Below are 41,546 nucleotides of genomic sequence, written 5' to 3' on the forward strand. Positions count from 1 at the left end.
AACATCGGTGGGATTGATTTGGATTATCCTTCTGTCCCAAGCTCTTTTTTATTTCGTTTCGCGGTGAATCGTCACACGCTTTAAACGCTTTGAATATTTTTTTAGCTCTAAACGCTCTGGATGATTGCGTTTATTTTTCGTTGTGATGTAATTTTTATCGCCCGTTTCTGTGCAAGCTAATGTAATGTGTACGCGCATTGTAGCACTCCTTTATAATTCGTAATGATTACACTTTAAATGATAGAAGAAGATTTCGCGGTCGTCAATACGTTTTTGAAAATAAATCGTAATAATTACGTTTTGTGTTGACAAGTGGTTTTTAGAAGTCTATACTCATAAATCGTAACCATTACTTTTTAAAAGGAGATACATACGATGAAAAAACGATTATGGCTAGGTGGTTTAACACTAGCACTTTTATTAGCAGGCTGTGGAGAGGACACACAAACAAACGACAATGAGCAACAAGAAGCGGTCGCAACAGAAGAAGTAGTACGTGAAGAAACAACAGAGGAACATGCCCATACACATGACAAAGATGATGTGTATAAAGGCTATTTTGATGATGCGCAAGTTGCCGACCGTCCATTAAGTGACTGGGCTGGTGATTGGCAATCTGTATATCCATTTTTACAAGACGGGACATTAGATGAAGTATTTGAACATAAAGCAGAACATGATGCGTCACAAACAGCTGACGACATTAAAGCCTACTACACAATCGGCTACGAAACAGACGTTTCTCGCATTGTCATTGATGGTCATATGATTACGTTTTATCAAAACGGACAAGCACATACTGGCGAGTTCGTCTATGACGGCTACGAAATTTTAACATATGAAAAAGGCAATCGCGGTGTGCGCTTTATTTTCAAACATATTGGGGATGACGCAGTTGTCCCAACATATATTCAATTTAGCGACCATATTATTGCACCACAAACATCCGACCATTACCATATTTATATGGGCAATGACCGCGCACAATTACTCGAAGAAATGGACAATTGGCCGACATACTATCCAGCGAATTTAACAGGGCATGATATTGCACATGAAATGATTGCGCATTAATTAAATAGAAAAAAAGCGTGGCTCATAAAGAGCGACGCTTTTTTATTTGTATGTACGGTTTGGTATTTACATGGGGTGTAGCTTAATGGTAAAGCGATCGGCTCATAACGTGTTAATCCCCTCAGTCAGGGTTTGGTATTTAAATGCTCCATTTTTCAGCCCTACAGCCTCAACGGTTTCAAGCACCGATTTACATGACACGTGTTGTTTAGTTGAATGGAAAATACTAGAATTATTACACAAAAGCATTTCCACCACCTTATTTGCTTACTTTAAAGCATTTACAGCCTATTTTTATTCTTCTAACATAGGTATGGTACACGCGATTTTTCGCCAAAAACTTTACCATGTTAAAGCGTTTAAAATGGACCACTGATTGCTCCTTTTATCATAGCAACTAAATTGACATTTGTACATATTTTCATAAGTTTCTTCATGGTAAAATTCAACTCGTTTTGGTTACATAAAAAAATAAACTTGTCTAAGCATATGTAGCTTACACAAGTTTATTTAATAGGCTGAATTTCCTTTTAAAAACGCCTTATCTTCATACATTTTCGTATCAGCTTCATGTAATACTTGCTCAAATGTCAGCCCTAACGTCTTTTGTGCATAACCAATACTCGGCTTAATTTGTAGGCGATTGCCTTCATAAATAACAGCTTGTGACTCTAAACGCTCTCGTACTTTATATAAAAACTTCGGTACATCCTCTATATCGTCAATTTTTAAATAAAGAACAAATTCATCGCCGCCTAATCGGGCAGCCATATGAGGTGCTTGCACAGCATTGTTTAATAACTGTCCTGTGACACGTAGTACTTCATCCCCGGCCGCATGCCCAAATTGGTCGTTAATTTGCTTAAAGTAATTTAAATCTAGAACGACTAAACCACTTTGTGCGTGTTGTTCAAATAGCTGTTTTGCTTCTTTCATAAAAGCAGCACGGTTCGGTAAATGGGTCAAACTATCATAAAAGGCTAGCTCGTGAATTTTCGCTGCCTGCAATACTTCATGCGTTTGATCACGAAACATCACATAGTAAAACACATCGCCATACGACTCAATTTTAATTGCATGTATGGCTAAATGGAGCTGCTTGCCATGACGCGCATGGCGGAATATCGCTACTTCATGATTTAACTCGCCCTGCTTATCAAGACGCGCCTTTAAATCATACACTTGCTGTAAATTGCCCGTTTGTTCTAAATACTGTTTAAAGTCCTCATCTATCATGTTTTTCCCTAAATAACGAGAGGCCTCTTCATTTGCTTCTTGAATTTGCAGATGCTCATCTATCATAAACTTGCCGATGGAGCTGCGCTGAAACATCGTAATATAACGTTTTTCATATTGCGGAAACAAATCAAAATAACGCATCCCCACCATAATAAATAACGCTAAAAAAATAATCATATACACGCTCGAAATCGACGGAATATAAATGGGGGCAATTGTCGATGAAATCATAAAGTAAAACACATAATTTAACAAGGTCATCGTACATAAAAAGATAAATAAATGCTGTGACTTCTTTTTATGACGCGTTTTGATGATGCCGTAAATAAACATACAAACATTGATAGCCATTGCGCCTAATACAAATGTAATAATCCACGCATTATAAATCGGGGCATCTCGAATAATCCATATGCCACTACGCGAAAAATGCTCCGTTGTCGGCGCAATTGGCGATAACGCCACTAATGACTGGATTGGCACACAAATATAAAGCCAGCCTTTCCAAAACGGCCATTTTGTCTTCGTATGATTTTCGATAATTTCAACACATACATGCACAATCATACTTAACGCACTGACTGTCAGCATACCGATGACCCATACTGTAATAAATGGGGAATACGCTAAATCTGATAAATGCCGAAACCACTCTGCCATAAATAATAGGCTATACAATGTAAAACTGCCTGCTAGTAATTGATGCTCACGCGCATGACGATTGTTTTTAAACGCGATTGTTGCCATCACTAGTAACAAAACAATCGGAATCCCAAAGTACAGAATGTAGGCATCCGTCGTTAAATTCATGTTTCCCACCTCATTATGTTATACCCTTTGCTTTATCATAACACACTACTTTCGTCTACTAAATACCCGTATTCACTAGAAGCACTGTAAACTTTAGACATAATAAATGCTAGTAAGAAACCGTGAAGTTCTTACTAGCAAGTATGGTCGAAATTAAATAACTTGGACTTTATGCAAGTTCGCAAAAATACCGTTTTGTGTGACAAGCTCATCGTACGTGCCTTGCTCGGCAATACCGTCTTTTGTTACCACATACACACGGTCCGTATTACGTACAGTCGCTAAACGGTGCGCAATAATAATCGTTGTGCGGTTTTGTGCTAATTCCTCTAAAGCCGCTTGAATAATACGTTCATTTTCCGTATCAAGTGCAGATGTGGCTTCATCTAAAATTAAAATCGGTGGGTTCTTTAAAAACATGCGCGCAATCGATAGACGCTGCTTTTGCCCGCCCGATAGCTTTAAGCCACGCTCACCAATTTGCGTGTTATAGCCTTCTGGTAAGGATGTAATGAACTCATGTAAGTTGGCGCGACGAGCAGCTTGTTCAATTTCTGCATCACTTGCGCCTAATTTACCGTACTCAATATTTTCACGTACCGTACCGGCAAATAAAAAGACATCTTGCTGGACAACACCAATTTGCTGGCGTAGTGATTGCTGCGTCATGTCTTTAATATTAATACCATCAATCGTAATTGACCCTTCATCTACATCATAAAAGCGTGGAATAAGCGATGTAATCGTCGTTTTCCCTGCACCTGAAGGACCGACGAGTGCAACACTTTCACCTGCTTTAATAGTCATTGAAATATGCTGTAACGTCGGCTGCTCATCATACGCAAATGATACATTATTGAGCGCAATATTACCTTGTAGCGAAGCGACCTCAATCGCATCTTCAGCATCTTCAATCGACGGTTTCGTATTTAATAGCTCTTGGAAGTTACGGAAACCGGTCATACCTTTTGGATACATTTCAAGTAAAGCCGTAATTTTATCAATCGGTTTGACTAACACATTCATATATAAGACGAAACTTACGAGCTCTCCATACGTCATTTTGCCTGATACGCTTAACCACGCACCACCCACTAATACGATAAGTGTTAATAAACGCGTTAAAATATAAACGCTTGATAAAGTCACACCCATCACTTTATACGCATGGAATTTCACTTGTTGGAATAAACCATTTTGTACCTTAAATTGCGCTAGCTCATGCGCTTCATTTGTAAATGATTTCACAACGCGAATGCCTGCCATGCTATCTTCCACACGACTATTAATATCGGCAAGCTTGCTGTACGTATCTTTCCAAGCCCCCTTCATTTTGCGGTTGCTGTAAATCATCACTGCCGCAAGAAGCGGTAAAATCACTAACACGACTAACGCAAGCTCGGCATTAATATTGAACATAATGACAAACGCACCGAGGAACGTCATAATGGCAATAAAGAAATCCTCTGGTCCGTGATGCGCGAACTCGCCAATATCCATTAAGTCATTCGTAATACGGCTCATTAAATGCCCCGTTTTCGTATTATCAAAAAACTGTACCGGTTGCTTTTGAATATGCGCAAATAATTCTTGGCGCATATCTGCCTCAATTTTCACCCCGAGCTTATGCCCTAAGTAGTTGACAACAAAATGCAGCAGGGAGCTAATGATATAAATGAGTAATAACGCAAAGCCTACTTGTACAATTGTGCCCCATTGTCCTGTCGGTAGGAGCGAGTCAATAAACCACTGCACCGCCATCGGAAATGCAAGCTCTAATAGCGCGACAAAAATCGCACTTAAAAAATCCACCCAAAACAAACGCTTATGCGGTTTGTAATAGGACATAAATTGACGAATCATTCGTTTCTCCTTCTTGTTCATATTATAGCTGTTAAAAGCGATATGCCTATCATATCAAAATAATGCACACCTCGAAAGATTTTTGAGAAACATTCTCACAGCACACACAAAAAGCGCGTTGCCTCAACATCAGGCAACGCGCTTTTCTATCCCTTCAAGCAGGGTACATTGTATAAAAATCCATCCGAGGATGTTTGTTTAGACGCGGTGTGTTAATCCCCTCTGGCAGGGTTAGCTATTTACACAGCTCCGTTTTTCAGCCTTACAGCCGCAAGCGTTTCAAGCGTCGATTTACATGACACGTGTTGCTTAGTTGTTTGGAAAATACTAGCATTATAATACAAAAGCATTTCCATTACCTCAACTACTGATTTTAAAGCATTTTCATCGTCATTTTCCGTTTGTAACATAGGTATGGTAGACGCTGTTTTTCGCGAAAAACTTTACCATGTTAAAGTGTTCAAAATGGACCATGCTGTTCTTCTTTTATCATAACAAACTGCCCTTATTCTATAAAAAAAGACCATCTACTTTTACGTAAGTAGATGGCGCGCTACGAGTGAATGCACAAAACGTGACCATACAGCCTGCCTATATGTAATCACTGTTTTCAGTTGAGTGGTTGTTGCGTCAATGCGCTTTACCATTGCCCATTTAGGCATTGTACGTTTTGTTCGTTTCTTGTCACCGCAATTGAACGAATGCACTTTTTTCTACTGCTACAACTTGCGTAAACGCTTGGCTCGACGGTGCTTTCGCGTCCAATGTCACCAATGTTGTGCTGTAGGCATCAAATAACATGACACCGTATAGTAAAAATAATAAAAGTTTCCTTCAATAATCCAATGAGCTATCCCCTTTAATGTTTGCTATGTCATGTATACGCATAAATACACCAAAAGGTTTCAACCTATCTTTATTTTTTTTCATATTTTTTTCGTATATGTACAATTCGGGTAATGACGACACCCTAAAAATGCCCCGTACGCACCGCTTCGTTCAACAAGCTTGCCACCGCACTGTGGGCAACATGCTGTTTGCTGCGCTCTTTCTGGACGCGTGTTTAATTGTTCTCGGTGCGCGCGTGCTTGCTTCCACATTGTCCACATATTTTTTTGAAGCGGCTGTAATTGCAAGCGAATCGCCGCCATTTGCGACTCGTCCAATTGCACCGGTGCTTGCGCGATTCGTGCGCGTAATTGCTTCATCGACACAACTTCCTCTGCATTTATAAGCTGTAAACGCGCTTTATCATGAAACACGACAAGCGAAAAAATCGGGATATCACGCTCTACATACTGTTGCAACGCACGAACATGACCGGCATTTTGCCAGCATGGATTATAAAAAGCGTACTCATGTTGCCCAATTTGCTGCGTCCACTCACTTTGTGTGCCATCTCCAACAATGACCCCTGTATAATTTTTCGTTTCAATTACAAAAATGCCACCTGCTGTCATAACAATGTGGTCAAGCTGTGTGTACATGCCTGATGCATGCTGGACATATATATTTTGTAGCTGAAACATGGGCTGCTGCATCGTTTGTAACGTACGTTTTACGTGCCACTCCCCGATATACCCTTTTATGCTAGCTTGTTGTGTATGCCATAGCCAAAAAGCGCCGCCCATCATAAGCAAGAAGAGGACAGGTAGTTGTAGCGCTAGTGTCACGACAAGCGCCGCGAAAATCCCGAGCCCTATAAAATCTTTCACAAAACATTCCTCATTTCATTCTTCTGCTATTGTAGTTGAAAACGATGGCGCAAACAAATGATTCACCATAAAAAAAGACGATTTGGGAAATGTTTTCCCAAATCGTCTCTATGTGTTATTAACGATATACTTTTACAGTCACCGTACGACGACCCCAGTTTAACGCTTTTTTCGTTGTTGGTAAAAATACGTCGATTTTATTCCCTTTAATCGCACCGCCTGTATCACCAGCGATTGCTTCTCCGTAACCTTCAACCCATACTTTTGAACCTAATGGAATAACGCGTGGGTCTACCGCAATTACTTTTTTGTTTGGATTTTTCTTTAAGTTAATACCCGTCGCTGTAATACCAGAACATCCGCTGCAGTACGCTGTGTAGGCTGTTGCTGATACTTTAATTGTTTTGTAACTTTTTGTCGCAGCGGCTTTATTAGATGGAGTAGATGTTGCTGCTTTTTTCGTTGTTACAACTTTTGCTGTCGGTACTGTTAATTTTTGTCCAACTTGAATTGTATTTGATTTTAAGTTATTTGTCGTTTTTAATTTTGCTACTGTCATTCCGTGCTTCTGTGCGATTTTAAATAATGAATCACCTTTTGCAACTGTATATGTAGCGGCTTCTGTTGGACCTGCAAAAATAGCAAATGCTAAAAATGTTGCGCCAAGAAAAGCGATAATTTTTTTGATTGGCATGAATACCCTCCGTATTGTTTTCTTCAGTTTTTCATCCATGGACCTATCATACCGTTTCTATATTGCAACTTTGTAACAAACAGAACATATAAACATTACGTTTCAATGACTAAAAAACAGCACACATACAATTTTGTAATATTGCCGTAACATAGCCACCTCTTTTTATCATTAAATACCGTTATTTAACATATAATTAAGCATTCAATCACCTAATAATTCGATACCTTCCCAACTTTTAGATAATTCAAGTAATAAAGCAATCTTTTCACCTACATTTTGATAGATGTCCTGCGCGTTTTCATCCATTCATGTTAGCATTTACAAAAAATCGGGAATAGAACGAAGAGCATGTACATATAGATAAAGGGGGCTTTTCAACATGAAGCATACACGATTGCTCACGACAGCCGTAGCCGTACTTTTGTTAACGGGCTGTAACAGTAGCGAAGAAACACAAACTGACGAACAGCCAGAAGAAGTAGAAGTAGCACCGGTAGAGCCAGAAGTAGAAATGCCGGAGCAAGAAAATCCAGACGTGACAGACACTAATGAAGAAGGCGATGCATCTACAGAAGAAGAGGATGAACTACAGCAAGCCGTACCACCAATTGCACAACAGCCGGATGAAGAAGAAGATGTTACACAAACAGAGCCGCCTCATACAGCAGGTGAAGAGAGCGATACCGAAGAAGCACAGCCTGCCCCATCTGTTACAAAAGAAGAAGGTCAATTACTGCTATACCAAGGCAATGCCAATGCAGATGGCTTAATTGCCTCACAAGCAGTGGATTATTCGTATAAAGAAAACGGCTCGATTACTAAGTATATTATCGACCAGCTTGGCTACACAACGTATTATGCAAGTCACAATGTATCGGCTGATGAAACAACGATTACGATTAATTTTAACGACTCTATTTTATCATCACCAGTGATTCAAGGTTCTGCTGGTGGACTCATGTTCCAAGATTCACTGCTTGCGTCACTGTTCCAAAATATTCCGACGCTACAAAACGTTAACTTACGTGTGAACGGCGAAAAAATGGAGTTAGACCATGTGAACTTTTCAGGTACACATACGCGTGAAGCATTTAATATGAATTATGCAGGATTATAACGCCAAAAAGAAATATCCTTCAGCAACGACAACTGCTGAAGGATATTTTTGTGCGTTTCGTGCTACGCCACATAGTAGACGTATTTGGCAGACATAAAGCTCTTTTATTTTGCTCTATATAATAGAAGAAACTGCATTAATACACTTCAATTTGCCCCATCATGCCGACATCTTCATGCTCTAAAATATGACAGTGGAACATATAAATCCCCTTTTCTGGGAAGCGTACTGCAATGCGTACTTTTTGATTTGGCTGCACCGTAATCGTATCTTTATAGCCTTGCCAAGCAGCATCCGGCTCTTCACCATCCACTGATACAACTAAAAACTGTGTACCATGAATATGGAATGGATGTGCCATTGCGCCTTCTTCATTAATTATATTTTCAATTTCCCAAATTTCAGTGTCGCCTTGCTTTTGGCGAAAATCAATGCGCTCATGATCAAACGTTTTGCCATTTAATAAAAAGTTCTCGGTCATACCTTCCATCGTTACTGTTTTCGTAACTTCCATAGTGCGTAATGTATCATCTAGCACAATTTCATTAAACGTTGTATCATAATCCATCGCTTGCCTTGTTGCTGTGACATCAATCGGTAGTAGTGGCGTATCTCCGTTTAATAACTCGACACGTTGTCCTACAAAATCATGTAAATCCACAACAATTTCTGCACGTTCTCCTGCACCTAATGTCAGTGTTGTCATCGTTGCCGCTTCATTGACAAAACCACCATCTGTTGCAATGAGTGAAAATGGCAAGTCATCAGTAAACCGTAAATAATACGTCATCGCATTCGAGCCATTTAATATGCGCAAGCGTACCTTTTCATTTGCAGCGGTCATCGCTGGATTGACAACACCGTTAATCATGATGGTATCCCCTAATGTACTCATTGTATTCGCAACCGCTTCATAATCAATTTGTCCGTCAACAAATGTACGATCTTGCAAAACAAGCGGGAAATCATTGATCCCGTAGTCATGTGGTAATTGAAGTGCCTCACTTTTCGCATCGTCAATATACAATAACCCTGCTAGCCCTTTATATACTTGTGCTGCCGTTTTCCCCATTGGATGTGGATGATACCATAATGTAGCCGCTTGTTGGTCCACTGTAAATGTAATCGTTTGCGTTTCCCCTGGTTCAATCACAGCATGTGGTCCGCCATCTGTTGCATCACCTGCGACTTCTAGTCCGTGCCAATGAAACGTTGTCGCCTCATCTAACTCATTTGTTAAATGAATCGTGACCTGTTGTCCGTCCTTTAAGCGCAGCACCGGCCCCAAAAACTCACCATTATAGCCATATGTTGCTGTTTCGACACCATCGACAAACGTCATTTTTCCTTGTTGCGCTGTCAATGCATATTCCACCTCATTGCCCTGCTCAGAAACGGGCGCTAATAGTGGGGGAAATGTTAATGGCTGTGTCCCTTCATTCGGTAATAAAGCGAGCTGCTCATTATGATAATAGGTGCCATGCTGTGCATGTCCTCCGTGTGCTGTTGATGTTTCTTGTTCTTCGTCTACGTTACAAGCCGCTAATAATAATGACATTGCAGCGACAGTCCATACTTTCTTCATATGCTAACACCCTTTTCTATATATGTTCGCTGTCATTATACTAAATGGATATGAACGCTATATAACATCCTCTCTACAATTCCATACTAATCTTGACAATTTTTAAAAGACTACCGAGTAACACCCTTCACATAAAAATAACACCAGCGAAAAATCCCTCCATTTTTCGTTGGTGTCTCTTTAGATGTCATATTATGAAGTTGTCGGCGAGAAAAAGGTATCCAATGCTAAATATTGTAATACATCTTTTTCAGCAAATTGGTAGCTCTCGGCTAATTTCGATAAATGCATAAATAATTGACTATAGTTATCAGCGGTATGCCAACGTAATTGCACTTCTCTTAATAAACGTGTTTGTGCATGAATCAGCTCTTTTGGATACGTATCTCCAGTTAAAAACGGCTTCGAAAATAAAATTGCCGTATCAACGCGGTCATATTCCAAAATAAGTTGTTGGTCTTGTACGCTAATTGTTTGTAACGCTTCATCATATATATCAATACAAGCATTACAATAATATGCGCTTATCCAAAATGCCTTATGCATTTCGTTCATTGTAAAGTTTTTTAATTTCTCCAGTCGTCTTTCCTTTATGCATTCCTCTAAAAAAAATGCCGGTACGATATTCATCATCATACGTTCATGATTGAAAATCGGCGTTTCCGCTTCGACAAAATAAAGGGCAACTTCCTTTACTAAACGCTGTGCCCACTGTGACTGGTGATAATCTAAACGCAACATCGCTTCATGTAGGCGTATCATTACTTGTTGCCGTTCATGCTCGGTTAATATGTCCCCTACAATATGAAATATCGTCAATGTATAATTCCTTAATTGTTGCTGCTCAATTTGTTCCTCGCACCGCTGTCGTAATTCATCAAATGCTACCATATGCGGCATATAATTTGTATCCATAATTGTTTGCTCAGTTTCGATTAATACATCATTTTTCACAAGGGCTTGTGACATGACCTCTTCACGCTTATCTGTATATAACTGGACAAGCGCCGTATCTTTTTTAAGTGCCGCCATATCTATTGCCAATTGATACATAATATAATATAAATCTAACTGGTCTTGCTGTAATAATTCGTCTTGTTCCCATAAAGCAACATGTGCTAAAAATCGGTCGTAATCTTGCTGTTCCAAGCAAATTCTCATTTCTAATAAGCACAATTCCAGTTGAAAACGTGGTAAATGTTTATGCATGTTAAGATAGTCGACTGACAGTAACGCTTCGATAATATGATTAGCGTATGTATATTGTTGCTATTTAATCGCTAGCTCAATATGATAGAGCATCACCCGATACGGTTCTTACATTCGCGGTCCATCGCTAATAAAATCGGTGACATCGTCGATAACGTCATTTGTGCCTTACTGTAACTCGTCGAACAATTCGCTAGCACTCTATTAACAGCAATGCCGAGCACACTTATATGCAACCATTGCTGCGTCAAAATTTAATGCATAATGATATAAATGACCTTTTATTAAATAATAGTCTGCATGGTATTGTCGGTTTTCTGGCAATAACATAAAATGTTCCGCACGCTGTAATAATTGCACGATTTGTGTTCGGTCATCTACATACAATAGGTCACGTGTGTAACGAACTAGCAATGTTTGCATCGTCTCACAATCTTGCTGAGCGACGGCTAAATTCATAAAAAAATAGTACTGTTGTTTATATTCGTCCATACGTTGCTCTTGGTGAAGAAAGTCTAAGCTTTTTAATAACTGTAACAGTTCCAATATATAGACCCCTTTTGACATACGACATCTTCATCTTACTGTTAACAAAGTTCGATAAGCGCTATAAAAATACCTTCTTTTTGCCAATAAAAATGAAATTTTACGGTAAAAATACAAAACTAAATAAGTATCGCAGGCTCTTTTCGTTCTTTTTGAACAGTCATCACAAATAAACACGCAATAAAGCAACTTGCACCTGCTAGTAAAAATGCCACCGTATATGTATCAAACCATTCATACACAAGTCCACCACCATACGCTGCGGTTGCTGCACCTAATTGATGTGCTGCAAATATCCATCCATATACAATCGCACTTTTTTGAATACCAAAACGATGGCGCACAAGGCTAATCGTTGGCGGCACAGTCGCAATCCAATCAAGGCCAAAGAAGATCGTAAAAATGATAAGCAATGTATAATTCCCTTGTGTTAATGCCAGTGGCAACATTAATAACGACAAACCACGTAATAAATAGTACCAAAATAATAACCATCGACTATCGAAGCGGTCTGTCAGCCACCCTGATAATGTGGTACCAATTAAATTAAACGCACCCATAAAGGATAATAACGAAGCGGCCGTAACAACCGGAATCCCAAACGCTAAACAATATGAAATAAAGTGCGTGCCAATTAAACCATTCGTTGATAACCCGCATATATAAAAACTAGCAGCTAGCAACCAAAATTCCTTTGTACGAACAGCTTGTTTTAACGTTTGGAACGCTACGGTAATTGGATTTTTCTTCTCGACTACAACCATTTCATCCGCAACCGTTTGACCATACCGAAGTTGCCCAATGTCTTTCGGCAAGCTTTTCATAAACAGCGCCACGCCAACAAACATAACCGCCGTTAACGTGACCATGAGTGTCATTGCGGTCTGCCACGACTTATCGTCAATGAGTGCAGCTAAAAGCGGTAACAAAATCAATTGCCCGGTAGCCGTACTGGCTGTTAAAATCCCGACGGCTAAACCACGTCTTTTTTCAAACCAATGATTTGCCACATATGTACTAATAACGGACAAGAAGAGCGCTGAGCCTAAACCAATCATCACACCCCAACTGATCATCAGTTGCCACACTTCGGTCATGAAAAACGTACACATTTGACCAAGTCCTAACACCGTGAATGATAAGAGCATCATCTTTTTCAATCCAACATGTTCTAATAATGCCGCTAAAAATGGGCCCGAAAAGCCGTATAAACATAAGCTAATAGCAAAGGCAAAAGCAATATCAGCACGCGCCCAATCAAATGTTTGTTCAAATGGTGTAATAAAAACGCCAGATGATGCTACTCCAATACCTGCTACAATGATTGATAAAAATGTAATAATAAGTACGATCCAACTGTAATGGAATTTTTGCATCCTCAATCCTCCTTTTATTGTATGCTTACGTTATCATGCACACCACGAAAAATAAAGAAAGAATAATTAGATAACTACGAAGACATACAAAAAGGCATACACGATGAGAAACCGTGTATGCCTGTTGTCGATGTCTCCACGGACATCTTACATATTATACAATTATTTTTTTACCGCTTTTAATACAAAACTTACAACTAAAATTAAAACGATAGCACCGATTAAAGCTGGGAAAATGTAGAAGTCACTCATTTTCGGACCCCAGCTACCTAATAGCATGCCACCAATCCAGGCACCTAAAATACCTGCCACAATATTCCCGATAATGCCACCAGGAATATCTTTTCCTAAAATAACACCAGCAAGCCAACCAAGTAGACCACCAATGATTAAATACCATAAAAAGCTAAACATTGTAAAACGCCCCTTCATTAATAAAATATAATTACAGTTCATATATATCCTTTTTTGCGAAGTTCAAACCTTTTTGTAGAAAAATATCCTAAATATAGATAGAAAGACATATAAAAGGATGATCTATCTTTCTTTTCGATAATTTATAACGAATAGTTATATTGATTATTCAGTCAATTAAAGATTTAATAAAGCTATACATAATGAAGGTGAGGCAATCCCATGGCATTTACGAATATTACAATTGACAAGCAAGCCAATATTTATTTTGAAGGTAATGTTACAAGCCGAAAAATTACATTTGCAGACGGTTCAACAAAAACATTAGGTATTATGCTGCCAGGACAATACGAATTTTCAACAAACTTACGTGAAGAAATGGCGATTACAGCTGGCACTTTACGCTACCAACTAGCAGGTGAAGAATGGCAAACAATTGATGGCTCTGGCGTATTTTACGTCCCTGCTAATAGTACGTTCTCATTAGACGTTCAAACGGTGACAGACTATTGCTGCTCGTATTTAACAGACGATAACTAACGTCAAAAAGACGCTATGGACATTTCCGTAGCGTCTTTTTTGATTATTCCCCTTTCTTCTAACGTTTGTTTGCTATACTTTTACTAGAAAGGGTGAGTACATGATTTTTTTATTTTTAGCACTTTTATTTTTCATTTTAGGTGTTGTCATTGAACGCTTCAAAGTATACGGTCTGATTTCTGGCTATAATTCGATGACACCTGAGCAACAACAAAAGGTCGATACGAAAAAATTAGGTCGATTAATTGGTTATTACTGTTACACACTTGCTAGCTTATTTATTCTTATCGCATTCAGCGAATGGCAATCATTTACACCAGGCATTATCATTGGTATAGCGCTAACGCTTGTCGCAACATTGATTGTGACAATAAAAGCGCCGAAATATGACGGCAATCTATACGATAAAGATGGGAAGCCACTTTCAGGTCAAAAGAAGAAAGCGAAAATACCACTGATTATTAGCAGTGTGGTGTTCATTGGTGTTGGCATAATGATGTATTTTTCATTGCAGCCGACAGCGATTACTATTTCAGAAGATACTTTGCAAATTGCTGGGATGTATGGCGATGACATTCCGCTTCAACATATCGAGGCGGTCCACGTACTCGATACATTGCCACCGATTGCTGCGCGTACAAACGGCTCGGCCATTGGTGACCATTTAAAGGGGCATTTCAAACTTGAAAACGGTGACAAAGTAAAGCTATTTATTGATAAAGGTGTCCCGCCATTTATCGAAGTACGCACAGCCGATGAAACATTTATCTTTAATTTACAAACAGCCGCTGACACACAACAACTTGCTACACAATTACAACAACATACTATACAGTAACAGAATAGCTACTTTGTAAAAACTGCTACAGACTTGATCATCAGTAACAAAAGAGACTGGGACAGAAGTATTTCTAGTCTTGACGAAAAAGGGATTCTTTTTTTCATGTACATTTTTGAACACGAGTTGGACGACGGAGGGCGCGACTTCTGCGGGAACAGCGCGTGCGGAATATCCATTTTTTCGCGCAGCGGAAAAATTAGATGGAGCCGCGCCCGCGAAACCGAGCCAACTCGACGCTACATGTATACATAAAACAAAGCATCGGCAAATTTAACATTCGCCGATGCTTTGTTCAATTTAGAGGGGTTTTTCCCATCCTCTTTTCTCCATTTACCGAAGAAATTTATCCCCTTACACTTTTTATGCAGACGCTAGCTTTTTGGTCGTCATCAAGTAATGAAAGAAATACACATTTACACCATAAATCTATTAAAACATTTAACAATTAATCCATTAAACAATAAATACATTTATATATTATTTGAAATACGTTTATGAAAACGCTACAATCATGCATATACAACCATTTGGGGGACATCTTATGATTTTACTAATTGATAACTATGATTCTTTTACTTTTAATATCGTCCAATATTTGCGCCAATTGCAATTTGATGTGCACGTTGCTCGCAATGATGAACTAACAATTGAGGACATTCGGCATTTACAACCAGAAGCCATTGTTTTATCGCCAGGACCAGGTACACCTGATGATGCTGGCATTTCATTGGAAGTTGTTCAAGCATTGCATACAGAAATTCCGATTTTAGGGATTTGCCTCGGCCAGCAAATTATCGCACAGGCATTCGGTGCAACGGTTAAAAAAGCAAGTCGTCCAATGCACGGAAAAGTGTCACATATTACACATAATGAAACGGGCATGTTCGCAGCGATTCCGTCCCCTACACCCGTAGCACGTTACCATTCATTAATTGTGACAGATTTACCACCTTCGTTAGTGGCAACCGCTTATTCTGAAGAAGGTGAAATTCAAGCGATTCAGCACACAACAAGTAAGATGGCTGCCGTACAATTTCACCCAGAATCCATTTTGACAACACACGGTTTACAAATGCTTGAAAACTTTTTCAACACTTATTGCAGCGGAGGACAACAATGACAGTTACATTAACATTTGATTTTGCAACAGCAGACAACATCATTCAACCAAAAACATTTACAAACCCTTTACATATAATAGAAGTAACTGCATTAAACAATGTCCCAAGTGCGCTACGAAAAGTGCTTGATTGGACGAAAAAAGGCTACTATGCAGCTGGCTATATGAGCTATGAAGCTGGTGCAGCATTCGATGCAGCAATGCCAGCTCGTTCTGACGTCACGATGCCATATATGTGGTTCGGCATTTTCGAAGAGCCCGTCGCGACAACGACAACCACACAGCAGCCGTTTTCATTATCCGCTATGCAGCCAACAATATCAGAGCAAGACTATGCTAAACATATTGAAGCCATTCACAATGAAATTTACGAAGGCAATACATACCAAACAAACTATACTCTGCGTTTAAAAGGCACATTCTCAGGCTGTGCGGCGTCTCTTTATACACAGTTAAAAGAAGCACAGCAGGCAAATTACTGTGCTTATCTTGAAACGGGTACACATACGATTTTATCTGCCTCACCTGAATTGTTTTTCCAATTACACAATGATGTCATCACAACACGTCCAATGAAAGGCACTATTGCACGTGGCTTGACAGTTGAAGATGACAAAGCTCGCGCAGATTGGTTATATCATTCAGAAAAAAATCGCGCAGAAAATGTTATGATTGTTGACCTATTACGTAATGATGTAGGCAAAATTGCCAAAACGAGTTCTGTATCCGTTGATGAACTGTTTACGATTGAGCCGTATCCAACCGTGCACCAAATGACATCGACCGTACGTGCCATGTTAGCGGATGATACAGATTTATACGATGTATTTGCTGCGCTATTTCCTTGTGGCTCAATTACTGGTGCACCAAAAGTCAAAACGATGCACGTCATTAACGAACTTGAAGCAACGCCACGCGATGTATATTGCGGAGCGATTGGCTATATTACGCCTCAACAACAAGCAATTTTTAATGTAGCGATTCGCACATTAGTAATACAAGATGGTACAGCAACATACGGGGTCGGTGGTGGTATCACGTGGGACTCAACTGCAACAAGCGAATTTGAAGAGGTCATTGCCAAAGCGCAAGTCCTAAAAGTAGCTGCGCCATCATTTGAACTCCTTGAAACATTCCGTCTGCATAACGGCATTTACTTTTTATATGACGAACATATACAGCGAATGGCTAATTCTGCGGATTATTTCAACATCTCATTTCCGATTGAAAAGATTCATCACGCACTGCAACAGGTGCAGCAGGAGCATCCGCTTCATACGTGGCGCGTTCGTTTAGTCGTAGCCAAAAATGGCGATGTAACAACTGAACGCTTTGCAATACAAGATGAAGAAGCACCGATGCACATTAAATTAGCCGATACACCGATACAAAAAACGGAACGCTTTTTGTATCATAAAACGACGTACCGCACAATGTATACAGCCTTCCAACAACGTTTCCCTACATTCGATGATGTACTACTTTGGAATGAACAAGGGGAACTAACTGAATGTACAAATGGCAATATTGTGTTAGAAATAGATGGTTTCTATTATACACCGCCAATTGCTTGCGGCTTACTCGGTGGCACATTCCGAAAAGCTTTACTCGCAAATGGTGAGATTCATGAACGCCTCTTAACAAAAGAAGACCTTGCTCAAGCATCAAGCATTTGGTTTATTAATAGCGTACGCAAATGGCGTCAAGTAACGCTTCATCTCTAATAAAAATATTCAAATCCTTCAGTAGTGAACGCTGCTGAAGGATTTTTCATCGCGAACGCTTCAACTTTTTAATATGTGCTTTTACATCGTTCGTGACTTGCGTTGATTCACAAATTTTTTGTAGCGCTTTATTGTAATTTTTCGTTGGCATCGTTGTCGTCTGTAAAAACGGCATCACCATATGTGGCTTCTTTATGTAAGCAATCGACGTTGCCCACGCGACCGCCATGTGCACATAATAATGCGTTGATGTACTTTGTTCTAATTGTTGTAGCACATCTTCTATATACAGCTCGTCGATAAAATAGTGTAAATACATCACATATACAAATCGCTCCACATATGGCTCGTCAAACGACAATGTTTGTAGCCACTGCCAATACACAGCTTTGTATGTCTTTGTCTCTTTTAAACTGCTGCACAAACTATCAACAATTGCCCAATTGTCCATAAATGGAAAGAATGCTTCTAACAACTGCAAGCGCTTCTCAAGTACAACCGGTGCACTGGCAATGATAAATGCATGTACAAATAAGTCTTCATATACATTAGGCTTTTTTTGCAACACCCGTTCCCATACTTGTTGTTGAATGGCTTCTTTTGCGATCGCACGTAAATGTGGCATCTTAACGCCGACAATTGGCCATTTCGTTGTCGGCACAAGTTTCTCTATAAACTGACGATGCTGATCATTGCGGTTATATTCCATTATATATCCCTCCATAAATGTATTAATTGATAAAAACATATATTTATTTTATACCCTAAAAATATATGTAACCGTCCTATTTAAAAATTAAACAGACTGAAAAAAGCATATAACGCTAATGAACTAATCACAACAAGAGCTTGAGACAAAAAGAAATATCCTTCAGCAACGACAACTGCTGAAGGATATTTTTGTGCTTTTCCACACTCTTTTATATGATGCCGTCTATTGTAATGCGTTAAATACATCGACAATTTCTTGTGCATTTGATGTAATACGATACGCGGTTGTATTTTCCGGGTCAACCACTGCTTGTGCATCTAAATCAATAAATAAACGGTGACGAGTATTCCAATTTAACGTTATGGAATAGTCGTAGTCTTCTGGAAAGGCATCCATTTTTTCAAATGTTGCACCCTCAAATAATCTTAAAATTTCTTGTTGCTGTGCTTCTGTTAATGCAACATATTGGTACACAGCTTTTCCTGTTGACCAATCCATACGATCTACCGCTGCTTTTTTATGCTCCACATCAAAATCTACTTGTGTAAATAACGGTGCTTGTGGTTGCTCTTGTTGCTGTTGCAGAAAAATATATACTAAGCCTCCACCAACGAGCAAAATAAAGATACTCGCGGCTGCTAGCATTTTTGCTTTCATGTCTTACCCCTCCAACTACTTGTTACAGATGTCTGTAGTACCATCATACAAACGGTAACGTCTTACAACAAATATTTCCACGCTTTTTCATGAAAATTTTTTGTACGTTCTTCACAAATTGGACGTATTCATTTTTCCAATATATAAAAGACGATTCTTCTACTTTCCACACTATGTATTGGTATTATTTCAGGATTATGTACCTATTATTTATTTATTAGAAAAATAAAATAGTCTCTATTTCATAAAACATCCACCAAATTAAAAAATCAAGCGCGATTATTCAATACGTAGCGGTTGCAATTAGCATATTAGTCACATAAAATAAAACTATTAAACAACTTATGACCTATACCATAAATTTGAATTTAATTTACAGCGTCGTTAACACAATAAAGGTACAGTCCATATATAATCATTGACGAATTTTTTTAAAATAGGAGGATTTTTTATGTATGCAAAATCACAGCGGAATATTTCAACACCCTTGACCAGTTCATCCATCAATGATTTAAGCAATATCAAAATGGCATTAGATGAATCATCTATCGTAGCCATCACAAATAAAGCCGGTATGATTACATATGTGAACGATAAATTTTGCAGCATCTCTCAATATAACGAAGATGAGCTCATTGGAAAAACGCATCGGATTATCAACTCTGGTTTTCACCCCAAAAGCTTCTTTAAAAATATGTGGGATACGATTCTTTCTAAACAAGTATGGCAAGGTGAAGTGAAAAACCGTGCTAAAGACGGCTCAGAATATTGGACGCATACAACGATTGTTCCCTTTTTAAACGCTGATCAAGAAATCAATCAATTTATTTCCATTCGTCAAGACATTACCGCTCGTGTAAAAGCCGAAGAAGAGTTAGCAGCTGCGTTACATAATGATTTTCAACATGTTGTTCGTCATATGGAACAATGTGTATTCAAATTAAAAAAAGAAAATGGCACCATTATTTTCACCTTATCGGAAGGCAAGCTTGCTGAGAAACTATCCATTACAACTGCAACGGTAGTCAATCAATCTGTAGAATCCATCTTCCCACGTGAAGTATTTTTACAAATTGCACCAGCTATCCATCATGTCTTTAATGGTACTTCTCATAATATCGAATTTGCCTATGAACAACATCAATTGGCACTCAGTTTGTCAGCTATTAGGCAAGACGGCGAAGTAACAGAAGTAATTGGTGCATTGCGCGATATTACAGAACAACACGAATATGAACGTCAAATTTTCCATATGGCTCATTACGATGCTTTAACCGACTTACCGAACCGCATCTTATTTACACAAAAAATTAATGAGGCGATTACACGCGCTGAGAAGCAACAAAGCCCCTTTGGTATTTTATTTATTGACTTAAGTAATTTCAAACAAATCAATGATTCTTATGGTCATACAACGGGCGATACATTTTTACAATTAGTCGCAAATAAACTGCGTCAAAATATTCGTAAACGAGATTTTTTAGCGCGCTTTGGTGGCGATCAATTTTTAATTTTAGTTGAAGATATTGATGAATCTTCTCTTGAAACAATTGCACAACGTCTTATTGCGATGATGGAAGGCGCATTTGTGATTGGTCATTTAGAACTTCATACATCGTTAAGTATCGGTGTAAGCATGTATCCTAAAGACGGTGTAACATCGACGATTCTTTTACAACATGCTGATAATGCCATGCATGCGGCAAAAGCATGCGGACCAAACCGTTCTCAACTGTTCACCGCTGAACTTCACGCTCAATTACAACGCAAATTTATGCTAGAAACATCACTCATTGATGCCATCAAGCGCGAACAATTAATGGTTTATTATCAGCCCAAATTATGTGCACTTACGAAAAAAGTGATTGGTGCTGAGGCGTTAATTCGTTGGCAGCACCCGACAGAAGGGCTTATTTCACCTGGAGAGTTTATACCCATTGCCGAAAAGAATGGGCTAATTATTCCAATCGGGGAATGGATTTTAGAAGAGGCGATTCGCCAAGCGAAACTTTGGTCGATTAAAGAGCATCCGATTATTGTCTCTGTAAATGTCTCAATTTTGCAAATGACGCATACTAATTTTGTCGATTGTGTACGCCAGCTATTGAAGCAGCATAAATTGCCACCACACTTATTAAATTTAGAAATAACCGAAAGTATGACGACCGATATTACATTTATGAGCAATGTGCTACATGCGCTTAAATCATTAGGTGTAAGCATTAGCATTGATGATTTCGGTACAGGCTATTCGTCATTACGTTATTTAAGCCAATTGCCGATTGATACCCTTAAAATTGACCAATCGTTTATTCGTGATTTGAATATTGATAACCAGTCGATTATTAAAACCATTATTCAACTCGCTTATTCAATGGGACTTTCCGTTGTTGCAGAAGGCGTTGAAACGGCTGAACAAGAGCTATTTTTAATTGAAAACGACTGCCATGAACTACAAGGTTATCACTATAGTAAACCGATGCCACTCGAACATTTTGAAACGATACTTTTACAACATTTTAACTAAAAGAACCCCTATTTCTGATGAAAATACGTGTATTGAGATGATGTTCGTCCCGACACAAGCGGCGACTTTAGCCGAAAAGCACGGTTTTGTTGCGACGAGGTACCACAGGAGCATGAGGTTTTAAGCGGAACGATGTGGAATAGCACCAAAAGCACCAAAATATCCTTCAGCAGTTGTTGTTGCTGAAGGATATTTCTTTTTGTCTCAATTACTTTTTTATACCCAAGTCGAAAAAATTATTTGAAGCCTGCTTGTGATAAAAGCTGCTTTTGGCTTTCTTTTAATTGCTCGGCTAATTCTTCAATCTTCGTCAACACTTCCGTGCGCTTTTCTTGTTGCTGTGAAAATGCTGTTTTCACTGTTTCTTCCCACTGCTTTTGTGTTTCTGTTAATGTACTTACTAATACTTCATTTGGCTTCCATGTAAATTGCTGTGCTTGCGTTGTAATTTGTTCCATTGCTTCAAACCATTTTACAAGTGGCTCTTGTTGTGGCAATTGCGCTGTGCTCACTTTTACAGTTTGTTGTAATTGTTCTGTAAATTGTTTCGATTGCGCTTCTACTGCTGAAAACGCTGCAACAGATTTCTCCACTAATTGTTGTTGCACATTGAATGCTTCTAATGTTTTCTTCTCTGCTTCTGCTTGTACTTGCTGTAACGTTTTAAAGTTTGTTAACCAACTATCCCATAACACGTCGACACTTTTTGCTACAAATTCATTTGTCATAATATTGCCTCCTAAGTCGTTGTAAACTATATGAACAATACGCCTCAAGCGTAGTTATTCCTCGTCTTGTTTATCTCGTTGATTTGTCGTTGGTGTGTAAAATGGATTGTAAAGCTGGAAGAAATTATTGAGCAATTGTTGATATTGATTTAATGAATTTGCCCATATATCTAAATATTCTTGTCCAGCATCTGTAATCGTATAAATACGCTTGGCGGGGCCACCTGCTGATGTATCCCACTGCGATGTCACTAAATTATCTTTTTCGAGCTGACGTAACAGACGATAAAAATTCCCATGGTCAATTGATTCCACGCCAAAAGAAGTTAGTTTTTCCATCAATTCATAGCCGTGTACATTCAAATCACGTAAATGCAACAACATAATGGGAATTAAAAAATTTTTGGGCGTGTTCATATTTGGTTGTTTTTTTGCGTCATTTGATGTCATGTCGCCACCTACTTTCAAAATGCTTATATATGTAATTTACACCTATGTTTTCTGAACGTCAAGTATTATACTAAAAATATTTTTCAAAATATTAACAACAAATTTATTGAAAAAAACAAAAATTGGTTTTATAGTTGTGATGTATTCAAAATTATTTGACAAAGGGGCGAAGAGATTTGACAAACAATACATCATTCGATGCATTCTCTCTGTGGAAAAGTATGTACGACCAAACAGAAAACACATGGCGCGACGTAATTGAAAAAACGTTAGAGCAACCTTCTTTCGCAGAAGGACTAGGACAAGTACAAAGCCAGTACCTACAAATGCAAGGTTTTGTCAATGGTTTAACAGAAAACTACTTAAAGCAAATGAATATGCCTACACGTGACGAAATCGCACAAGTCGCTTCTTTAGTAATCAATGTTGATACAAAAGTAGATGACTTAACAGATGAATTAGAGGCACAACTCGACGGTCCACTAGAAGCACAACGTAAAGAAATTGATGCGCTGAAGAAATCTGTTACAAAACTCGACAAAAAATTAGACACCATTATTACATTACTTAATACATCTATCGCAAATCAAGCTGGGCCCGTCCCATCTACTTCAACACCCTCACCAAAGACTGAGCTACCAAAAACAGACGTAAAAAAAGCAACGCCATCTACAGATACTAAATAACCATATACAAAGGGGATATGCCTTATGACAAATCAATTATTTGAAGAAACACAATTAGTAAAACCATTAACTGGAAAAGTTGCTATCGTAACAGGTGCTTCACGTGGTATTGGCGCTGTTATCGCAAAAGAATTAGCTGCACAAGGTGCACAAATTGTCGCAGCACATAAAGCTGATTCAGCAACAATCCAAAATGTTGTAACAGCTATCCGTGAAGAAGGTGGTTTAATCGAGCCAATCCCATGTGATATCGCTGTGTTAGAAGATGCTGAACGATTCGTGGCACAAACAATTGAAAAATTCGGCAAAGTTGATATTTTAGTGAACAATGCCGGTGTTACAAAAGACCGTTCATTCCGTAAATTAACACGTGAAGACTGGGATACAGTGATTGATATTAACTTAACTGGTGCTTACAACATGACAAAACAAGTAATTGAGCCAATGATTGCTCAAAACTATGGCCGTATTATTAATATTAGCTCAATCGTTGGTCAAGCTGGTGCATTTGGACAAACAAACTACTCTGCATCAAAAGCAGGCTTAATTGGATTTACAAAGTCGTTAGCGCTTGAAACTGCAAGCAAGGGCATTACAGTAAACGCTATTTGCCCAGGTTATATTGAAACAGAAATGGTTGCAGCCATGCCAGACGATGTAAAAGAAGGTATCGTTTCAAAAGTGCCAATTCGTCGTCTCGGCCAACCAGAAGAAATTGCACAAGCTGTATCATACTTAATTTCTGCGAGCTTCGTGACAGGCCAACAATTAAACGTTAATGGTGGTTTATACATGTAAACTGAGCAAACGCTCGGTCATAATTCATTACTGGAGGGATAAACGTTGACAACATTCAATACAGATATGCTTGGCGAATGGTTTGATACATTAAATAATGTTTCAACTTACAATTGGCAAAGTGAAGATTTGAAAAAAGCAAAACGTTTCCAAGAAGTGTTAACTACAGATGCTGATCCAATTGTTGGTCAAACACCAAAGGAAGTTGTGTGGACAAAAAACAAAGCGAAACTATATCGTTATCAACCACATAAACCAAAAACAAATAGTGTACCTATTTTAATGATTTATGCGCTAATTAATAAGCCCTATATTTTAGATTTATATCCTGGCAATAGCTTAATTGAACATTTAACAAATGCAGGACATGATGTGTACTTACTTGATTGGGGCACTGCAGGCTATGAAGACCGACATATGAAGTTGGAAGATTACATTGTCGATTATATGCCACGTGCAGCCAAAAAAGTGTTGAAACGTTCCGGTGCAAAAGAGTTAACAATGTTCGGCTACTGCATGGGTGGTACGATGACAACGATTTTCACAGCACTTTATGGAAAAACATTACCAATCCGTAATTTAGTGTTAATGACATCTCCAACTGACTTTGCCGACGCAGGTATGTATACAAACTGGTTAAATAAAGATACATTCCAGTTAGATAAGCTAGTCGATGTGTTAGGCAATATTCCGTTTGAAATGATTGATTACGGCAATAAATTATTAAGCCCGATTTCCAATTCATTAGGCTCTTATGTAAGCTTAGCAGACCGTATCGACAACGATAATGCTGTGCTTACGTGGAAGCTGATGCAAAAATGGCTAAATGATGGTGTCCCATTCCCAGGTGAATCTTACCGTCAATGGATTCGCGATTTCTATCAAGAAAACAAGCTTGTAAACGGCACACTTGAAATTCGTGGACAAAAAGTTTTATTATCAGATATTACAGCGAACTTGTTAAACATTTGTGCAATGCGTGATAACATTGTACAACCAGAACAAATCGCTGCATTAAACCGCAATGTATCCAGCAAAGTAAATGTCCTGCATGAAGTACAAACAGGGCATGTTTCAGTAACGACAGGCCGCCGCGCTGTCACTGAAATTCATCCATATATTGAAGGCTGGATTCGCACACAATCTAAATAATGATGTAAAGCAGCTATCACTTCCCTGATAGCTGCTTTATTAATGTTTATATTTATTAATACATTAATGTTTTTATGTTTATATGTGTAAAAATTAGGCTACATACAAATAAAAGGAGGTGGTAGCATGAAGCGTCTGGTGCTTTTTTGTAGCTGTCTGCTATTGCTTACAGCTTGTACACCGGCAACTGAGGAGGTCGATATTTCAAGAGTCGACTTTAAAAAGCACGATTTATTTTATATGTTGGACACACCTAGCGATTTTGAAGCTATTTATGCACAGTTTAATTGGCAAGATGGTGAAAGTTATGCAGTTACGGAAGATGTTTTATTACGTATTCATTTTCCACAAGCAGATGTAGACAGGATTAACGAGGTCCAAATTTGGTATGTAGCAAACGGCAAAGCCTATGCCTATAATGCGACCACAAAAAAGTCTAGTAATTTATCTAAATCAGCAACAACCGATTTAAAAAAATTACTAGACTGTGAACAATGCCAACATGCACCTTAATTTATATATGATACTGATCTGATGAAGCGGACGACTTTGTCCGCTTTTTATATTGTATACACCATCTAGCTAGTTCATCCGATGTTAATGGCTTCGTAAAGTAAAAACCTTGAATAATCAGTTCTTTAGCGATGCTTTGTAAATACGCAAGCTGCTGTGCGTCTTCTACGCCTTCAATAACAATTTGAAGGTGGAGCGACTGCGCAAGTGAAATAATCGATTGCAAAATTGAATTATCTGTTGCTGAATATGGAATATGTTGAACAAATGAGCGATCTACTTTTAATGTTGTAAACTTCAAATCTTTTAAATATGCTAATGAGGAAGCACCAATCCCAAAATCATCAATCGCAATATGAAAACCGTGTGCACGTAAATCATCAATGGCAAGTTTTGCTTCTTCAATTGAGCTAACAAAACTTGTCTCAGTAATTTCTAATTCAATTTGCTCCGGGATTAATTGATACTGTTCCACACATTGTAATAGCTGTGCTTTTAAAATGGGTGATGCCAAATACGGACCTGGTATATTAATAGCTACTCGCTGCGGCATGTGTTCCATATGTCCCCAACTTGCTAGTTCTTTACAAACTTTTTGAATGATCCAATTCGTCACTTCATTCATACGATTATTCGCTTCTAAAATCGGTAAAAATACAGCCGGTGATAAAAAACCTAACTCTTTATGATTCCAACGTATAAGTGCTTCAACTGAATGAATTTCTTCTCGATCAAGATCCACTTTCGGCTGGTAAACTACAAATAGCTCATTATTGTTCATCGCTTGACTCACTTGTTGTAACAATTGTTCTCTAAAGCTTTTTGCGTGATACCCTTCTTTATATTGTGTGATAGCAAATTTAAACTCGGTTGTCGGGTGTTGTTCGGTCGTTAATGTATTCATGTATATTTCTTGAATCGTTGCTAAGTCCGTGGCAATATCGATACAAATCCCCGCATTCCCCGCGAAGCCATGCTCTTCTATTGTCAAAATAGATTTTATGCGGGCTAGTTTTTTGTCAAAATAAGAGAGGCTATCATTTACCGCTTGTGCATCTTTCATAATAAACACAAATGAAAAATCACGTACTCGGTATAACTCGGTAAACATCGGTCGGCCATGTTGTAATTCACTGACAATCATACGAATCATTTCATCTTCTTCAATAAAGCTAAACTCATGATGCACAGTCTGAATATCACATAAAGTTAATAAGGCGACACTTTTTACATACTCATCATTTTGGAGACGTGTCGTAAACGCATAACGATTCGGCAATTGTGTTAAGGAGTCTAGCGTTTTCATTCGCCGCCCTGCATAGCCATCAATAATGCGACTGCCAATAAAAATAACTGTAAATAAGACGATACACACAAACAAGCCTAAACTAATTTCATTCATCGTGGTCGCTTGTTGCATTTGAGATACAAGCACCGAACGCTCTAGATAAAAGTCCATCGACCAAATCCCCAAATAATGAATGACTGCGGTTGCAAACGCAAATAAGATAGCGGCCATTAATTCATGGACATATACATACGTTGACGTCTGTTTAAACATCCTTACAATCGCTTGGTAACAAATGATAATGGCGAGTACAATAGATACAAAAATAACCGTAAAATCATACGTGATTTTCATATGATGATAATGCATGGCTGACATGCCGATATAGTGCATCGTGACAATCCCCAGTACCATTAACATACTAGATAGTAAGACTGCGCCTTTCGTACGTCGATGCTGGGAAGCGATATAAAACACAATATAGGAAGTGATGATCGGCGGTATAATCGACATCATAGTTGTTAACATATTAATGTCCATTTTATGGCGAATTTCTACAGACATCATACCGATATAATGCATCGACCAAATACCTAAACTCATTATAATTGCGCCCATCATATGCCAAGCCTTTTCATGTAAAAAACCCGTTTGTCCTTTGCGATTTGTTAAATGGATGGCTGCATAAGAGGCCAAACAACATACGATAACAGCAAGCAAAATCATCGGAACGTTAAATTGTGGTTCAATCATTACATATTTCTCACTGTCCATATATGATAGTAGCCTCCTTGCTCTTAAAGTATCCTCTCTATCTATTTAATCATAAAATGATTCTAAATGATGTAAGAAATGCAGGAAATTCTAATTATTCAATCAATTAAATAGACATTAACTCATAAATGTATTAATTTATTTATGAGTTAATGTGTTTATTGTTTTGTGTTTATATCAACTATCCAAAGTTCGGATTGACTACCAATACGCATTGGGGGACCCCAGAAGCCGTAGCCACTTGAAACAAGAACATGCATATCTTCTTTTTGCTCATGACCATAATCAACTTCAAATATAGCATTGGTAATGTACTCATTCGGCCAAAGCTGTCCTTTATGTGTATGTCCTGACATATGAACATCTACACCTAATTGTGCAGGCGTCTCTAAATCATTGGGCGTGTGATTTAGGACAAACCATGGTAGTGTGTCTTGTGGCTTTAAACTTTCTAATGTTGCACGCTCTGTATTCGTAATATCTTCTTGTCCTGTGATATAAAAAGCATCCGCAATTTTCACAGTTTCGTCTACTAGCATATGCACATTCGCACGTTCCATTTCGGCAACAAGTTCATCGATTTTACCACCATAGTACTCATGATTCCCCAGGACAGCATAAACGCCATGTGTTGCTTCTAACTGCGCTAATGTTTCTGCCATACCTTCTTCGACAAACCATCGCGGGTCGTCATCAACTAAATCACCTACAAGAAAGACGATATCTGCATTTGCTTCATTCGTTAATTGCACGAAATTACGTAAATGGTCATGATTGGATAACACGCCTAAATGGAAATCCGATGCCACAACGACACGAAGCGGCTCTATTTCTTTATCTAGTTCAATTGTTGTTTCACGTACAGTTGGCATATAGGCCATATATGTCCCGACAATAAACAACAGCATAATCGTGCCAATTGCTGTGCCACCAATCCATTTCAAAAATCTTTTTTTCGTTACCACATACACTAGCTGGCCAATAACACTGGCAAAGAAACCGTACTCAAAGAAAAACATCCAGTAATTCCCCAAAATTTTAAATGGCTGCAACGTTTCATGTAACATACCAAATACTGGACTAAAGCTCCAAAGGAAAAGAAAAGCCCAATACAACTTTTTGCCTTTCTTTAAGCCAAATGCTTGCAAAACAGCAAGTAAGTTTCTTCCTATGTAATAGGTAAGCCCTCCGTAGAGGATAACTGCGAGCATTCCAATAATAATTGTCATACGTTCTCCTCAAAAAACATAAATTAATTAATGTATTAATTGTTTAATTTATTTATCTAATTTGTTTCACGTGAAACAAATTAGATTACGTGTATCGCTGTAACCATTGCAACATTTTTTGATCATTATCTTTGTTTTGTCGTTTAATTTTGCGATTTAAATAACGTGATAGCGTCGTATGAGACATCCCCATTTCTTCGGCTGCTTTACGGATTGAATAATTAAGCGTATCAATTTTTTCACGTAAAATTTCAGGTGTTAATGGCGTATCAATTACGACAGCAAGCGTTTTTTCTTTTTGTGTCTCGACTGGCTGTTCTTCTAATACGAGCGCTGTTTGCTGAAATGCCGTTGGTGGTTCACTAAAATCTGTGTCTTCATAGTCACTTATTTCTAATAAATCTGTCGTTAATGTCGATGTATGTGGCAGTGTAATGCGACGACGATTTTCTTGAATAACAGCAGATGGTGGCGCAATGGTGATACTAAGTTGCGTCCAATAATTTTGAATCCACCCTTTCTTGCCAACGCGATTTTCATCGAGTGGTTCAGAATAAGCCCATGACTGAATGACTTCATCTCGCTGTAAATCATCTAACACTTCTTCAAAACGGTCTCGTATTTGCACACCATTTAAGCGCGCTGGAAAATCCATTTCATGGAGAAGCGTCGCAATTTTAAACGGCTGATAAATTGTCCCTTTGATTGTTCGAATCTTCCACTGACGACTTAAATAACGTGTTAAACGTTTATGTTCCCGCTGCGACACATAGCTATATTTAAACACCTTTAAGTCTAATACACCTAATGAAGACTTTGTACCATCTAAATACGGCTGTAACAGCGACGAGGGGCGGATTTGAAGTGCATAAATGCCTCTTGGTGTATTTGAACGCTTATCAAATGCCATACGCACACTACCGACTTCAAACATCCGTTTAAAGTCTTGGAAATTGTAAAGCTTTGAGTCGATCGATTGCGCACTTAAAATTTTCACACGCTCCGATCCATTGTTTAACGACACCCACACACTTGTAAGCGCGGCAACACGGCGCATAATATTAAAACGCTCTCGCTCCTTAAATTTCACTTTTTCAGGTGTTTCCCCTTTTTCATAATGGCGTAATAATAACGCGTCATCGCTATGAAATTCAATAAAACCTTCCTCATCCCGTTTTCCTGTCATCCATAAGTAGGAAACTAAATCAAAAATATCCGCTGTTAATTCATCGAGCGAACTTAGCGTCGTTGCGACTAAATCCATACTGAGCGGATCTTCATCTGGTTTTGCTGTTAACGGAATAGGACGTAACTCAGCAAAACCATGTAACTGCCCTTGATTATCAATTAATTCTGTACCCAAATAACCTGTATCCTTTTCTTCAAACCCATTTTTCTTTGTCACCATATCGCGCATTAAATGAAATGTCGTACTTGAATTTGCATAAATGTAGTCGCGGTCATGTACTGGAACACTAAAATCTACAGCTTCTTGTAGACCCATGTACGGTTGCATTTCTTGAATGATTGTGTCTGCAAAGTTTTCCACTGCAGAACGAATTAACTTTTTCGTTTTAAATTTAAAACTAATTAAATCGTCAATAATCAATGTAAATAACGCACGAAATGACTCGCTCACAAGTGGTGCAAGCTGCAAATCTACTTCTTCTTGCCTTGTTGTCATATATGCATCTTGTTGCCACATTGTTAATAATAATGGGTCATCGCTAAAGAGATGCTTAGCTTCTTCAAAAACAGCAATTTTTGTTTGCTCAAATGTCAAACGCACCGTATCGGAGAGTTCTAGGTAATTCATGAAATGCACCACCTTTTTTATTTATATTTTATTATAACAAAATGCACCAACACATATCATCTTTTGATTGAAATGCACCATTTCTCTAAAGAACAGGCAAATGTGAATACTATTTCACAAAACGACACTCATTTCTCACTACAAGTGGTGCACATTGAAACAACGAGACAAAGCCGTGCACTATTTTGTTCATTATGCACCAGCAAATGCACCAAGCAAAAAAAAGTGACAGTCGAGCATTTTTCAAACGTAGTGAATAAAATGTGGAAAAACGAAAAATTTCGTCGATTTTGGGACAAACCCGTGTACTATGATTTTCCCAAGCCGTGTACTATTTCGCTTATTATGCACCATTCGGGACAAACCCGTGTAGTAAGAAATGTTGATTTAATCGCATTTTAATGAAAAATGGTGCATTTTGATGTTGTCAAATTAGTGGTGCATTTCAAACCCGTGTACTATTTTTTTTTTGAAAAATGATTTTTTGGGACAAACCCGTGTACTATTTTTCGTCTAATATTTTTGATAAACATTGATATATCAATACTTTGCGCGATTTTATTCACTTGCTAAAAATGGTGCATTTAGTGGTGCACAATAAAAAAAGTGGGACAAACCCGCCATAGAATAATTTTTTGAAGAAATTTTCAAACCGTTGGGGCTGTAAGGCGCAATCGGCTTTTTTTTTTGGTGCATTTTCCTCTAAGAGAGGTCCCTTTTTGACAAAGCCAATTGTATATAATGGTGAATGATTAAAAAGGAGGTGTTGTTTCTATGCTTACAGAACGTTTATCATTACTATTTCACGAAGAAGATGCACCGAAAATGCACCAAGCGAAACAAAAGGGTGTTGTATTTGCTGTACATAATAAACATGACTTTACAGCAAGTGGTGCAAAAGGACATATACTACACAGCTTTGACACACTATGTGCAAATGCACCAAGCTATTCGCACTTTACACCAAATGTCTATCGTGTTGGTGCATTTCACGCTGCAACCTCAACCATTAGTGGGTTCACTGAAAAAAACCTGCACCATATTAATGCATTTGTGGTCGATATTGATACAAAAGAATTTACGCCTCAACAATTGCTGTTAACATGTATCGATGAATCTGTTGGTGCACCTACGTGGATTATTGAAACAACACGTGGCTATCAGCTTTACTTTGTATTAGCCGCTCCTTTATATATGGCAAAAGACAATCATGCATATACGTTACGTATTGCAAAACGCATTGCTTATAATTTAAAACGCAGCCTTCATAGCATCAAAGCAGATCTCTATTGTAACGATTTTGGCTTTTTCCGTATGCCATTGAACGTCGTTTGGGAACAACATAGCTTTACATATACCGTGGCACAACTCATTGATTGGTCAAGCCGTTTTGATGATAATGCACATCTTTGTCTTAAAACACCTACAGCTCATCGTAAACAGCTCTATATACATGCACCATGGTTTAAAGCTTTATTACAAGCTACACATATTAAAGGTGACAAAGGACAGCTAGGACGCAATAATACACTCTTCACACTCGCTCTAGCATGTTTTCATGATGGCTTTACACAAGAAGCTACACAAAACGTATTACAATCTGTTAACGCACGTTTACATGCGCCACTGCGTCACAAAGAATTAACAACAATTTTACAATCCGCTCACTCTGGCCGTTACACAGGACCATCAAAAGCATACGTCGAAGAACTAATTGCGTTATATGCACCAGAACAGCACGTACACATGCATACACATTGGTATAAACATAAAAAAGAACGCACAGAGCGAACACGTAGTCACTTTAATGAATGGGAACAAGATATTATCACATATATCACGGCGCAAAAAGACCCATCTGCACCGTTTCTTTGGCATACACAAAAACAAATGTGCCAAGCTCTTAATATCCCACAAAGTACATTAAACGCTTTACTTAAAACATCTAGCCAATTAATTACAACTATAATTGGGAAAGGTCGTGGTGCACAAACTGGCTGGACAACCGTTGCATTATATAAACAATTTTTATTCGAGCAAGCATTACAAAAAGCTACACAAAAAGGACAATACTACACGCAACTGCACTATGTATTACACTATTATGCACCACTCACTCAAAATAAAGGATATGAAGCTTTATACAATGAGCTAACACAACCTTATTATTACTCCAATGTGCCTTAACATAATATATATGGGCTGCTGGTATATAAAAAAAGCTATACCTATTTAGGCATAGCTAGGTCATTATATTTTAGCAAGGGCATATTCTTTCTTCCTCGGGGTATGGTTGGCGACTACCACTCCTAGGAAAATGAACAGTGCACCTAGTATTTCTTGTTGGCTCATGGATTCATGTAAAAATATATAAGCTAAAATTGCTGCAAATATTGGTTCTAGTGCAAAAATAAAGCCTGTATGTTCAGCTGTTGTATATTGTTGTGCCCAAGATTGCATGACCACGGCAAATGCTGAACAGATGAGTGCTAACATGATGACTGCCATATAACCTTGTGATGTTTGTGGCAAAGCAGGTGTCTCGAATAATGGGGTACAAATAGTGGCAAATAGTCCGCCAAAACCAAGTTGTAAAACACCCAGCTGTATACCGTCATTTTTTTGTGCAAATCGATTGTTTAGTACGATATGTAGTGCATATAAAAATGCTGTGAATAAACATAAAATCATACCGATTTCAAATGAAATTGAATCGTGTATTGAAAAGAGAGCAATACCTGTAATGACAATAACTGTGCCTATTTTTACTTGGCGTGTTGGTGCTTGTTTTGTCAGAATAATCATAAGCATAGGAACCATTACAACAGTTGTCGCAATTAAAAAGCCAGCAGTTGATGCAGTTGTAACGATTAGTGCGTAACCAAATACAGAGGATACACAGCATAAGATAATACCTAAAATGATGCTTGCTTGTATCGTTTCTTTTATTACATGTCGCATACGTTTATAAAAAATCGCATACATGACAAGAAAAGCAATTAAAAAGCGATAGGCAACTAAGTTGATGGGTTGTAACTCAGCAAGTCCATATTTTGTGAATAAATAGGACGAACCCCAACCGATTGTAACGAATACGAGTAAAATATTCGCTTGAAATTGACTCATGATGAACCCTCCAAATAAAAAACTGCTCTTATCATAGCAAAAAATGTTATAGTAGAAAAACGAATATTTATGATATGTATATTAGAAATACTTATGGAAGGGATTTTAAGATGAATAGTTATTTTGCACTTTTGGCGGTGCTTGAATATGGAAGTTTTACAAAAGCTGCGGAGAAGATGGGATATACGCAATCAGCGATGAGCCAGTTAATTAAAACATTAGAAAAAGAGCTTGAAACAACGCTGATTATTCGTTCACGTACAGGCGTTATGCTTACACCTGATGGTGAAGCATTTTTACCGTATATTAAACAAATTTGTCAAGCGATAGGTGAATTAGAGGAAAAGAAAAAAAGCATGCAAGGCTTGGAGCGAAGTATGATACGTATTGGTGCTTTTTCGAGTATTGCCTATTCGTATTTACCGATTTGGATTCAACAATTCAAACAACATTATCCTGCTGTACAGTTTGACTTAAAAATTGGAGATTACAGTGACATTGCTGAGATGATCGCTACTGGTGTTGTAGATTTTGGTTTTGTTACACCTGAAACCGGACATACATTTGAGCTATTTGAGCTTGTAGAAGACGATTTAGTGGCATGTTTATCCAAAGAGCATCCATTAGCGCAACAATCGTCTGTTACGCTAGCAGAGCTTGCTTGTGAGCCGTTTATTTTAATGCAGGAAGGAACGATTAATGAAACACTCAGTTTATTTGAAAAACATCAGCTTGTGCCAAATATTCAATATGTTGTCGAAGGTGATTTTCCAGTCATTTCGATGGTGGCACAAAATTTGGGGGTGTCGATCATGCCGTCCTTAATGTTTCATCATTTTGATAAAGGGGTAATTCATCGACCATTACATCCACCAAAGCGTCGTAAAATTAGCGTTGCTTATAAGGATAAAGAGATTTTACCGATTGCAAGTCGTATGTTTTTACAGTTTTTAGCGAAGCAACATTAATACATTAATGTTTTTGTTTATTTATTAATTAATGTTTTCCAGGTAGGGTAATGGTGAACCGCAATGCCAGCAAATGCTTTTTCATTGTGTAATAGACGCTGTAGTTTTTGTATTTGCTGCGAGAACTCAGCTGCGCTCATCATAGAAAAGCTAACAGACGATCCTTCGTCTGATGGCATCGTTTCTACAGCAATTGTAATCGGTTTATTATAAAATGCACCAAGGCGTAATTCCTGTTGTGTAATGTTGACAATGGCATCGGCTGTATTGCGGTATGCCATAATAGTAATCGCGTCCATTTCTTGAATAAGCCATTCTGCTAAAATGCCTTCACCAAAGCTTGTCGCATAACATACTTCGTCAAACCAGAAGGGGATGTCTGCTTCAAGTGGGAGGTGTAAGCGGGTAGCATGTTCTTTTAACAGTGTCATTGTTTGTTGGAAATCTTCAATAACGCTCGCTTGACGTGTGTGCCAATGTGGGTGTAAATAAGGTTCAATATCTACATGAAGACCATCGAAGGCTGTTTTTGTGTACATCGTATTAAAATCTGCTACATACTGAATGTATTGTAAAACGTCCGAACGCTTTTCACGATCCCCCCAAGTAGGTGCTCCGTCGAGCGCTAAAACGTCTATATGATGTTCATGTGCGTGTTTAATAAATTGTGCATAATGTGTCGGTGGAATATTAGGGTCAATTTGCACATAAATTTTTTGCGCTTTTTGTGTATGCAAAAACGTGATAATTTCGTCAGACTGCTGCAGTGTTGATGCATCCCAAAGCCATGTGGAAAATGTCGTGTTCGGTAGTTGAAACGTTGTGTACATAATAACCCCTCCTAAAATAATGCGAATTAGCCCGTTAAAAAACATAAAGCCCTCCCTTAATATGATATAGCATATATATACTATATAATAAACAGATGAAGAACGAGGAGGAAATACCTTTACGTATAACCCAAGAAACCCCGTATGAACTGAATGTTGCGCTTGCTGTGGGAGAGCGCTACGCACCGAGCACTACGTATACATTGACGATGGTCTTTACAACAGCTGACGCGTTACATGTCAATATAGAGTTTTTACCACGTGTTCCAGCCGTAACAAAAGAGCAATATAATGGCCAAGCGCTTGTCACATTTTCGTATGATGACGGGTATATGAACTGGTATTCAAAGGCACTACCATATCATTCAAAATATGCAATGCCGGGGACATTTAATATTAACGGTTCGCGTATTTATGGCGACGACCCGCATTTTATGAAGGCAAGTCATGTATGGGTGGCTGATTCACTAGGGATAGAAATTGGTGCGCATACGCAAGACCATAAAGCGCTCACAACGCTTACGGACGAAGACATTATTTATCAAGTTGCGACAAATATTGCTGTGCTAGAAGACCTTGGTATTCCTGTGCATACACTAGCTGCGTCGTATTCAGATTATGACGAAAGGGTATATAGCATTGTATCAGACTATTTCGAAGGTGTACGTGTGTATGACGGCGTAACAAATCAAGCACATAATTATGACCGCTATTGGTTAAAAGCGAAGGCAGTTAAAAATTATACGACTGTTGAAGACATTCAAGGTTGGATTGATGAAGCGATTCAAGAGCGTTCGTGGCTTATTATTATGTTACACAATGTTGTAGATGACCCGATTGAAGGCTGTGCGAACGGAGCAGATGAGTGTGATGAATTGTATGATACATCGCCACAAGTATTGGAAGGTGTAATGCAGTATATTAATGCACAAGGGAAAGATACACTTTTACCAGTAAATACGTACGAAGGCATTCAATTAGTAGAAGCATGGGAACAGTAATATAAAAAAGGAAGCGGGGTGTCCGCTTCCTTTTTTATATTGTTTTTTTATACGCTTGTAGCTGCTGCACTAGTTCTTCTTCATCAAGTTCACGTAACTTTTCAACAGCAAAGTCTACAACTTCTAATAACTTGAGGCCGTGCTGTGCACCTACTGTTTTAAAGAAATGGTGAGCTTCTGCTGAAATAAGTGAGTTTTTGCGTTCTTTTTTTTCTTTTGGTAACTGTTCAATCGGCTCATCAAATAATGCTAAACCACGCGCTTTTGGCTGTGAAAAGGCAGTTTGATGTGGATTTTCACCTTGTACACTAATTTTGTCTTCTAAGGCATTTGTTTGTAATAAATTTTTTCGAGCCATTGTTATCCTCCTTACACATTTACGCTATTTACAAGCGATTTTAAGTCCTGTTCGGTTTGCAGCCAGTCAATAATTCGGTGAATGACTACACGACGCTTTTGAGTAGGTGTATCACGGAACAAATCGCGAAGAGCTGTTGCGAGTTGCGTAGATGTAAAATCACGTTCTTCCACAATCTCATCTCGGTAAAATTGCGCGGCATCTAAGGCTTCTGCTAATGTGTCATATTCTTGTTGATTCAAATCATCTGCTGCTTGTTCGAGCAATTGCTGAATACGTAATTTTGGTTCTGTTTCCGCGAGCTGCCCAACACGCATTAAAATTTCATGTGCCAGTGAATCATACATGGCAAATATTTTTTTATCATGTTGGTCAAATTTATTTGGATTTGGTGGAATTAAATCATACCGTTTTACACGTTCACGCTCGTATACACGCGAATATAAAATTGCATCGCCATATGTTTCAATAGCCGCTGAAATGACCGTGTAATCAATATTGCTTTTTTTATTTTCTAAGTACATTAAAATACCAAGTAGTTTTGCGCCTTCATAACCATATTTGGAGTTGCGTGCACTCGTAGCTGTTTTATCAGACTCTTTTAAGAAGCCAGCCATTTGGCGATACGATTTCGCCTGCGTCATCATGACTCCAATATAGTAATCACTCGCTACAATAGCATTAATATTTTGAATGTTAGATGTAGGCGGCACGTCAAATAAAATAAAATCATAGTCATGCTCGATCTGTTGCACAACTAAATCTAAATATAAACCAGCTTCGAACTTCCCAAATACGCCTTTTTCAAATAGTAATAAATCTAGCCCAGACAATTCTTCACCAGAAGGAATGATATGTAAATTGTCATCAAGTGGTAAAACAGAGGCCGCTGCATGTTTGGGTGACTTAATGGCATCGAATATAGAGGGGTGATTTGTTAGGTCAGTTTGAACGCCAAATGTCCGCATTAAAAAGTCTGTTGAATCGGCCTGTGCATCAAAGTCTACCACTAATACACGCTGGTTAAAATGCTTCGCTAATGAGATGGCCAGTAAACAAGTCGTTGTTGTTTTCCCAACGCCACCTTTACTATTGCCTAACGTAATTTTAATCGCCATAAATATACGCTCCTTTATATATGTAAATGAAACAACCGTTCTTCTTGTATAAGTATAACAAAAAATCATTCGTACATAAATGATTAAATACGTTTATGTTTAAAAACATTAATGTATTAATTGTTTTTTGTAGGCATAGATATAAAAAGAATTGGAGACAAACGTAAAAATAAGCGAAGACAAAAAGAAATATCCTTCAGCAGTTGTCGTTGCTAAAGGATATTTTTTTGCTTTAGGCAGATGTGCGGCTTAAAAGTTTATGCTCCTGCGGTACCTCATCGCTAAAAAACAGTGCTTTTCTAGCTGAAGTCGCTGCTTGTGTCGGAACGCATTAGCAAACTTTTATTAGATTTATGCACTTCGTTTTATCAGAAATAGGGTTTGTCCGCCTGTTTGCAAGTCCGGCTTGCTTTGCGAATAGAGCATGGGTTAAGTTCGTTTATTGAATTTCTTTATCGGTTGTTGTATTTCGTCTTGTTTGTTTTGATTGTAAATATTCCTTTTCAGTCATAACATCTTCAACGTGCATGTTGACCTCTACGACATGTAACCCTGTCATATGCAGTACTTGTTCTTGAATAATTTGTGTTAAACGTTTGAAAATCACTGGGGCACTTTGTTTGTACTCAATAATAACACGCGCATCGATAGCCGCTTGTTTCTCGCCAACTTCGACAGACACACCTTTTGTTAAATTATCGCTACCAAAACGATCTGTAATCGCAGATGTGAAGCCGCCTTTCATATCTAAAATACCTTTAATTTCACGTGCTGAAATTGCAGCAATTTTTTCAATCACAATATCAGAAAATGTGAGTGAATTTTCAAATTTTGGCTCTTCCGTTTCCTCTACTCCTACTTGGCGGTTATATTGTTGTTCATTATTTGTTGTCATGATTCATCGCTCCGTTTCTTATGATTTAAATTTAAATGTTCGTAACAAATCATTTAGTGATAATTGGGCATCTTTCATATAACCGATACATCCAGCAATAAGACTTAGCGCTACAATGAGCAACGCTATCCACACATTAAAAGCGGCAACGAGAATACAGAAGATGAACATACTGAGCCCACAAATAATCGCCCATTTGTACGTCATCAATAATTGGCGTATCGTGCGTTCCATTAGTCGCCCTCCTTATATGACGCGTTTTTTCATCGTTTTTTGGTCGAGCACATGAATTTTCACTTCGCGTACAGGCAACTCAGCAAAGCGTTCAGCACTTTCTTTAATATCTTGGCGTAGCGATTCTACATAGCTTTGTACATTCGTTGTTTCGGTCACAAAGACATCCACAAAAACATCCATATAAGATGACTGACGCTTTTGATACAAATTCACATTGATGGATGGTTGGCGTACATTGTCATACTTACGAATTGTATGCAGGACATTTTTTTTAATCGATTTTTTATTAATAAAAAGCTCCCCATCATCATAGCTAAAGACTAAACCGCGTGATTTGTATGATGGACGAAACGCAAAAATTAATAAGAAAAGTCCAACAGCCATGAGTAAACCGGCAGTCCAATAAAGCGCTGGTAAAAACCAACTAAAGCTTTCTAGATCACGTTGATATGCTGTAATTGCCTCATGTTCGATATACATAAATAGTAAGACACCGACGACGACTAAAATCCACAAACCTAATACAAATTGCACAACCCGCTTCAATGTTCTCACCTCCCTTTCGTAGGTATTAACAAGAGGTCTTAGTAATATAAATATCCTATTTTTTCTAGAATAAATGCTTTATATAATAAAAAAAATTTAGCGAAAGTTATGTGGATAGTAAAAGAAGAGCGTAAAATGTTTACAGCAAATTGGGAAAAGGGTACGATAAAAATGTAATCGATTTTAATGAAAAGGGGTTATAAACATGGACGTTCGTTTTCCAATTGGACCATTACAAGTTCCAGATGAGGCAAATCGTACACATATTGCACAATGGGTAGCACAAATTGAGACATATGTAACGCGCTTACGTAATACAGTAGAAGGTATTTCGGAAGCTGAATGGCAAGCTACATACCGAGAAGGAGCATGGAATGTGCGCCAGCTTGTGCATCATATTGCCGATTCACAGCTGAATATGTATCAGCGTTTGAAGTTAGCATTAACAGATGATAATCCAACTGTTCCAGCCTTTGATGAAGAACGATGGGCAGTGTTACCTGACACAGAGTTACCGGGAGAGAGCTCATTAGCAATGCTAGACGGTATTAACACACGTGTGGTAGCATTGGCAAATACATTGACGGACGAGCAATTAAAGCGTACATTTACACATGAAACAAACGGAGCCATTTCAGTAGCAACAAAGGTTGCAAAGCTATGTTGGCATGAAGAACATCATTTAGCACATATTGAAATAGCATTAAATAAACGCGCATAAAGTAGCACGTCTTAACAATCGCTCGATATAAAAAAGAGGCTGGGACATAAGTATTTCTAGTCTCGACGAAAAAGGGAGATTGCCTAGAGCAATCCCCCTTTTTCGTCGATTTTGTCTATATTTATAGCGAGCGGTCATTCATTGGCCGCTCGTAAGCGATATTTTCGTAAATTCACGGCCATCAACGCCAAGCCGATTTCATTTTTCACCTTCGGTTTTCCTCGAACAGAAAAACGTGTGAACCCTAAAATAGCCTTCAAAAATCCAAAAACTGGCTCTACGTCTATTTTACGTTGACGGTAGATGCTGGCAGCTGTTTCTGGTTCTGAAAGCTTGTGTCGTACATATTCTTTTTGCTTTTCCCATCGTGTGTTCACCAACATCTTTCGGTTTGTACCCTCTTGTGCCGTCGTACATTGTGAGCGTAAGGGGCATCCTGAACAATCTTCGCATTGATAGACCTTGAATTCACGTGTGAACTGTTCACGGTCTGTTCGTTTCGCAATTGATTGAAAGCGCATGTTCTTTCCGTTTGGACACGTATAC

At 38.3% G+C, this 41,546-nt stretch carries 40 protein-coding genes; 15 read left to right on the plus strand and 25 right to left on the minus strand.

All coding sequences use genetic code 11. The features are described 5' to 3' along the window. Positions 1–48: 48 nt before the first annotated feature. Positions 49–198, minus strand: coding sequence for a 50S ribosomal protein L33 (rpmG, locus tag A6M13_RS06045; protein ID WP_066543867.1), 150 nt, complete (start codon positions 196–198; stop codon positions 49–51). Positions 199–375: 177 nt separating this feature from the next. On the opposite strand from rpmG, the gene A6M13_RS06050 reads away from it, so the two are divergent. Next, on the plus strand, positions 376–1,074 hold the full coding sequence (locus A6M13_RS06050) for a ZinT family metal-binding protein (RefSeq protein WP_066543869.1): 699 nt from the start codon (positions 376–378) through the stop codon (positions 1,072–1,074). A 510-nt stretch (positions 1,075–1,584) separates the two neighbouring features. Here A6M13_RS06050 and A6M13_RS06055 read toward each other — a convergent pair. From A6M13_RS06055 to A6M13_RS06070, 4 genes are all read right to left on the minus strand, one after another. Beyond that, positions 1,585–3,123: a sensor domain-containing diguanylate cyclase gene (locus tag A6M13_RS06055; protein WP_066543871.1), complete on the minus strand. Its 1,539-nt coding sequence runs from the start codon at positions 3,121–3,123 to the stop codon at positions 1,585–1,587. Positions 3,124–3,276: 153 nt separating this feature from the next. After that, positions 3,277–4,986: an ABC transporter ATP-binding protein gene (locus tag A6M13_RS06060; protein WP_066543873.1), complete on the minus strand. Its 1,710-nt coding sequence runs from the start codon at positions 4,984–4,986 to the stop codon at positions 3,277–3,279. Between the two features lie 926 nt (positions 4,987–5,912). Next, complete coding sequence (locus A6M13_RS06065) at positions 5,913–6,701, minus strand: NERD domain-containing protein (protein WP_066543875.1); 789 nt, start codon at positions 6,699–6,701, stop codon at positions 5,913–5,915. Positions 6,702–6,819: 118 nt separating this feature from the next. Then, a complete protein-coding gene (locus tag A6M13_RS06070) occupies positions 6,820–7,395 on the minus strand; it encodes a 3D domain-containing protein (protein ID WP_169817416.1) in 576 nt (191 codons plus the stop codon). A 382-nt stretch (positions 7,396–7,777) separates the two neighbouring features. On the opposite strand from A6M13_RS06070, the gene A6M13_RS06075 reads away from it, so the two are divergent. Next, positions 7,778–8,515, plus strand: a complete 738-nt coding sequence (locus tag A6M13_RS06075; protein ID WP_066543876.1) for a hypothetical protein — start codon at positions 7,778–7,780, stop codon at positions 8,513–8,515. A 136-nt stretch (positions 8,516–8,651) separates the two neighbouring features. Here A6M13_RS06075 and A6M13_RS06080 read toward each other — a convergent pair whose 3' ends face one another. The 5 genes from A6M13_RS06080 to A6M13_RS06100 form a co-directional block, all read right to left on the minus strand. Next, complete coding sequence (locus A6M13_RS06080; protein ID WP_066543877.1) at positions 8,652–10,100, minus strand: multicopper oxidase family protein; 1,449 nt, start codon at positions 10,098–10,100, stop codon at positions 8,652–8,654. Positions 10,101–10,292: 192 nt separating this feature from the next. Beyond that, positions 10,293–11,249, minus strand: coding sequence for a hypothetical protein (locus A6M13_RS06085; RefSeq protein WP_066543878.1), 957 nt, complete (start codon positions 11,247–11,249; stop codon positions 10,293–10,295). Between the two features lie 264 nt (positions 11,250–11,513). After that, a complete protein-coding gene (locus A6M13_RS06090) occupies positions 11,514–11,855 on the minus strand; it encodes a hypothetical protein (protein ID WP_066543880.1) in 342 nt (113 codons plus the stop codon). Between the two features lie 119 nt (positions 11,856–11,974). Further along, positions 11,975–13,231, minus strand: coding sequence for an MFS transporter (locus A6M13_RS06095; protein ID WP_066543882.1), 1,257 nt, complete (start codon positions 13,229–13,231; stop codon positions 11,975–11,977). Between the two features lie 162 nt (positions 13,232–13,393). Further along, entirely contained in the window at positions 13,394–13,645 is a 252-nt protein-coding gene (locus tag A6M13_RS06100) for a GlsB/YeaQ/YmgE family stress response membrane protein (RefSeq protein WP_066543884.1), read from the minus strand. A gap of 222 nt (positions 13,646–13,867) precedes the next feature. Between A6M13_RS06100 and ppnP the strand changes: the two genes are divergently transcribed. The 4 genes from ppnP to pabB all read left to right on the plus strand — a co-directional run bounded on the left by ppnP (position 13,868) and on the right by pabB (position 17,870). Continuing rightward, entirely contained in the window at positions 13,868–14,185 is a 318-nt protein-coding gene (gene ppnP, locus A6M13_RS06105; protein WP_066543886.1) for a pyrimidine/purine nucleoside phosphorylase, read from the plus strand. Between the two features lie 100 nt (positions 14,186–14,285). After that, positions 14,286–15,023 (plus strand): DUF3784 domain-containing protein, encoded by a 738-nt coding sequence (locus tag A6M13_RS06110; RefSeq protein WP_066543887.1) that lies wholly within the window; start codon positions 14,286–14,288, stop codon positions 15,021–15,023. 544 nt (positions 15,024–15,567) lie between these two features. Further along, a complete protein-coding gene (locus tag A6M13_RS06115; protein ID WP_066543890.1) occupies positions 15,568–16,146 on the plus strand; it encodes an anthranilate synthase component II in 579 nt (192 codons plus the stop codon). Beyond that, the gene (gene pabB, locus A6M13_RS06120; protein ID WP_066543891.1) at positions 16,143–17,870 is read left to right on the plus strand and encodes an aminodeoxychorismate synthase component I; all 1,728 of its coding nucleotides are present in this window, start codon (positions 16,143–16,145) and stop codon (positions 17,868–17,870) included. Before A6M13_RS06115 ends, pabB begins: the two co-directional genes overlap by 4 nt. A gap of 46 nt (positions 17,871–17,916) precedes the next feature. On the opposite strand, the gene A6M13_RS06125 is transcribed toward pabB, so the two are convergent. Both A6M13_RS06125 and A6M13_RS06130 read right to left on the minus strand, forming a co-directional pair. After that, positions 17,917–18,579: a DNA alkylation repair protein gene (locus A6M13_RS06125; protein WP_066543893.1), complete on the minus strand. Its 663-nt coding sequence runs from the start codon at positions 18,577–18,579 to the stop codon at positions 17,917–17,919. A gap of 225 nt (positions 18,580–18,804) precedes the next feature. Continuing rightward, positions 18,805–19,239 carry a hypothetical protein gene (locus A6M13_RS06130; protein WP_066543895.1) on the minus strand — a complete coding sequence of 145 codons (435 nt, stop codon included), beginning with the start codon at positions 19,237–19,239 and terminating at the stop codon, positions 18,805–18,807. 451 nt (positions 19,240–19,690) lie between these two features. Here A6M13_RS06130 and A6M13_RS06135 point away from each other — a divergent pair, with 451 nt between their 5' ends. Then, positions 19,691–21,766: an EAL domain-containing protein gene (locus A6M13_RS06135; RefSeq protein WP_066543896.1), complete on the plus strand. Its 2,076-nt coding sequence runs from the start codon at positions 19,691–19,693 to the stop codon at positions 21,764–21,766. 236 nt (positions 21,767–22,002) lie between these two features. Here A6M13_RS06135 and A6M13_RS06140 read toward each other — a convergent pair whose 3' ends face one another. Next, complete coding sequence (locus A6M13_RS06140) at positions 22,003–22,494, minus strand: hypothetical protein (RefSeq protein WP_066543898.1); 492 nt, start codon at positions 22,492–22,494, stop codon at positions 22,003–22,005. 54 nt (positions 22,495–22,548) lie between these two features. Next, positions 22,549–22,944: a poly-beta-hydroxybutyrate-responsive repressor gene (phaQ, locus tag A6M13_RS06145; protein WP_066543902.1), complete on the minus strand. Its 396-nt coding sequence runs from the start codon at positions 22,942–22,944 to the stop codon at positions 22,549–22,551. 176 nt (positions 22,945–23,120) lie between these two features. Between phaQ and A6M13_RS06150 the strand changes: the two genes are divergently transcribed. From A6M13_RS06150 to A6M13_RS06165, 4 genes are all read left to right on the plus strand, one after another. Further along, complete coding sequence (locus tag A6M13_RS06150; protein WP_066543903.1) at positions 23,121–23,630, plus strand: polyhydroxyalkanoate biosynthesis repressor PhaR; 510 nt, start codon at positions 23,121–23,123, stop codon at positions 23,628–23,630. Between the two features lie 24 nt (positions 23,631–23,654). Beyond that, on the plus strand, positions 23,655–24,428 hold the full coding sequence (locus A6M13_RS06155; RefSeq protein ID WP_066543904.1) for a 3-oxoacyl-ACP reductase family protein: 774 nt from the start codon (positions 23,655–23,657) through the stop codon (positions 24,426–24,428). A 45-nt stretch (positions 24,429–24,473) separates the two neighbouring features. Continuing rightward, positions 24,474–25,580, plus strand: a complete 1,107-nt coding sequence (phaC, locus tag A6M13_RS06160; RefSeq protein ID WP_245669245.1) for a class III poly(R)-hydroxyalkanoic acid synthase subunit PhaC — start codon at positions 24,474–24,476, stop codon at positions 25,578–25,580. Positions 25,581–25,706: 126 nt separating this feature from the next. Further along, a complete protein-coding gene (locus tag A6M13_RS06165) occupies positions 25,707–26,093 on the plus strand; it encodes a hypothetical protein (protein ID WP_066543905.1) in 387 nt (128 codons plus the stop codon). Position 26,094: 1 nt separating this feature from the next. Here A6M13_RS06165 and A6M13_RS06170 read toward each other — a convergent pair whose 3' ends face one another. From A6M13_RS06170 to A6M13_RS06180, 3 genes are all read right to left on the minus strand, one after another. Next, positions 26,095–28,155 (minus strand): sensor domain-containing diguanylate cyclase, encoded by a 2,061-nt coding sequence (locus tag A6M13_RS06170; RefSeq protein ID WP_066543907.1) that lies wholly within the window; start codon positions 28,153–28,155, stop codon positions 26,095–26,097. 158 nt (positions 28,156–28,313) lie between these two features. After that, the gene (locus A6M13_RS06175) at positions 28,314–29,384 is read right to left on the minus strand and encodes a metallophosphoesterase (protein ID WP_066543909.1); all 1,071 of its coding nucleotides are present in this window, start codon (positions 29,382–29,384) and stop codon (positions 28,314–28,316) included. Positions 29,385–29,469: 85 nt separating this feature from the next. Then, positions 29,470–31,200 (minus strand): helix-turn-helix domain-containing protein, encoded by a 1,731-nt coding sequence (locus tag A6M13_RS06180; RefSeq protein WP_066543911.1) that lies wholly within the window; start codon positions 31,198–31,200, stop codon positions 29,470–29,472. Between the two features lie 774 nt (positions 31,201–31,974). Between A6M13_RS06180 and A6M13_RS06185 the strand changes: the two genes are divergently transcribed. Further along, positions 31,975–33,387, plus strand: a complete 1,413-nt coding sequence (locus A6M13_RS06185; RefSeq protein ID WP_066543913.1) for a primase C-terminal domain-containing protein — start codon at positions 31,975–31,977, stop codon at positions 33,385–33,387. A gap of 63 nt (positions 33,388–33,450) precedes the next feature. Here A6M13_RS06185 and A6M13_RS06190 read toward each other — a convergent pair whose 3' ends face one another. Then, on the minus strand, positions 33,451–34,326 hold the full coding sequence (locus tag A6M13_RS06190; protein ID WP_066543915.1) for a DMT family transporter: 876 nt from the start codon (positions 34,324–34,326) through the stop codon (positions 33,451–33,453). A gap of 110 nt (positions 34,327–34,436) precedes the next feature. On the opposite strand from A6M13_RS06190, the gene A6M13_RS06195 reads away from it, so the two are divergent. Then, the gene (locus A6M13_RS06195) at positions 34,437–35,294 is read left to right on the plus strand and encodes a LysR family transcriptional regulator (protein WP_066543917.1); all 858 of its coding nucleotides are present in this window, start codon (positions 34,437–34,439) and stop codon (positions 35,292–35,294) included. Positions 35,295–35,311: 17 nt separating this feature from the next. Here the strand turns inward: A6M13_RS06195 and A6M13_RS06200 are convergent, their stop codons facing one another. Continuing rightward, positions 35,312–36,124: an amidase gene (locus A6M13_RS06200; protein WP_141680907.1), complete on the minus strand. Its 813-nt coding sequence runs from the start codon at positions 36,122–36,124 to the stop codon at positions 35,312–35,314. 167 nt (positions 36,125–36,291) lie between these two features. On the opposite strand from A6M13_RS06200, the gene A6M13_RS06205 reads away from it, so the two are divergent. Beyond that, positions 36,292–37,125: a polysaccharide deacetylase family protein gene (locus A6M13_RS06205; RefSeq protein ID WP_169817417.1), complete on the plus strand. Its 834-nt coding sequence runs from the start codon at positions 36,292–36,294 to the stop codon at positions 37,123–37,125. 34 nt (positions 37,126–37,159) lie between these two features. Here the strand turns inward: A6M13_RS06205 and A6M13_RS06210 are convergent, their stop codons facing one another. From A6M13_RS06210 to amaP, 5 genes are all read right to left on the minus strand, one after another. Beyond that, positions 37,160–37,483 (minus strand): hypothetical protein, encoded by a 324-nt coding sequence (locus tag A6M13_RS06210; protein ID WP_066543923.1) that lies wholly within the window; start codon positions 37,481–37,483, stop codon positions 37,160–37,162. Between the two features lie 11 nt (positions 37,484–37,494). After that, on the minus strand, positions 37,495–38,601 hold the full coding sequence (locus A6M13_RS06215; RefSeq protein WP_066543924.1) for a ParA family protein: 1,107 nt from the start codon (positions 38,599–38,601) through the stop codon (positions 37,495–37,497). Between the two features lie 439 nt (positions 38,602–39,040). Beyond that, positions 39,041–39,496, minus strand: coding sequence for an Asp23/Gls24 family envelope stress response protein (locus tag A6M13_RS06220; protein WP_066543925.1), 456 nt, complete (start codon positions 39,494–39,496; stop codon positions 39,041–39,043). A gap of 18 nt (positions 39,497–39,514) precedes the next feature. Further along, a complete protein-coding gene (locus A6M13_RS06225; RefSeq protein WP_066543928.1) occupies positions 39,515–39,730 on the minus strand; it encodes a hypothetical protein in 216 nt (71 codons plus the stop codon). Positions 39,731–39,742: 12 nt separating this feature from the next. Then, a complete protein-coding gene (amaP, locus tag A6M13_RS06230) occupies positions 39,743–40,279 on the minus strand; it encodes an alkaline shock response membrane anchor protein AmaP (RefSeq protein WP_066543930.1) in 537 nt (178 codons plus the stop codon). Between the two features lie 205 nt (positions 40,280–40,484). Between amaP and A6M13_RS06235 the strand changes: the two genes are divergently transcribed. Further along, positions 40,485–41,000, plus strand: coding sequence for a YfiT family bacillithiol transferase (locus A6M13_RS06235; RefSeq protein ID WP_066543931.1), 516 nt, complete (start codon positions 40,485–40,487; stop codon positions 40,998–41,000). Between the two features lie 134 nt (positions 41,001–41,134). Here the strand turns inward: A6M13_RS06235 and A6M13_RS06240 are convergent. After that, on the minus strand, positions 41,135–41,546 hold a 412-nt coding region (locus A6M13_RS06240; RefSeq protein WP_141680909.1), incomplete at its 5' end, for a transposase.

It is taken from the genome of Caryophanon tenue (assembly GCF_001700315.1).
Classification (GTDB): Bacteria; Bacillota; Bacilli; order Bacillales_A; family Planococcaceae; genus Caryophanon; species Caryophanon tenue.

Bases quoted from the DNA above. Each gene is read 5' to 3' on its own strand.
- rpmG (WP_066543867.1), bottom strand. From the start codon at position 198: ATGCGCGTACACATTACATTAGCTTGCACAGAAACGGGCGATAAAAAT.
- A6M13_RS06050 (WP_066543869.1), top strand. From the start codon at position 376: ATGAAAAAACGATTATGGCTAGGTGGTTTAACACTAGCACTTTTATTA.
- A6M13_RS06055 (WP_066543871.1), bottom strand. From the start codon at position 3,123: ATGAATTTAACGACGGATGCCTACATTCTGTACTTTGGGATTCCGATT.
- A6M13_RS06060 (WP_066543873.1), bottom strand. From the start codon at position 4,986: ATGATTCGTCAATTTATGTCCTATTACAAACCGCATAAGCGTTTGTTT.
- A6M13_RS06070 (WP_169817416.1), bottom strand. From the start codon at position 7,395: ATGCCAATCAAAAAAATTATCGCTTTTCTTGGCGCAACATTTTTAGCA.
- A6M13_RS06075 (WP_066543876.1), top strand. From the start codon at position 7,778: ATGAAGCATACACGATTGCTCACGACAGCCGTAGCCGTACTTTTGTTA.
- A6M13_RS06080 (WP_066543877.1), bottom strand. From the start codon at position 10,100: ATGAAGAAAGTATGGACTGTCGCTGCAATGTCATTATTATTAGCGGCT.
- A6M13_RS06095 (WP_066543882.1), bottom strand. From the start codon at position 13,231: ATGCAAAAATTCCATTACAGTTGGATCGTACTTATTATTACATTTTTA.
- A6M13_RS06100 (WP_066543884.1), bottom strand. From the start codon at position 13,645: ATGTTTAGCTTTTTATGGTATTTAATCATTGGTGGTCTACTTGGTTGG.
- ppnP (WP_066543886.1), top strand. From the start codon at position 13,868: ATGGCATTTACGAATATTACAATTGACAAGCAAGCCAATATTTATTTT.
- A6M13_RS06110 (WP_066543887.1), top strand. From the start codon at position 14,286: ATGATTTTTTTATTTTTAGCACTTTTATTTTTCATTTTAGGTGTTGTC.
- A6M13_RS06115 (WP_066543890.1), top strand. From the start codon at position 15,568: ATGATTTTACTAATTGATAACTATGATTCTTTTACTTTTAATATCGTC.
- pabB (WP_066543891.1), top strand. From the start codon at position 16,143: ATGACAGTTACATTAACATTTGATTTTGCAACAGCAGACAACATCATT.
- A6M13_RS06125 (WP_066543893.1), bottom strand. From the start codon at position 18,579: ATGGAATATAACCGCAATGATCAGCATCGTCAGTTTATAGAGAAACTT.
- A6M13_RS06130 (WP_066543895.1), bottom strand. From the start codon at position 19,239: ATGAAAGCAAAAATGCTAGCAGCCGCGAGTATCTTTATTTTGCTCGTT.
- A6M13_RS06135 (WP_066543896.1), top strand. From the start codon at position 19,691: ATGTATGCAAAATCACAGCGGAATATTTCAACACCCTTGACCAGTTCA.
- A6M13_RS06140 (WP_066543898.1), bottom strand. From the start codon at position 22,494: ATGACAAATGAATTTGTAGCAAAAAGTGTCGACGTGTTATGGGATAGT.
- phaQ (WP_066543902.1), bottom strand. From the start codon at position 22,944: ATGACATCAAATGACGCAAAAAAACAACCAAATATGAACACGCCCAAA.
- A6M13_RS06155 (WP_066543904.1), top strand. From the start codon at position 23,655: ATGACAAATCAATTATTTGAAGAAACACAATTAGTAAAACCATTAACT.
- A6M13_RS06165 (WP_066543905.1), top strand. From the start codon at position 25,707: ATGAAGCGTCTGGTGCTTTTTTGTAGCTGTCTGCTATTGCTTACAGCT.
- A6M13_RS06170 (WP_066543907.1), bottom strand. From the start codon at position 28,155: ATGGACAGTGAGAAATATGTAATGATTGAACCACAATTTAACGTTCCG.
- A6M13_RS06175 (WP_066543909.1), bottom strand. From the start codon at position 29,384: ATGACAATTATTATTGGAATGCTCGCAGTTATCCTCTACGGAGGGCTT.
- A6M13_RS06180 (WP_066543911.1), bottom strand. From the start codon at position 31,200: ATGAATTACCTAGAACTCTCCGATACGGTGCGTTTGACATTTGAGCAA.
- A6M13_RS06185 (WP_066543913.1), top strand. From the start codon at position 31,975: ATGCTTACAGAACGTTTATCATTACTATTTCACGAAGAAGATGCACCG.
- A6M13_RS06190 (WP_066543915.1), bottom strand. From the start codon at position 34,326: ATGAGTCAATTTCAAGCGAATATTTTACTCGTATTCGTTACAATCGGT.
- A6M13_RS06195 (WP_066543917.1), top strand. From the start codon at position 34,437: ATGAATAGTTATTTTGCACTTTTGGCGGTGCTTGAATATGGAAGTTTT.
- A6M13_RS06200 (WP_141680907.1), bottom strand. From the start codon at position 36,124: ATGTACACAACGTTTCAACTACCGAACACGACATTTTCCACATGGCTT.
- A6M13_RS06210 (WP_066543923.1), bottom strand. From the start codon at position 37,483: ATGGCTCGAAAAAATTTATTACAAACAAATGCCTTAGAAGACAAAATT.
- A6M13_RS06215 (WP_066543924.1), bottom strand. From the start codon at position 38,601: ATGGCGATTAAAATTACGTTAGGCAATAGTAAAGGTGGCGTTGGGAAA.
- A6M13_RS06220 (WP_066543925.1), bottom strand. From the start codon at position 39,496: ATGACAACAAATAATGAACAACAATATAACCGCCAAGTAGGAGTAGAG.
- A6M13_RS06225 (WP_066543928.1), bottom strand. From the start codon at position 39,730: ATGGAACGCACGATACGCCAATTATTGATGACGTACAAATGGGCGATT.
- A6M13_RS06235 (WP_066543931.1), top strand. From the start codon at position 40,485: ATGGACGTTCGTTTTCCAATTGGACCATTACAAGTTCCAGATGAGGCA.